Origin of the sequence: Alteromonas macleodii, assembly GCF_903772925.1 — a bacterium.
Classification (GTDB): Bacteria; Pseudomonadota; Gammaproteobacteria; order Enterobacterales; family Alteromonadaceae; genus Alteromonas; species Alteromonas macleodii_A.
Genome location: NZ_LR812090.1, coordinates 3,079,168 through 3,122,593, shown reverse-complemented (window position 1 = coordinate 3,122,593; position 43,426 = coordinate 3,079,168). Strand labels below are relative to the sequence as shown.

Genomic DNA, 43,426 nt, shown 5'->3' with positions numbered 1-43,426 from the left:
CTAAGCTTATATAAAGCTTGGATATATACATTTCTATCGGTGAGTGGCGCAGCTTGGTAGCGCACTTGTTTTGGGTACAAGGGGTCGCAGGTTCAAATCCTGTCTCACCGACCATTTATGCTTATTTGACCTAGCAATAACCCGCAGCTCAGCGAATAAATCAAAGAGTGTTGAAGGTTAAGGTCAAATCAGACTATCGAGCAACAAAGTAAGATCCTGACAGTTCGATAGATGTTTATGTGTTTATCAGTTCGCACGTAAACAAATACAGGATTACTGTGGTGGGCGTAGCTCAGTTGGTAGAGCCCCGGATTGTGATTCCGGTTGTCGTGGGTTCAAGTCCCATCGTCCACCCCACTTCTTGCGGAAGTGGTGGAATTGGTAGACACGCTGGATTTAGGTTCCAGTGCTTCACGGCGTGAGAGTTCAAGTCTCTCCTTCCGCACCATATTTCTAAGCTTATATAAAGCTTGGATATATACATTTCTATCGGTGAGTGGCGCAGCTTGGTAGCGCACTTGTTTTGGGTACAAGGGGTCGCAGGTTCAAATCCTGTCTCACCGACCATTATCTCTTATTCTCTGTTCTTCTATCTTTCCTAAATAGCGTCTTAAACCGCTAGTCAATGTCGTTTTTCAATCTATTTTTCTTACTAGTTTCGCAATTTGTTTAAAATGCGTTCAATTGGTTGTTACAAACTTGTGTTTCCCTCTCGACTCTTGTGGTGTGCGGCTGTATACTACCGCGTCTTTTTTTAACCAGTACGTTTGTTTCAGGTTGGCTTTGTGGCACGATTTTGTGTCCTAACTTTGATTTTATAAACGTCGAATAACGACCTTCTACCCCGGAGTGATATGCAATCAATGCATGACGGGAGAGGGGATTGAGAACAAAACGCCTGTAGAGGCGTATAGTTGAGGTAACATAATGCAAGTTTCAGTCGAGACGACCCAGGGTTTAGAACGCCGTCTTACTATCACCGTTCCATCTGACACGGTTGATTCAGCAGTTAAGTCACGCCTACAGCAGTTGGCAAAAACACAACGCATCAACGGCTTCCGTCCAGGTAAAGTTCCTGTAAGCGTAATCAAAAAGCGTTTCGGCCAGGCAGTTCGCCAAGAAGTTGCTGGCGATGTTATGCAGCAAAACTTCTACCAAGCAGTCATTCAAGAAAAGATTCAGCCTGCTGGTATGCCAAAGTTTGAACTGACTAAAGACGAAGACGGTCAGGACCTAGAATTTGTAGCATCTTTCGAAGTTTACCCAGAAGTAGAAGTGAAAGGTGTTAGCGATATCGAAATCGAAAAGCCAGTAGTAGAAATTACTGACAAAGATCTTGATAACATGATGGAAACGCTTCAAAAGCAGCACGCATCTTGGAAAGAAGTTAAGCGTAAAGCTAAGAAAGACGACAAAGTCATCATCGACTTCGTTGGTTCTATCGACGGTGAAGAGTTCGAAGGCGGAAAAGCAGAAGATTTCGCTCTAGAACTTGGTAAAGACCGCATGATCCCAGGTTTCGAGAAGCCACTAGTTGGCGCGAAAGCGGGTGAAGAAGTAACTATCGAAGTTACTTTCCCAGAAGATTACCATGCTGAAAACCTAAAAGGTAAAGACGCAGTTTTCCAAGCAACAGTTAAGAAAGTAGAAGGTCTAGACCTTCCAAAAGTTGACGAAGAGTTTGCTAAGCTATTCGGTGTTGAAGAAGGCGGCGTGGACGCACTTAAAGCTGAAGTTCGCAAGAACATGCAGCGTGAGCTAGACCAAACGCTTAAAGCACAAGTTAAAGAAGACGTAATTTCTAAGCTTGTTGAAGCTAACGAGATTAATATTCCTCAAGCGCTTATCGATCAAGAAGTAAACGCGCTACGCGAGCAAGCGAAGCAACGTTTCAGCCAACAAGGCGGTGGTCAGAATCTTCCAGACCTACCTGCAGAGCTGTTTACTGACAACGCTAAGCGTCGCGTATCTATTGGTCTACTTCTAGGTGAAGTAATCAAAGAAAACGAACTAAAAGCAGACGAAGCTAAAGTTAACGAGATGATCGAAACTGCAGCTTCTGCGTATGAAGATCCACAAGAGGTTGTTGACTACTACAACAACAATCAAGAGCTTATGCAGCAAATGCAAAACGTTGCGCTAGAAGAACAAGCGATTGAGTGGGTTCTTGAGCAAGCAAAAGTTACTGAAGTAACTAAAGCTTTTGACGAGGTTATGAACAAACAGGCGTAAATTTTTACTGTCTGATTGACAATACTTGTCAGCAACTGCTTAAATGCTCGGAGCCTTCCGAGCATTTTTGTTTTTAACGCTAGATAATCAAGGTAGCTATGACTAATACCCCGTTTGACCCAATGAATGCACTTGTTCCTATGGTTGTTGAGCAAACCTCAAAAGGTGAGCGCTCATACGACATTTACTCTCGTCTTTTAAAAGAAAACGTAATTTTCTTGGTAGGGCAAGTTGAAGATCACATGGCCAACCTAATCGTTGCTCAAATGTTGTTCTTAGAAGCTGAAAATCCAGAAAAAGATATTTTCCTATATATTAACTCTCCCGGTGGTTCTGTTACTGCTGGTATGGCGATTTACGACACAATGAAGTTTATTAAGCCTGACGTGAGCACTGTATGTATGGGCCAAGCTGCAAGCATGGGCGCATTTCTACTCTCTGCAGGAGCTAAAGGTAAGCGTTATTGTCTACCTAATTCGCGCGTAATGATTCACCAACCGCTTGGTGGTTTCCAAGGTCAGGCATCTGATTTTGAAATACATGCGAAAGAAATCCTGTCTATTAAAGAGAAGTTGAATCGCCTAATGGCAGACCATACCGGTCAAGACTATGAAAAAGTCGCGCGCGACACAGACCGTGATAACTTTTTAAGCGCAACCGAGGCAAAAGATTACGGCCTGGTTGACCAAGTTTTAGCAAATCGATCTGACGTAGCCGGAACTAAGTAGTATAGTTATAGATGACCCGAGCCAGTGCATAGCACGAATTTGGTTTTCGGCTCGGGTAAGGCAGAGGCAAAAGTAATGAGTGATAAGCAAAGCGGTGACGGTGATAACAAGCTACTGTACTGTTCGTTTTGTGGCAAAAGCCAACACGAAGTAAGAAAGTTAATAGCAGGCCCGTCGGTATTTATTTGCGACGAGTGTGTTGAGTTATGTAACGATATCATTCGCGAAGAAATTAAGGAAATCGCGCCTAAGCAAAAGCAGGACGCTTTACCTAAACCAACTGAAATTCATGCTCATCTTGACGATTATGTTATCGGCCAAGAACATGCGAAGAAGGTGCTATCAGTAGCGGTTTATAACCACTACAAGCGTTTGCGCAATGGCGATGTTCACGAAGGCGTAGAACTAGGCAAAAGTAACATTCTGTTAATTGGCCCTACAGGTAGTGGTAAAACACTATTAGCAGAAACACTTGCACGTTTACTTGACGTGCCATTCACAATGGCTGACGCAACCACGCTAACGGAAGCTGGCTACGTGGGTGAAGATGTTGAGAATATTATTCAAAAACTACTTCAGAAGTGTGATTACGACGTTGAGAAAGCGCAGCGCGGTATTGTTTACATTGACGAAATCGACAAAATTTCTCGTAAATCTGACAATCCATCAATTACCCGTGACGTATCGGGTGAAGGTGTTCAACAAGCTCTTCTTAAGTTGATTGAAGGTACGGTTGCGTCGGTTCCTCCTCAAGGTGGACGTAAGCATCCTCAGCAAGAGTTCTTGCAAGTTGATACTTCTAAAATACTGTTTATCTGTGGTGGTGCATTTGCTGGCCTTGATAAGGTTATCGAGCAGCGCGCACAGAAAGACACAGGTATTGGATTTGGTGCAACGGTTAAGTCGAAAGACAACAGTAAGCAAATCAGCGAGCTGTTTAAACAGGTTGAACCTGAAGACTTGGTGAAATACGGGTTAATTCCAGAATTCATCGGTCGTCTTCCGGTAGTTACCAGCCTTGAAGAGTTAAACGAAGAGGCACTAATTCAAATTCTACGTGAGCCTAAGAATGCGATCACCAAACAATACGGTGCATTGTTCTCAATGGAAGATGTAGAGCTTGAATTCCGTGATGATGCGTTAAATGCTATTGCGAGAAAAGCAATGGAGCGCAAAACCGGTGCTCGTGGCCTTCGCTCAATTGTAGAAGCCGTTCTACTTGATACCATGTACGACCTTCCTTCTATGGAAGACGTTAGCAAAGTTGTTATCGACGAAACGGTTATTCGTGGTGAGTCGAAGCCTATTTTGATTTACGACAGTAATGAGAAAAAGGCGGCGTCTGAATAGACGTTAGCTAATCATGAAAAAGGTCCTGCGGGACCTTTTTTTGTATGTATCGGTAGATAATGGTTCGTAAGCAATCTTGTGATAACTGACAATAACTAATTCGCTGATACGGTTAATATTTAAGCGGGTAAGAGTGGTAAAGCTATCCTTTCTACTAGAATTTTTAGTTTTGTATTGCCATTCGGTGCAAAATCGATAATGGTTATATTAAGGTCGACAGGCCCCAGAGCAGGGAAGGTAAGGTTAAGGAATTAACACACTTTAATAAGTTTCGATTGAACTTTGCTCTTGCATCCCCATATAAAAATGACATTTCAAACTAATTGAGAACAAGTATGACAGTTGAGCGTGAAAATCGCATTGAAATTCCTGTGCTTGCCTTGCGGGACGTGGTTGTTTACCCGCATATGGTCATACCCCTATTTGTTGGGCGTGAGAAATCAATCCGTTGCCTAGAAGCGGCAATGGATAATGACAAACAAATTTTTCTAGTAGCACAAAAAGACGCGGGCGTTGATGAGCCTGAAGCAGACGATATTTACACTGTAGGTACCATTGCTACTATTCTGCAGCTTTTAAAGCTTCCTGACGGTACTGTAAAAGTACTTGTAGAAGGTAGCGTACGTGGTGAAATTGAAAGCTATAAACAGTCAGACCCTTTCTTTGTCGCTAACGTTGATAAGTTAGAAGATGAAGGCATTGATGAGAGTGAGCAAGAAGTCTTAATTCGCTCTGCAGTGTCGCAGTTTGAAGGCTATGTGAAACTGAATAAAAAAATCCCACCAGAAGTGCTGACTTCACTTAATGGGATTGAAGATGCGGCGCGCCTAGCAGATACCATGGCTGCGCACATGCCTCTTAAGCTTACTGAGAAGCAAAAAGTGCTAGAAATGCAGGGTGTTAATGAGCGCCTTGAATATTTGATGGCACTGATGGAAGGCGAAATTGATTTGCTGCAGGTGGAAAAGAAAATTCGCACCCGCGTTAAAAAGCAAATGGAAAAAAGCCAGCGCGAATATTATTTGAATGAGCAAATGAAAGCCATTCAAAAAGAATTGGGTGAGCTAGACGATGCGCCTGATGAGTTCGAGGCTCTTTCTAAGAAAATAGCTGACGCGAAAATGCCTAAAGAGGCTGAAGATAAAGCGAAAGCTGAACTTCAAAAGCTTAAAATGATGTCACCGATGTCAGCAGAAGCTACTGTGCTTCGAAGCTACATTGAATGGCTTACAAATGTTCCGTGGAATAAGCGTTCGCCAGTGAAGAAAGATCTTTCTCGGGCTGAAGGCGTGCTTAACGAAGACCACTACGGTCTTGAAAAAGTAAAAGAACGTATTCTTGAGTATTTGGCGGTTCAACAGCGCGTTAAGAAGCTTAAAGGCCCGATTCTCTGTCTTGTTGGGCCTCCTGGTGTGGGTAAAACTTCGCTTGGCCAATCTATCGCAAAAGCGACGGGACGTAAGTATGTACGTATGGCCTTAGGCGGCGTGCGAGACGAGGCCGAAATACGTGGTCACCGTCGTACTTACATTGGCTCATTGCCAGGTAAGCTCGTACAAAAAATGGCGAAAGTAGGGGTTAAAAACCCGCTGTTCCTACTTGATGAAATCGACAAGATGTCATCAGATATGCGAGGTGACCCTGCGTCAGCCTTGCTAGAGGTACTAGACCCTGAGCAGAACAACAGCTTCAGCGACCATTATTTAGAAGTGGATTACGATCTATCTGACGTGATGTTCGTCGCAACCTCTAACAGCATGAATATTCCTGGTCCGTTGCTTGACCGTATGGAAGTTATTCGCCTATCTGGTTACACCGAAGATGAAAAGCTTAATATTGCGAAGAACCACTTAATCGGTAAGCAAATGGAGCGCAATGGTCTTAAAGCGAAAGAGCTTGAGATTACAGATTCTGCTGTCATTGGCATGATTCGTTACTACACGCGCGAAGCGGGTGTTAGAAGCTTAGAGCGTGAAGTGTCTAAGGTATGCCGTAAAGCGGTTAAAGATATTTTACTTACGAAGAGCAAAGACAAGGTCATTGTTACTCAAGATAATCTTAAAGATTATCTTGGCGTTCAGCGCTTTGACTACGGTAAAGCCGACAAAGACAATCAAATCGGTCAAGTTACCGGTTTAGCTTGGACCCAAGTTGGTGGCGACTTACTAACTATCGAAACCACATCGGTTCCAGGTAAAGGCAAAATGACGTCCACAGGCTCTTTGGGCGATGTTATGCAGGAGTCAATCAAAGCAGCGATGACAGTGGTGAGAAGCCGCGCTGAAAAGCTTCGCATTAATGATGACTTTTATGAGAAGCGTGATATTCATGTGCACGTTCCTGAAGGTGCAACACCGAAGGATGGCCCAAGTGCCGGTATTGCAATGTGTACAGCTTTAGTATCTTCACTAACAGGTAACCCTGTGAAATGTGATGTTGCCATGACGGGTGAAATTACGCTTCGCGGTGAAGTACTTGCTATTGGTGGTCTAAAAGAAAAGTTACTTGCAGCACACCGTGGTGGTATCAAAACGGTGGTTATTCCAAAGGATAACGAGCGTGATTTGGAAGAAATTCCAGACAATGTGAAAAAAGATTTATCAATTCACCCAGTTAAATGGATTGATGATGTTCTCGATATTGCGCTTCAGGAACCTGTTGAAAGTTTCGAAGTGGTTAAAAAGTAACTTACACGTTTGGCTGCATACCTTTATTTTTAAAGGCGTGCAGCCTTGTTTTTGCTATAAAAATGCAATAATTGACTAAATTATGTGCATTAGACGAAAGAAAAGCTTATTTTTTTGAAAATAGGGCTTTCATGTCGCAAAAGTTGTGTTACCTTTAAGTGGTATTCGCTTGAAGCCTTGCCACAAAAGGGATTGCAGCGATTCATTTAAAAAGTTAATTATTTGTGACTGAAGCTTGATGTTAACGATCAAGCTTGCTATAACGTTCAAGCAAAATCGTTTTGGACAAACAGTATAATAACAATCGAAGGGGATCTAATTGTGAACAAGTCTCAACTTATCGACCAAATCGCTGCTGGTGCAGACATTTCTAAAGCAGCTGCTGGCCGCGCTCTTGACGCATTCACTGACTCAGTAACTGCGGCGCTAAAAGACGGCGACCAAGTTGCACTAGTAGGCTTTGGTACTTTCTCAGTTCGCGAACGTTCAGCTCGCAGTGGTCGTAACCCACAAACTGGTGAGACTATTCAGATTTCAGCAGCGAAAGTTCCATCTTTCAAAGCTGGTAAAGCACTGAAAGACGCTTGTAACTAAGCAAAAAAATTATAGAAAAAGGCGATGGCTAGTCCATCGCCTTTTTTATTTCTAAAGCAAAGAATTCAATATTGGGGTCAGAGTAACGACTCTGACCCCAATATTTTAAGAGTAAGAATTTCCCCTTTAGGCATGCCGATTTTCATACATGTCAGTGAAGCGCTTTAACTTGGCGAAAGTCATTACAAATAGTGTGTTTTGACGTTTATATTCGGCTGCATTGGGTTATAATCATCGCTTATTTTACCTTGAGCTCGCCATTAGGTGATAGATAAGGGTAATTGTAGTAAGCAACGGAGTTGAAGAACAATCATGCTAGAAAGAATCAGAGAAGGTTCTCAAGGCCCTTGGGCGATGGCGATTATTGCGCTTATCGTTTTAAGTTTCGTATTCGCAGGTGTTGGTAGTTACCTAACATCATCAGGTACTACAGCAGTAGCAACTGTTAACGGCGAAGAAATTTCGGCACAAGAACTAGAACGTGCATACCAAAACCAGCGTGCACAAATGGAGTCACAGTACGGCGAAAGCATCGCGCAGCTTTTCTCTAGCGAACAATATCTCGCAGATTTTAGAAAAAATGTACTGGACAGACTTATTGCTGAAAAGCTGATTCAGCAACAAGCTACCGATATGGGCTTGCGTGTAAGCGATGAACAGATTCGTGAAACGATAGTGCAAATGCCAGAATTTCAATTTGGTGGTCAGTTTGATAACGAGCGTTTCCAAGCTATTCTCCGCCAAAATGGTTTTCAAGTTGCAGACTTCCGCGATTACCTAAGAACGCAGATGACTCAGAATCAGTTGGCGGCAGCGTTAACGAATTCTTCATTTTCTCTAGATGGCGAAGTGCAACGAGCTAATGCCCTTCAACGCCAAACTCGTGATGCAAAATACGTATTAGTGAGCTCTGACGAGTTTGCTAGTTCTATCGAAGTAACAGACGCTGATGTAGAAGCCTTCTACAACAATAATATTGCCTCTTTCGATACTGAAGAGCAGGTGAAACTGGCTTATGTAAAACTAAGCGTTGAAGACCTGAAAGGTCGCGTTTCTGTAGATGAAGAAGCAGTACGTACTTATTACGACAATAACCTGGGAAGCTACGGCACTGAAGAAGAACGCCGAGTTTCACATATTCTTATCGAAACAGGTGATGATCAAGATGCTGCGAAAGCAAAAGCAGAGTCATTAAAAACTCAGCTTGATAATGGTGCTGACTTTACAGTGCTTGCTGAAGAAAACTCTGATGACACCTTCTCGGCTGAGAACGGCGGTGACCTAGATTTCATTACACCTGAAATGATGGACCCAGCGTTCGATGAAGCTGCCTTTGCTTTAGAAAATGTGGGTGATGTATCTAACGTTGTTGAGACCGAGTTTGGCTTTCACATTATTAAGTTAACAGACATTAAAGAAGCGCAAGTAAAATCATTTGATGAAGTGGCTAGTGAAATTCGCGACACCCTTCTTTACGATGCGGCAATGGAAAAGTACTTTGAGCTTCAAAATACCCTAGCTGAGATTGCGTTTGAGGTGCCAGATACACTTGAAGACGCAGCTAATGCTGTAGATCTACCTATACAAGAGTCTGTGCTTTTCAGCCGAAATACGGCGCCTGCAGAACTAAGCTTCCCTGGTTTGCTGGATGTTGCTTTCTCATCAGAGCTAGTTGAAGAAGGTCTTAACAGCGACATTGTAGAACTTGATGACGAAACAGTTGTTGTTGCACGTGTTATTGAGCATCAACCACAACGTACTCAGTCACTAGATGAAGTTCGCGAAGGAATTGAAGCGTCGGTAAAAGCGGAAAAAGCGAAAGAAGCAGCAGAAGCTTGGGCCTTCGACATTGCACAGAAAGTACGTGCAGAGGAAAGTGTTGAAAGCGAACTAGCAGAAAAATCTGTAGCTTGGGAAACGGCAGCAGCAGTGCCAAGATCAGGCGGTACACTAGCACGCGCATTGGTTGATACGCTTTTCTCACTGGGTCTTGAAGGTGAAGATAAGGTTGACGTAGCAACAACAGTTAACGGCGATGTTGCAGTTGTTATGCTAGAAGGCGTGAATGCTGCACCTGAACTTGAAACCGAGCTAGGTGAAAACCTGAAACAACGCCTTGCGCAAGTACAAGGTCAACGGGTTTATCAGCAGTACATCGATGCGCTTCGCGCAAATGCTGACGTGACTATTTCTGAGTCATTGTAAGTAGAATTGAGCCACTCTATAGATGGGTGGCAACAATAAAATAAATGATAAAAAGCCAGCTTAAATAAGAGCTGGCTTTTTTGATCGGCTTTATTATTTCGCTTGATGGCCGTTTAACTGGAACAGCAGCGTAATTAACACCTCGGTAATATTACTTACTAATCCCTTGGGCTATATTAGATTGGCACATAGGTAGCAATTCTATAAGTAAAAAAGAGCTAATTTGTTAAAAACAACATGAGTGTATAAAACGCCGCAATGACGCCAGATAGCACGAATATGTAAAGGAAACCTTGCTTGCCTTGTTCAAGGGTATACTTATTTGCCTGCAAATAACCAAACCAAAGTAATGACAAGATTAGGGGTATTAAAACAATTATTTTTAACACGATGACGCCTTCTTTTAAGTTGTACTCTATTTATAACAATGTGAGTAGCTATAAACAAACATTAGGTAGGCCAGTGGAAGCTTTCATACACCTGCAGTAGTCTCTTTTTCTTCCATCCTCGCAATACGGGCTTTGGCTTTACTGTCATGGCTTTGTCGCAAATCTGTTATTAGTGTGTCACTTTAAATTTGTGTAATAGACTCATGTTTCTAAATTGGGTTACGTGAATGTCAATTCAGCCTTTACCTTCTTTAGCGACAGCGCGCAGTATTCACTTCGCCGAAGTATTAATGGCAAGAGAGTCTATCACTCCAATGGATGCGGGTTGTCAAAGCTATCTAATCTACAAGCTTGAAAAACTTGGTTTCACATGTGAGAAACATAAGATAAAAGGCGTTAAAAACCTCATTGCCCGATGGGGGCAGGGGCCTATTCATCTTGCGTTTAGTGGCCACACTGATGTAGTGCCTCCAGGTCCTATCGATAAATGGAAATCACCGCCATTTAGCCCGGTTATAAGTGAGAATAAACTTTACGGGCGCGGCGCTGCCGATATGAAAACGGGCATTGCAGCTATGCTAGCAGCAACAGAGCGAACCATTGCCTCTTTAGATCCTAGCAATATGTCTTTCTGGTGGTTAATTACCAGTGACGAAGAAGGTGAAGCTGAATGGGGTTCAAAGTGGATAGCTGAATATTTGTCGTCTAAAAATGTCCAGCTTGATATGTGTTTAGTAGGCGAGCCTTCTGCATCTACAAGAACCGGTGATACGATAAAAATAGGCCGTAGAGGCTCACTTTCTGGCACTATTCACATTACTGGCAAACAAGGCCATGTGGCTTACCCAAAGACCGCGGTTAATGCTATTCATAAAGCAAGTAGTGTGGTTAATGCACTAACTCACTATCCATTTGATACGGGAAGCGATGACTTTCCTGGCACTACACTTCAAATAACACACATGGATACAGGAAGCTTCACTGATAACATAGTGCCTAGCTCAGTACGGATAGAGTTCAATGTTAGGTATTCGTGGCAGTTCAATCAAAACAGCCTGTCTTTACTACTACGCGATATTATCAAGAATATCGATGTACAGGCCCAAATTAGCTTTTCAAGGCCTTGCGAAGCGTATTTAAGCAGCCCCAATAATGATGCAGAAAAGTGCCTCATTACCTGTGTTGAGAAAGCTATTAAGGGGGCTACCGGTCGTTATCCGGTAATAAGTACATCTGGCGGAACATCAGATGGGCGCTTTTTCGCGAGTGAGCGTACTCAGGTTGTTGAAGTAGGCGTGCCTAACACCACCATTCATCAGGTAAACGAACACATTCACTTATCGGATTTACTTACACTTGAAGATATCTATACGGATATTCTTAAAAATATTGGCGGTAGGTAATTGATACAGATATTCGTAGTAAATGAAAGAAGGGGGCGTATGTAATACGCTCCCTTATACAGTTTTAAGTTCAAGCCGTGGCTTTAAGTTGAATATCGGTCAAATAGCGTTTGCGTTTCTTCTCGGTAAGGCTTTGCATATCAACCACTACCAAGCCATCAATACAGTCGTTAAAATCTGGGTCGACATTGAATCCAAGGAACGCCACACCACCATCTTTAGCCACTTCGGAATATTGCTTATACAACGTAGGCACGTTAACGCCCATGTTAGCTAGTAGATGCTTTAACTGCGTAAATTCGGCCTTATAATCGCTACCTGTGAACTGATGCAAGGAATCTTGCGCCATTTGATAAGGGCGTTTACAGGTCGCTTCCCCGAACTTCGCAGGAAAATACGTAGTGTAGAATTGTACCAGTAGATCTTTAGCGGGCTCAGGATAGGTATTGCTTAGGGATACCGCACCAAAAAGATACCGGTATTTAGGGTAACGACCTAAAAATGCCCCGATACCAAACCACAAATAATCTAAACTGCGTTTGCCCCAGTAGCGAGGCTGTACAAAGCTTCGTCCTAACTCTAAGCCTTGCTTAAATAGTCTTTCGTTGTTTTTACTGTAATTAAATAAAGTTGCTGAGTAGAGTCCGGTAGGATGGTCGGGTGCGGTCAAAAGTTCTGCATCACCAAAACGATAAGCGCCCACGATTTCTAAATCGCTGTCATCCCAAAGTACAAGATGATAATAATAAGAGTCGTATTGGTCGATGTCTCTGCGCTTATTAGTGCCTTCGCCCACTGCGCGAAATGCCACCTCTCGTAAGCGTCCTATCTCACGCATAATGGGCGAGCAGCTTTTGTGCTGATACAAGTAAATAGATTTTCCATCACCTGTTTCTCCGAGATGCTCACATTCTCGCATAGCTCGAGCCAGTTCTTTTCTGTCTTCTGGAGGAGCTATAGAAGCCTGTGTTTCGAATACGCCTTTTTTATTGTTCCCTATTCGATATAAATGGCGCTTGAACAGCTTTACCTGCTCTTTCAACGGAATAGACGTTTGCTGGTATGCTTCAAAAGGGATGAGTTCACCTATGCGCATGGGCAAGTGCTTTTTGCGTTGTTTAAACATCTCTTTTACCAGCAGGGCAGTGGCGAGTGGCTTGTATACCATGGACACGCCATAAAAAAGTGGGCTATTTTTAGCATCAATATAAACTGGTAATATTGGCGCTTTCGCCTGCTTCGCAATACGTAAAAAACCTGTGTGCCACCTGGTGTCACGAACGCCTTGCGGGCGCAAACGAGAGACTTCGCCTGCGGGAAAAATAAGTATGGCACCATCACTATTTAGATGTGATTGAATAGCGGTCAAATGCTGCTTTGGTGTACCGCCTTGCATGTTGTTAACCGGTAGCAGCATTTCGTGAAGTGGCTCGATTGCCATAAGCATTTCGTTAGCGACCACTTTCAAATCGTGACGCACTTCACTTACTAGCTTAATTAAGGCAAGAGCGTCAAGCGAGCCAATTGGATGGTTGGCAATGATCACCACTTTGCCTTCACTAGGAATTCGCTCTTTTTCTACATCGCGGGTGGAATAGCTGATATTAAAGTATTCCAATACTTGTTCGACAAAATCAATATCTTCATAGTGAGGGTAGGTTTCACCAAACTCTGTAATTTCACGTTCATGGAGTAGGTGTCTTAATACGAAAGACAGCGATTTAAACAGAATAGGGTTGTTCGCTACTTGAGGATAATGCTTGTTCAGTACGTCGTTTACAGTAAACATAGAACCTGTTTCTCTTTCGGTTTTGGCGAACAATAGCAAGACAATATGACGCTTTTTACACACTTTGATGGCAGTTATTTGACAGTGTTAAAAAGATGTTATGAGTGCTGGCTCGACAACTTAGTTACGCGTAGATAGATGTGGTAAAAGCATTAGCGGGGGCTATAAGTGCCCCCCTTTAAAAGATGCGTTAACTATGCTGCTTTTGAACGAGACGTTTTGGCTGCAATAGATGTTACTGTGGCTGACTCCAATGAATAGAGGTAATGGATAAGGGATAAATTACCATCCATGTCTTCAGACAATGCACTGCAATTCTCAACCCAGTCGCCATCATTAATGTAGTGAATGCTGTTTTCAAAACTACTTTCAGGGTGATGAATATGTCCGCAAACTACGCCATCCAATCCCATTTCTTCTGCGCGCTTACAGCATGCCTCTCGATAGCGAGCAATAGCTTCATTCGCACCTTTAATGTGCTTTTTGATATAACCTGCCAATGACCAGTATTCACGTTTTCGCCACGCCCTCAAGCGGTTAAACTCGCGATTTAAAAAGAGCAATAGGTCGTAACCTTTATCGCCAATCCACGCATGGAATTTGCCCATGGTTACATCGCCATCGAACTGATCGCCATGTAAAACCAGGTAACGCTTCCCTTGTGCTGTGGTATGCACCAACTCTCGCTCTATTTCTATATCACCGAAAGCCATGCCAGAGTATGACTGAATTGGCTCATCGTGGTTGCCAGGCAAGTAAACCACTCGCGTTCCTTCCTGGCTCATTTGCATAAACTTATGCATAACTTGATTATGGGCTTTTGGCCATCGAAATTGTTTGGTCATTTGCCACATATCAACAATGTCGCCCACCAAATATAAGGTGTCTACTGTGATGCTATCTAGAAAGGAAAGTAAGTATTCAGCTTTGCAATCACGGTTTCCCAAGTGAATATCTGAAAGCCAAAGTGTTCGATAGTGTGTCTTTTTCATAGCGGTTTCCCAAAGCGATGCCTTGGACCGTCACTATAGGTCTGCAAATTGACACTACCGTGACGCTTGCTTGACCATTGTGTTACAAACTTGGTCTAAAGTATAAGAAAGGGGCGGCAATTATCGTTATAAATTACATGCAATTAAAATTCGAATCGGATACTCTGATGTTTCAAGGATGAAGTTTCGTAACGTACAAGGTAGTTCCGTCTCAGTATTCAGACCGTTATTAATATCCTCTCGTTCTCTCTTCGTCCTTAGTTTCTGTTTTGATGTAACGTAAAAACTAAGAGGCCACTCATGAAAATAAATAAAAAGCTCGCCCCGATCCCACTTTTTGTATCCCTCGCTCTGACAGGGTGTATTGAAGTTGACGACGATAGTAACGACGGAGTTGTTGACGCGCTTAATCAACAAAATGCTGTACTTACTGAACAAAATAACCTTCTTGCAGAGCAAATCGAAAATAATCAAACTTCGGTTACGTTGGCAGGCGCTGTGGTTGATACTCGCACTGATATACCTTTAGTGGGCTTGAACGTCGCTGTTTACCAAGGAAATACAGTGATTGCTGAAGGTGTAACCTCAGAGAATGGCAGTTTTAACCTAGAAGGCTTACCAGCAAGTGCAGACCTAACCGTTGTAGTTTCGTCCACTGATGAAAGTTACTTAAAACGCGCATTTTTTATTACCACTGGTCCTGTAAGCACAGGGGAAGGATATGACGACATTGGTATCATAGGAGTATCTACACCTGTTGAGGTAGAGTTCAGCGTTACGGAAACGGAAAGCGGCGAAGCAGTCGGTGGACTTAGCTTTATTGGTTTTTCTTTTTCGGGGGCATCTACCAGCAGCGTATTTGATTTTGCCCATGAAAGCGAATTCAATGAAGAATCACAAACTTACCAAATTACTTTGCCACGTGATTTAAACGTTACACTACGTGCGAATATTGACATAGATAACGACGGAGAAGCTGACTTCGATTTCACTAACAACGACAATGTAAACTTATCTGGCGATACACTGTTTATTTACGATGCAAGTGAGTTTTCAGAAGAGGAAATCAGCCTTGGTCAATACGATGAAGTTACAGCAGAAGAGAAAACTGTTGTAATAAGCCTGATTGACAGTATGGGCGAGCCTATCGCAGGCGCTGAGTTCATGATGGATACGTCAGAGGAAACGTACACGTCTGAATATGATGAAGAAAATGGTTCTTATGAGTTAGTGGTTCCATTTGATGGTGGTATTTCGTTTGAAATGTCCTATTTCCAAGTAGGTGATATCACCTATTCGACAGGCAGTATTAACCTGAGTCGTTCAACACGTTCTGCCACAGGTGAAACTTCAATTAACGTTAGTACAAGTGGGTTTGAGTCAAATAGCTATTACACAGTAGCTGACTCTGAGATTATTAACTTAGTCCTAGTTCCTACTGAAGTTGAGCCCCAAGCAACCGTTGAAGTTATTACTACGAATGTTAACCCGTCTAATTTTGCCTATTCAGTGTATTACAGCGAAGCTGTTGACATAGATCTGGACGAGGTTAGCCTGACTTTCGACGAAGTTTCAATTGTTCGCGGCAATGAGTCTGCTGATGATAGCGTTCCTAATGGTTACACTTATATTTTAAGTGAAGAGGCAAGTGTAGAGCTTAGCCAGAGCGTGGACCTTGGTGGTGTTAAGCACACGTTTTCTCCAGCAACAGAATTGCAAGCTAACACTAACTACCGTTTTGCAATTGGTGAAGTTTCTCCAACCTCTGGTGGTGTTTCAGCAAATATTTATGGTGATGATTATTCATTTACCACCCCCGCTGATGAAACGGCAGAGTTCGATATCAACACTCTAAAATTAGATAACAGCAATTACTATTCTAATGGCTCAGTTATCGTTAGTGAAAATACAGCCGGGGTTGCAAACTCGGCAAATAATTTTGGTAATTCAGTGAGTATTCTACTACCAACTTCAGTTGAATCACTTAATTACCTTATTATTAATTTTGAAAGTTACACTGAAAATGGAAATGAATACGCTTTTGTGAATAGATATGAGCTAGTTCGAGATGAAAACATTTCTATGCAGCGTTTGCTTGCAATAAACGTGGCTCAAAATGAAAGTATCTCTAATCAGGCTTATACTTCGTATATAAGTGGTACAACAGTAGCTGATGGCGAATACATCTACAGAGATAGAATCAGCCTATATCTAGAGGACAACACTGCGGAAAATCCTGTCAGTGCGACTTTTAGTTATGAGTATCAAACAAAAGCTGGCGAAAATGCATCGGGTAAGTTAACACTTCCAATTCTTTAATTCTCATAACGTGAAGAGAGTATAAGCCGATACCTCAGTGTATCGGCTTTTTTATAGCCCCAATTTATTTACTACTTCTAAAAGCTTCTCCCGCATCCAAATATTTACTAAATCTTCATCCGCATTTTTGTGCCAGTACATGTGCACGGGAAGAGGAGGTACTTCAAACGGAAGTGGCAAAGTCTCGATATTACGTTTGTTGTTAAATTGCTGTGCAAAGCGTGCTGGCATAGTCAACAAAAGGTCACACTGACTCACTACATTAACAGCGGCAAAGTAGTGCTCACATTGTAGGGATATTTTTCGATGCAAATTGTGTTGAGCAAGGGCGAGATCAACAGTGTCTAGTTTAGAATCTTTTAAAGACACAAGTGCATGCTGTGCAACTGAGTAGTTTTCAATACTGGGGTTGTCTAGGTAGCTATTTGTTGGCGCGCATACTACCACAAAGGTTTCTTCGCAGATAAATTGTGAACGTATCTCACTGCTGGTGGGAACAAGAGCATCAATTACGATATCAATTTCTTTGTTAGAAAGAGCTGGCGCAAGTTCGGGCCAAGTTACCTGTCTACTAATTACCGTGATATTGGGGGTGTTTTGAACAAGTTCAGGAATTAGCGTTGGAAAAAATATAGATTCTAAAATATCACGCATTCCAAGGTTAACTGTGCGTGGTTTATCACCTATGTCAAAGTCCACTTTGCCTTTTAACGTATTTTCAAGGGTTTCAATTGATGTAACGACCGACGTAATGATGCCTTGGCAGAACGGGGTAGGAATAACTTGCCGCCCATGGCGCGTAAACAATGGGTCATCAAATTTTTCTCGTAGCCTACTGAGCGCATGACTTACCGCAGGCTGAGTAATATGCAGCGCATTGGCGGCTCTAGTAATGCTGCCGTGCTCATAGACCGCACGTAGCACTACGAATAAATTAAAATCTATTTTTCCATGCATAATATTTATGGGTTCGCATAATAAGCCATCATTTTTATTTATTGATAAACAGGGTACACTGGCTTAAATGTTAATAAAAGGTTTCTTTTGTAAGGGGCGTGTGCATGCAGGCATCTGTACTTACCGAGGTGTTGTTACCTCTCGCTTTGGCATTTGTTATGTTTGGCATGGGGTTAACCCTAACCCCTGCTGACTTTGCCCGATTGCTGAAAGCGCCTAGGGCGGTAATAACAGGCTTTATAGGCCAAATTGTGTTATTACCTTTGTTAGCCTTAGGTTTATGTATTGCGTTTGGGGTGCCCGACTATATTGCCGTGGGAATAATGATTTTGGCTGCATGCCCTGGCGGTACTACCAGTAATTTAATCAGCCATATTGCAAAAGCCAATCTAGCCCTTTCGGTTAGCTTAACCGCAATTTCAACCATCGCCTGCGTGTTCACAACGCCATTTATTATACAATTTGCTCTTAACTACTTTGTAAAAGAAAACGCGCCTGAGTTTTCTATTATACAAACGGTGACAGGGCTAGTAGGTATATCAATATTCCCAGTGATAATTGGTATGGCTATTCGACATTTTAAAAGTGGCTTCGCTATGAAAACAGAAAACTTTTTTCGACAATTTTCGATGTACTTTATGTTGCTTATGATTATCGGAGTGCTTGTCTCAGAAAGAGATAACCTAGCTACATCTTTCGAAAGTGCCTTTCTAGTTTGTTTAGCGTTAAACCTTTTATCAGTATTGTTAGGGTTGGTACTTGCCAAGATCTCTGCATTGGCATTTAAAGACTCTCTTACCCTTGCTATTGAAATAGGCGTGCAAAACGCGGCACTCGCCATGCTCATATGTATTACCTTTTTACAAGCGCCTGACTATGCCATTGCCCCTGGTGTTTACGGTATAGCAATGTACATCGGTCCTGCTTTATTAGCGCTGTGGGCAAAACGAAATGCAAAGATAGCTGTGAAAACAACGCCAAAAGTACTCGTGAAATAATAATAATTAGGAAACACATAATGCGTATATTGATTACCGGTGGAGCTACCGGCTTAGGTCAGGCCATTGCCCTAAAATGGGCGGAAAAATGGGTAAGCAAAGATATAAGTATTTGCATTGCAGACATTAACCAAGAGAGGGGAGGTGAAACGGTAGATATGCTTTCTGCACAAGGTGCAAATGCGTTTTATGTACACTGCGATATAACCTCCGATAGTGACGTTAAAGCCCTAGCGCAAACTATCGAAACTCGTTGGGGCGGCGTGGACTATGTGTTTAATAACGCTGGGGTCGCTACGGGCGGTAGTCTTTTAGACGAGACTATCGAGCAGTGGCAATGGGTATTCGATATTAACGTGTTAGGCATGGTGAGAGTGAGTCGTGCGCTATTACCGTTAATGCGCAAGCAATGCAGTGGTTACTTTATTAACGTTGCCTCGCAAGCAGGGCTTACGCCTATTCCTTATATGGGAAGCTATAACTCAGTTAAAGCCGCTGTAGTATCGTTTTCTGAAACAATGAAGTTGGAACTGGCACCAGACAATATAAACGTTAGTGTGGTATGCCCCAGTTTCTTCAAAACAAATTTAGATGAGTCGATGAGAAGCAGCAACCCAGCGTCGCATAAGATGATCAACAAGTTTTTCGCTAAGGCAGATATGACTAAAGAAGAGGTAGCAGAGTCAATATTTCAACAAGTCAGTCAAGGGAAATTCCTTATCCTCACTCATAAGTTAGGCAAACGGGCGTTCTTATTGAAAAAGTTGTTACCCACTCAGCGCTATATAAGCAATATGCTCAATCAAACTAAAACGATGAAACGAGCAATGGAAAAGCACAATTAAAGAATAAAGTTAAAGAGTAAAGAAAGACAAAATTTGTTTCGAATAAATGCTTACCAATAACCGGCTTTAAATAAGCGTTTAGCACAAGAGTAAAAGAAGAACGATATATGCAACAACAGGTAGTAGATAAAGCGGATAGCGTGCGAGCAGGCGAAGAGTTAGACGTCAGCGCTGTGCACGAATGGCTTAAGGAAAATAGTAGTGCCTCAAATCCATCATTGAAGGCCAAGATACAAAGCAGCGATAGTTTGCCTAAAGTAACCCAGTATTCCGGTGGCGCTTCCAATTGGACGTATTGCTTGGACTATCAAAACAGTGAGCAAGACGACAGCCAACAAACCTCGTTAATTTTACGCAGAGCACCCGCAGGTACAAAAGCTAAAGGGGCCCACGATATGGGGCGAGAGTTCCGATTACAGCACGCCTTAAAGCCTGTTTATCGTTATGTACCAGAGATGCTTGGGCTTTGCGAAGATGAAAGCATAATTGGCACTGAGTTCTACGTGATGGAGAAGTTTACCGGTGTGATACCCCGCAAGAACTTACCTAAAGGCTTAAACACCACCGAACAGCAAACCAAACAGCTCTGCACTAATGTACTTGATAGCTTAATAGAGCTACACAAAGTGGACTATAAGAAAGCGGGGCTTGAGCACTTAGGGAAAGGTGCTGGCTATATAGAACGTCAAATAAGCGGGTGGAGCGAGCGCTATAGTAAAGCGAAAACCTGGAATGTCCCCTCGGGTAAAAAAATCATGCGTTGGCTAGAGAATAACATGCCTGACCAAGAACGCATTTGTATTACGCATAATGACTTCAGGTTCGATAATGTGGTGTTAAAGCCGGACAACTACACCCAAATTATCGGCGTTCTTGATTGGGAGTTAGCTACGTTGGGTGACCCACTTATGGACTTAGGTAATACCTTGGCGTATTGGGTGCAAGCTGATGATGATTTTTTAGCACAATCTACACGTCGTCAGCCAACTCACTTGCCGGGAATGCTAACACGTAAGCAAGTTGTGGCGTATTACTGTAAGGAAATGGAGATAGATGTTAAAGATTTTGCTTTTTATGAGGTTTACGGGCTTTTCCGTTTAGCTGGTATTGCACAGCAAATTTACTATCGCTATCACCACAAGCAAACCAATAATCCAGCGTTCAAAAACTTTTGGATCTTCATTCATTACTTAATGTGGCGTTGTAATAAGGCCATTAAAGCATCAGGAAAACGATAATGACAACAAGACGCAATATTCTGATAACGGGCGCGAGTTCTGGTTTAGGCAAAGGAATGGCGATTGAGTTTGCCAAACAGGGGTGTAACTTAGCGCTATGTGCAAGGCGCTTTGAGAACTTAGAAAAACTGAAAGACGAATTACTTTCAATTAATCCAAATATTGACGTGTATATTCGCTCGCTTGATGTAAATGATCACGATGCGGTTTTTGAAGTGTTCGACGCATTCAAAGCTGACATGGGAACCCTAGATAGAGTTATTGTGAATGCAGGAATGGGAAAGGGCGCGTCAATTGGCACAGGGTATTTCCATGCCAATAAGCAAACGGCGGTAACTAACTTTGTGTCGGCGCTAGCGCAATGTGAAGCGGCAATGGCTATTTTCAAAGCACAAAACAGTGGGCATTTAGTGACAATTTCATCTATAAGTGCTGTACGCGGGTTTAGACGAGCTATGACTGTTTACGCCGCTACGAAGGCAGGCCTAACGTCTATGACAGAAGGTATTCGAATGGATGTAATGAATACGCCGATTAAAGTCACCTGCATTCATCCTGGTTTTATTCGCAGTGAGATAAATGAAAAAGTTGAGAAGGTGCCGTTTATTGTTGATACCGATGTGGGCTGTCGCGCTATGGTCAACGCAATCAATAAAGAAAAAGCGAATGCGTTTGTGCCAAGCTGGCCTTGGGCAATTCTTCACTGGATCATGCGTATTGCACCGGCAAGCTCAATAAGAAAAATGAGCTGATAAGCGGATAGCTGGGATGTGAACACACCGCAAAGACTGTAACAGAGCTCGCCTAGTGGTGGGCTTTATGCCTTTAAGTCTAAATTTAAAATCAGTAACCCATGCTAATTAGCGTCGATTACAGATACAAAAAAAGCGCCGAAGGGCGCTTTTTTAACTACTAATCGTAAAGATTAACCTAGTGCTTTAATCTGTGCAGCTAGACGGCTCTTATGACGAGCAGCTTTGTTCTTGTGAATCAAGCCTTTAGTAGCCATTCTGTCAAGTACTGGAGTAGCAGCAGTAAGTGCAGCTTGTGCCGCTTCTTTGTCACCGCTTGCAATTGCAGCGATAACTTTCTTGATGCTTGTACGAGTCATTGAACGACGGCTAGCGTTGTGCTGACGACGCTTTTCGGCTTGGATTGCACGCTTCTTAGCAGACTTAATGTTAGCCAAGGTGTAACTCCCAAAATAAATTCATGTCAAAAACGAGGGTGCGGATTGTGCCTACCAAACGCCCAAATGTCAAACGATTTAAAACTTAAATCGTTCCGCATTAAAACGCGCAAGCTATTGAACACAAAGTATGCTCAACACGTTGCACATTCTTTGCGACATTTCTCTGCGACATTTTTTGAAAGAAATTCGTAATGATATTCTTTCAGGACATTTAAGCGATAGACATGCAAAAACAACAGCACCCCATATCGGGCGCGGATTATAGCAAGAAAGTTCATAAAGGTGCACAACTATTTTGAATAAATCGTTTCGTAGACCATAGGCTTTCGCTATTATGGCTCGCTCGCAACCTGTTGTTGTCGCTTTACGCGTAGCAGACGTCTTTAATAACGCTTAAAAACTGTTTGCTGTTCAGTCTATTTTTACCTCTATTGGAAGTGTGACGTGTCACGGAAGTTAATAAAATCTGGTCTTATCGTCAGTGTTATGACCCTGGTCTCGCGAGTATTAGGCCTGGTGCGTGATGTTGTTGTTGCCAAGCTTATGGGCGATGGGGCAGCTGCTGACGTATTTTTCTTTGCTAACAAAATTCCTAATTTTCTACGTCGTCTATTCGCTGAAGGCGCATTTGCGCAAGCGTTTATTCCGGTGTTAACCGAAGTTCATGAAAACGACGATAAAAAGCAGCTAAGAGAATTTGTTGCGAAAGTTAGCGGTACGTTAGGCGCTATCGTGTTTGTGGTATCTATTATTGGCGTTGTTGCATCACCTGTTTTGGCTGCCCTCTTTGGTACCGGTTGGTTTATGGCATGGCTTGAAGGCGATGAAGCTGGCGACAAGTTTGTGCTTGCATCAACCATGCTAAAAATAACTTTTCCGTACTTAGCATTTATCTCCTTAACAGGGTTGGCTGGCGCAATACTCAATACCCTCAACAAATTTGCCGTTGCAGCCTTCACTCCTGTTTTACTAAACGTATGTATTATTACGTGTGCGATATATTTAGCACCTGAATTGGAACAACCTGCATACGCTCTCGCTTGGGGGGTGTTTATTGGCGGCATCGTGCAATTTTCGTTTCAACTGCCCTTTTTGTTCAGAGCTGGGCTTTTAGTTAAGCCGAAGTGGGGCTGGCACGACGAAAATGTGGTTAAAGTGCGTACCCTTATGATCCCCGCATTATTCGGTGTGTCAGTAGGACAGATTAACCTGCTTTTTGATACCTTTATCGCCAGCTTTTTAGTTACCGGTTCAATAAGCTGGTTGTACTATTCAGACAGACTACTTGAGTTTCCTTTAGGGCTGTTTGGTATCGCCATTGCCACAGTTATTTTACCTACGCTGTCTAGAAATCATGTAAGCAATAACCCCAAAGCGTTTGCTGCGAATATCGACTGGGCGTTTCGCATGGTGTGTTTGTTAGGCATTCCGGCAGCAGTAGGGCTCGGCGTAATGGCAAGGCCTATTTTAACCGTTATATTCCAACGCGGCGCGTTTACTGCAGAAACGGCCATTATGGCTTCGTACTCGCTTACTGCGTACTCATTTGGCTTGCTCAGCTTTATGCTGGTTAAGATTCTTGCGCCAGGTTTTTACTCCCGACAAGACACTAAAACGCCGGTGAAATTTGGTATCTGGTGTATGGTCGCTAACATGGTGTTTAACGTAGTCCTTGCTATACCTTTTGGATATGTAGGGTTAGCTATTGCAACTAGCATGTCAGCTACGCTAAACGCTGCTTTGCTCTATATAACGCTTCACCGTCAAGGAGTGTTTGCACTTAGCCGTACATCGGTTCTGTTTATAGCGCGCGTGGTACTCTCAAGTGCTGCCATGGGCGGGCTTATTTACTATCGAGACCAAGGCTTAGCCTTCTTTGATTTATCGCTTTCTGCCCAAATGTTAGAGGTAGGGATAACCATTTCGCTATCGGTGATATTATTTATGACCACCATGGTGGTGCTGGGCATGCGTCCGAGGCACTTTAGAAGCGGTGGCGAGTAATTTTTAATTACGGTAACCCGACAGCGCGGGAATAGTGCGCGCGCTTGGTATTGTGCTCGTGGTCGGCTATAATCGCGAGCTTTGAATTTCTAGCAGTTAAAAGGTAGTGGCTAACAGTGGAATTTATCCGCGGGCTAAACAATGTAAAACCGCACCACAAAGGGTGTGTGCTCACTATCGGCAAGTTCGACGGCGTACACCGTGGTCATCAGGCTGTGCTGGCGAATGTGCTTGAAAAAGCGAAATCGCTATCACTTCCAGCCACCGTGATGGTGTTTGAACCGCAACCTGAAGAAGTTTTTATGCCTGATAAGGCCCCAGCGCGTATCAGCCCTCTTCGTGAAAAGTACGAATTGCTGCGCCAACAAGGTGTGGACAGACTGCTTGCTGTACGCTTTAACGCTGAGTTTGCAAAACAAAGTGCCGACACTTTTGTCCACGACCTACTGGTAGACAAATTAGGTGTTAAATTCCTAGTTGTTGGTGATGACTTCCGTTTTGGCAATGGTCGTAAAGGTGACTTCGAGATGCTTGAAGCGGCGGGTCGTCAGTACGGCTTCGATGTAGTAAGTACCCATAGTTTTACTATGCACGCTCATCGAATAAGCTCAACTGCGGTTCGAGAAGCGCTAGCTGACAGTGATTTCGGACTATCTACCGAAATGTTAGGCCGCCCCTTCGCTATTCACGGCAGGGTTGTGCACGGTGAGAAAAAAGGCCGTACCATTGGCTTTCCGACCGCTAACGTAATGCTTAAACGCCAGAAAACACCCATTCACGGCGTGTTTGCGGTGCGTGTTGATGTAGATGGCAAGCACTTTAACGGTGTTGCTAACATTGGTACTCGTCCCACTGTAAACGGGGTACGAAACCAACTTGAAGTTCACATTTTTGACTTGTCATCCGACCTATACGGTAAGCCCATTACGGTGTTTCCCATGGCGAAAATAAGAGATGAAATTAAATTTGATTCTTTCGAGGCGTTGAAAGATCAAATTCAAGCGGATGCAGCGCAAGCGCGTCTGTTATTAGCATAGTTAAACGTGATAAAGTCACAAGACGTTTGTGCGCGTATTAGTTTCATTGTGCTCGACTTTTTAAACGTTGATCCTTGTTTGTGGAACGTGCAAGTGCACTATGGTGCTAGAACATATTTCGTCGGCCTCGCGTTAGTGGGGGCGACACCCAGTTTTACGTTGAATTTTTCAAATTCAGCGTTTTAATTTGAACATCGCAAAATGAATATCGCCTTCACAATGTTTTCGTGCATTGGGTGAACATTAAGGTAACCGGATAATACAATTTTATGAGTGATTACAAAGCCACACTGAACCTTCCAGAAACTGCGTTTCCGATGCGCGGTAACCTTGCTCAGCGCGAGCCAAAAATGCTTAAAGACTGGCAGGAAAAAGGGGTATACAGCAAAATTCGTGAAGCGAAAAAAGGTAAAAAACCGTTTATTCTTCACGATGGCCCTCCATATGCAAATGGCGATATTCACATTGGTCACGCGGTTAATAAAATTCTTAAAGACATTATTGTAAAGTCTAAAAACCTTTCCGACTTCGACTCTCCGTATGTTCCTGGTTGGGATTGTCACGGTCTGCCAATCGAGTTGATGGTAGAAAAGAAAGTTGGTAAGCCGGGTAAGAAAGTTACAGCAGCTGAGTTTCGTCAAAAATGTCGCGAATATGCGCAAAAGCAAATTGACGGGCAAATGGCCGACTTTAAACGCTTAGGTGTGTTTGGTGAGTGGGATAACCCATACAAAACCATGGACTTCAAATCTGAAGCCGACATCATTCGTGCATTAAGTAAAATTGTAGACTCTGGTCACTTAGAAAAGGGCTTCAAACCTGTTCACTGGTGTACAGATTGTGGTTCAGCACTTGCTGAAGCAGAGGTTGAATACAAAGACAAAGTTTCTCCGGCTATCGACGTTAAGTTCCCAGTAGCTGATGTGGCTGCTATCGCAGAAGCGTTTGGCGTGTCTGAAAGAGACTTAACCACACACAAAGCTGGCGTCGTTATTTGGACCACTACACCGTGGACGCTACCTGCCAACCGTGCAATTAGCTTACACCCTGAACTTACCTACGCAATTGTTGAGGTTCAGCCGTCAAACGAATGGTTAGTGGTAGCGCAGGACCTGCTTGAAAGCTGTATGAATCGTTACGGCGTAGAAGATTTCCGTGAAGTGGCAACCTGTACTGGCGAAGCACTAGATAAGCTTAAAGTGAATCATCCATTCTTAGACCTTGAAGTACCGCTAATTTTAGGCGAACACGTTACTACAGAGTCTGGTACTGGCTGTGTTCACACTGCACCTGCTCATGGTGTTGACGACTTCAACGTTGGCAAACAATACGATATCGAAGTGTACAATCCGGTAGGTAATAATGGTGTGTACCTTGAAAACACGCCTCTATTTGCAGGTAAGTTTGTATTTAAAGCTAACGATGAAATTATTGAAACGGTAAAAGAGAAGGGCAACCTTGTCTTGAACGTGAAATACGAGCATAGCTACCCACACTGCTGGCGCCACAAAACGCCAATTATTTTCCGCGCTACGCCTCAGTGGTTTGTTAGCATGGATAAGAAAGGCCTTCGCGCTGAATCACTTGAACAAATTAAGCAAACCAAGTGGATCCCAGATTGGGGCCAAAACCGCATTGAAAAAATGGTTGAAGGTCGTCCAGACTGGTGTATCTCTCGTCAACGTACGTGGGGCGTGCCTATTCCTTTGTACGTGCATAAACTTACCGGTGAGATTCACCCTGAGTCTGCGGCATTGATGGAAAAAGTGGCGCAAGAAGTTGAAGCGAAAGGCATACAAGCGTGGTGGGATCTAGATGATGCAGCACTGCTTGGTAGCGAGTTAGACAACTACGAGAAAGTAACTGATACCCTAGATGTATGGTTTGACTCAGGCGTAACTCACTACTTTGTGGTAGACCGTCGCGATGATATCCCGGCCTCTGCCGATTTATATCTTGAAGGTTCTGACCAGCACCGCGGTTGGTTTATGTCTTCGCTTATGTCATCAACTGCCATGCACGGTCACGCGCCTTATAAAGAAGTGCTAACACACGGCTTTACGGTAGATGCCCACGGCAGAAAAATGTCGAAGTCGGTAGGTAATGTTGTGGCGCCTCAGGAAGTGACTAACAAATTAGGCGCAGACATCCTTCGTCTATGGGTAGCGTCTACTGACTATCGCGGCGAGATTGCGGTATCGGATGAAATCTTAAAACGCGCTGCAGACGGCTATCGCCGCGTACGTAATACGGCACGCTTCCTTCTTGCTAACCTTAACGGTTTTGACGTTAAAGATGCAGTTGCAGAAGATGATATGGTTGCTCTTGACCGCTGGATTGTTGCTCGTGCCAAGGCGCTTCAAGAAGAGCTTATCGAAGCGTATGAAAAGTATGACCTACTAGTAGTGTCACAGAAGCTTACGCACTTTTGTTCAATTGAACTGGGGTCATTCTATTTAGACGTCATTAAAGACCGTCAATATACAGCCGAAGCAGATGGCTTGGCCCGTCGCTCATGCCAAACGGCCATGTACCACATCATTGAAGCATTGGTTCGTTGGATGGCGCCTATCACCAGCTTTACTGCTCAAGAAATTTGGGAAACGCTACCAGGTGAGCGTAGTGAGTTTGTATTTACTGAAACTTGGTACGAAGGGTTTAATAACTTCACGCAAAGCGATACGTTTAATGATGCCCTATGGCATCAAGTGCTAAGCGTAAAAGACGCGGCAAACCAAGCGATGGAACAGGCGCGTAAAGATGGCGAACTGGGTGGTTCATTAGAAGCGAGCATTTCGCTTTATGCTACCGAGTCGTTGTACAACGTACTCGCAAAACTTGAAGACGAGCTACGCTTCGTACTTATTACATCGGGCGTTACGCTAACCAAAGTCGACAATGCTCCGTCTGATGCGAAAGCTACAGACGTTGAAGGTCTATGGCTAAGCGTTGATAAAGCAAGTGGCGAAAAATGCGTGCGCTGTTGGCATCACCGTGAAGATGTTGGTTCACATGAAGGTCACGAAGAGCTATGTGGTCGCTGTGTGACAAACATCGATGGAGACGGAGAAGAGCGTCACTATGCTTAAGCTTTTTCGCGAAACGGGGTTGCGTTTCTTATGGATAAGCGCAGTTGCGTTTATCCTCGACCAATGGAGTAAGTATACGGTTATCGACAGCATGTCGCTGTATCAGTCTATACAGGTACTGCCGTTTTTTAACTTTACTTACGTGCACAACTACGGAGCCGCATTTAGCTTTTTAGAAAATGCGGGTGGTTGGCAGCGCTGGTTCTTCACTGCCATTGCTGTTGTAGTAAGTGTAGTGATTTTGTGGTGGCTGAAACAGTCACCTCGTTCGCAAAAAATGCTGCCGGTTGCATTTGCCTTTATCTTAGGTGGTGCACTAGGAAACGTTTACGACCGTTTAGTTCATGGTTATGTCATCGACTTCTTAGATTTTTACGTAAACAATTATCACTGGCCCGCCTTCAATATTGCCGACAGCGCCATATTTATAGGTGCGGCTTTACTTATCATCGACATGTTTAAAAATGGCGATAAAAGAAGTGAAGAAAAAAGCGCAAACGTGCAAGCAAGCGGCGCGAAAAGTAGCGAAACCATTAAGTAGTATTCGGAAAGGTTATGACAGATTCTTTAGTAATAGGCGCAGATAGCGAAGTTATTCTTCACTTCGATTTGAAACTTGAAGACGGCTCTGCTGCAGACAGTACTCGTGTAAATAACAAACCTGCCAAAATGGTGATGGGTGACGGCAGCCTAACACCGAATTTTGAAGCGTGTTTACTTGGGCTCGCAAAGGGTGACAAAAAGTCTTTCACATTAGGCCCTGAAGATGCGTTTGGTCAGTCTGACCCGAACAATATTCACTACATGGATAGAAGCCGCTTCGGTGCTGACTTACAAGTAGAAGAAGGCATGATTCTAGCCTTTGCACAGCCAGATGGTTCTGAAATTCCGGGGATTATTCGAAGTGCTGCCGGCGATTCAGTAACGGTAGACTTCAATCATCCGTTAGCAGGTCAAACGGTTATTTTCGATGTAGAAATCATTGATGTTAAGCCTGGCGCCTCAGCACAAGGTGGACACTAGTTATGCAGATTCATTTAGCTAACCCTCGCGGCTTCTGTGCGGGCGTAGACAGAGCTATCACAATAGTTGAGCGAGCGCTTGAAATGTTTGAGCCGCCAATTTATGTGCGCCACGAAGTGGTACACAATAAATTTGTGGTAGATGGGCTACGTGAGCGTGGAGCGTTATTTGTGGATGAACTTCACGAAGTACCAGACGACAGCATAGTAATATTTTCTGCCCATGGCGTATCGCAAGCGGTAAGAAAAGAAGCAGAAAGTCGTGGTCTCAAGGTCTTTGACGCCACGTGCCCCTTGGTTACTAAAGTACATATGGAAGTTACTCGTGCTAGCAAAACAGGTACTGAGTGCATCTTGATTGGTCATGCTGGTCACCCTGAAGTAGAGGGCACCATGGGTCAGTATAGCAATGAAGAAGGCGGTATCTATTTAGTAGAGTCTGAAGCTGATGTTGCGACGCTTGAAGTTAAAGACCCTGCAAATCTTTATTATTGCAGCCAAACTACGTTATCTGTTGATGACACCGCCGATGTAATTGATGCCCTTCGCGCTAAGTTTCCTAAAATCAACGGCCCTAGAAAAGACGATATTTGCTATGCAACACAGAATCGCCAAGACGCAGTGCGCGACTTATCGCAAGACTGTCAGGTTCTATTGGTGGTTGGGGCACAGAATAGCTCAAACTCGAACCGTCTTCGCGAACTGGCTGAAAAAATTGGCGCTAAAGCCTATTTGATTGCCGACGCTAATTGCATCCAAGAAGAATGGCTAGAAGGCGTAGAGCATATTGGCGTTACCGCAGGTGCTTCTGCCCCTGAAGTCTTGGTGCAAGGTGTAGTAAATAAGCTTAAAGCATGGGGCGCAGTTTCGGCTTCTGAGCGTTCCGGGCGCGAAGAGAACGTAGAATTTGCTGTTCCTAAAGAATTGAGAGTTAAGCAAGTCGTTTAAACTCGCTACATTTTCAAAATAAAAAAACACCGCACTTTGTTGCGGTGTTTTTTTATGCTTTTGTCTACTGGAAATTCAATGACTTGCGGATAGATAATGATACCTTAAATTAAAATGAGGTTTAGCGACTAAAAGAATTTAGCTACTTGTACAAGGTACCCAGTCAGTTTTATTTTTGGTGGAAGTGAAGCTTCAATACTACAGTAGCGTGCACGCTGGGCGTGTAAAGTCTGAGACTTTAATTACGATACTGTGAAGTATTCGTGCGGCAGGGCCGAGGAAGTCAGCGTAACATTAATAGCCAGTTTGTGACCTTTTAGGTAGCTAAAAATTATACGTTTTGATAACCAATAATACCCAGCGTAATGCGCTTTTGTCTTACTATACTAAATTGGTGATAACACCCGTTCTTACGTTTCGAATTTGGCAAAAGTGATGAGAGTTAAAAAGGTGGCGAGAAACCAAGTGAAAGGAAGCACAATCTGCACCCAACGCGGTGTAGGTCTAATAGAGATTTTGATTACTCTATTTATATTGGCGGTAGGATTACTGGGCGTTGCTGCACTCCAGTTTACCGGTTCGTTTGCCAATAAAGATGCCATAAGCCGGACCCAAGCGGAAATGGTTGCCGCACAAGTAGCAGAGCGATTACGTGCCGCTGCACGTCCTGCAACGGTGGGCGATGGCATGGTGGCAAACAACGACTATTTCACAGACACAACCTATAATTTTTCAGGTTTAAGTTGCTCAAATACCTCTCAGCCCTATTATGGCTGCTGCCTAACAAGACCCGCCAACATTCCTAACTGTGAAGGGCAAGCCTGTAGTGAAGTGCAAATGGCCAAGTATGATGGCTGGGCGCTTTCATGCTCTGCAGTGCAGACAAATCCACAAACTACAGTTTCAGTAACCTGTGATGACAATAACGCCGCTGACACTTACAGTTGTAGCCCGGGTTCACGTGTGGAAATTTTGCTAATGTGGCCCGTGTCATCCTCCGGCAACCAGCAATATAATTTGAATTCGCGATGTAACGAAGCCGAAGGTGACAGCAATGGGTGTGTGTTTAAGGACGTCACGCTATGAATAGCTATCGTCAACGAACACAATACGGCTTTTCACTCGTTGAGTTAATGATTACTTTGACTCTAGGTCTGATTATTTCAGGTGCGGTTATTCAGGTTTTAGTCAGTTCAAGCGTTACCAATAAAGTTAATCAAGCGGTGGCTCAAGTTCAAGAATCTGGGCGCTTCATTATGGCCCGTTTGTCGGCGGAGTTTTACGAAGTTGGCCGTTATGACCAAATTGTCGCAGATGTCGATACATCTGTTGATATTGTCGCTGAAGCTGCTTATGTCGAAAATCATCCAGTTGCCTTGCCCGGTGACTTTTCCACTAATAACACGTTAGGTAGCGTACAGACCACCAGCGGTGGTAGCGATAAACTCGTAGTAAGCCTTTTGAATCACGAAGATTGTACAGGTAACGCACATGGCTATGCTGGTCGCGAATTCCACGTTGTTAATCATTATTTTGTGAGCGGCAGTGCACTAAAATGTACCGGTTATGATGGGCGCGTTTTACTTGGTATTAAGTCGCAAACGGTTGACCCTATTACAGTCACTTTGCTAGATAACGTGGAAAGTTTTCAAGTGCAGTTTGGCGTGTCAGACGTGATCACAAGTTCTAATGGTCAGGCCGTCACTTACGTAACTGCCGATGCTATCGATAACCTAAGAGCCCTCAATCAACAAGTGGTGTCATTGCGATGGGCCATTATGCTTAAAAGCTACCAAAATGAAGTGCGACAAACCCAAGCACAAAAATATGCGCTCTTAAATGAGGCGTCTAAAACAATGACGACCGACCATTATTATCAAGTCTTTTCTAAGACCTTGGCCCTAAGAAATATGAAAAATTTTGTCAGGAGTTCGAAATGAAACAGCAAGGCTTAGTCATGGTATTTGCGCTACTTGTTTTGCTGTCTATCACGGTTTTAGGCGTAAGCGCTGTAACCAGCAGTTTGTCTCAATCAAAGATGGCCGTGTCTATGCAGCAAAGTGGATTAGCGTTCGACGCGGCTGAAGCTGCAATCGCGGGTGTTTTTTTCGAATCCGAAGATGAGGCCTTGCTCACTGACCCAGCAAAAACGGATCCACTTTCAGAAGCAAGGCAAGGCACTATTTTCAATCCTGAAGCAGACTCTATGAGCTGTTTCGACGAAAATCAATGGACTGATAGATACATGACTGAAGGCGGCTTAACTATCGGTGATAGGCATATTACAGACGGTACATATCAAAATGAGGCGTCTTCAAAAAGCTGGTCGCGCACGGCATTTATTCGTGAACAAGCTTGCCGAGGTTCTAGCAATGTAATCGGTGGAAGTAATGTTAACTGCCACGTATTTATTATTAGAGGCTGCGGAAAAGTTGCGGGTAAGTCCACAGTGGTAGCTAACAGCTTAGCTGCATCCGTTTTTGGCCCGGCTTCACAATAGGTATTATGATGAAAAAAATAACAAATTACCTTGCTTCAATTACGCTGTTTAGCTGTATTGGCTTTTCTGCCTTTGGCGATGACCTTGATATTTATTTAGGGAATGCCAGCAGTGCGGTTACCTATAACCCAAATGTACTCTTTATAATGGACTCATCGGGAAGTATGGGGTCTTATGATAACACCAGTCAGACCAGAATGCTCCGGGTGCAAAATGCGCTGAAAGACGCGTTGCGCTCTGCCACAAATATTAATGCTGGTCTGATGCGATTTTCTGACTATGGCGGGCCAATCCTATATCCTATACGTAATATTGATGAGGCTGTGCGTCCTGAAATTATTGTTTCAACAAACGACGATGATCATGATGCCCATGAAATAAACGGTAATGTGACTACAGACAGCAACGACCTGATATTAAGTAGTGGCACCCAAACGGTAACTTCTGGCCTGCGCTTTACCGATTTAAACATACCGCAAGGGGCTACCATTGTTAGTGCTAATATTCGCCTTACTTCTGAAAGGTTTAATATTGCAGGTACTTCTCTTGTCATTTCAGCAGAAGCATCTGCATCTAGCACCGAGTTTTCTTCAAGCAGAAATAATCTTAGCGAACGGACCAAAACAAGCGCCAATGTCGAATGGTTGACTGACAATAGTTTTCCCGCCTCAGGTGAAGTCATTACCACGCCAGACATTAGCGCTGTAATACAAGAAGTTGTGGACTTGTCTGCTTGGTGTGGCGGAAAAGACTTAAATATCCTGATTGAAGGTTCAAGTTCGGACAGCGCTAGTGGTCGAGAGGCAAGAGCGAGTGATTTAGGACAAAGCGGTGCGCCACAATTAGTTGTATCTTACGATGACTCTACCGCGACGGGGTGTGTACAAGGTGAGGGCATTTATCAAGTTGGTAACTCTAAAGATAACTCTGAAGAAGCGACCAATGGTTATCCTAACACAGGAAGTGAGCTCACGTTTCACCCATCATACAACGACTACATTGGGGTAAGGTTCAGAAACGTAAATATTCCGCAAGGCGCTGAAATAACAGAGGCGTACCTCGAGTTTACGGCCTACAGTACTGTAACTTATGGCAACCCTAGTATGCGTATACGCGGTGTCGCTGACGATGATGCGGCAGACTTTCATCCAAACCAACGCTATCGCTTGCGAAATCTGCCAAAAACCTCAGGCATTACGTGGTCAATGCCTGACTTTTACAACAACAACAATTATCGCACGCCAAATATAAGCAGTATCGTCAAACAAATCGTCGACCGCTCTGGTTGGCGGTCAGGTAATGATATGGCGTTTGTGATGGACGATTTTGTGTCTTATCGAGGAGCGCACACTTATAACTCACCGTCTAAAGCGCCCAAATTGATTGTGAAGTTTAATGGTGCCGCCACGCCAGGCGCAACAGCATCAGTGCGCGAACACTTAGTAAGTAAGATTGATGAGCTAAGTGCCAATGGCTTTACTCCTATCGTAGATACCTTGTTAGAAGCCACAAATTACTATGGCGGTCGAAGTGTAGATTATGGCCGCAAACGTGGTGAGAACGGAGTTAACAATTCTGTTAGAAAAAGTACCAGAGTAAGTCATCGTAGCTCTTATATAGGTGCAGACTCTATTTTACCGTTTGGATGTTCAGAAGATAATCTATCTGACAGCGATTGCGTTACAGAGCAAATTCCCACTCCCGCGACCTATATTTCGCCGGTATCTGACTTACAGTGTCAAACCAATAATCACATCGTTTTGTTATCTGACGGTGAAGCAAATAACAACCATAGTGTGTCTAAAATTCAAACGCTGCTAGGTAAAAACTGTACGGGTAGTGGCGGCGAAAAGTGCGGCCTTGACTTGGTTAAAAACATCAGCGATACGTCTACATCGGTTATTGGGCCAAGAGTTATAACGCACACGATAGGTTTCGCGGCGAATAATACTGCTAATAATTTCCTCAACCAACTTGCGCTGCAAAGCGGTGGTGGCTTCTATCAAGCGGACAACAGCACTGATTTGCTTGAAGCTTTCAATACTATTTTACGCTCTGTAAAAGACGTGAATGCCACGTTTGTTTCCCCCGGTGTAGCGGTTAACCAGTTAAACCGTCTTACCCACAGAGATGAACTTTATTTTGCGCTGTTTAAGCCTAGCGAAGGCGCAATTTGGCCTGGCAACTTAAAGCGCTACAGATTGAGTGGAGACGAAATTCTCGATAAGAACAGTCACAGTGCTGTGGATAGCGAAACCGGGTTCTTTGCTGAGAATTCTCATAGCTATTGGTCAACACTCGCTGACGGCAGTGAGGTGAGCGAAGGTGGAGCCGCAAGTCGTATGGGTACAAACCGCAACATCTATGTTTTTGACGGAACGGGGTCTATTGTCGATGAGGACAATGAACTTCATGAAGATAACTCTGATATTACGAATGAAGATCTTGCTATCCAAAATGAGACCGACGCGGATGAGCTAAGAGAGGCTATCTTAAAATGGGCACGAGGTGTTGATGTAAAAGACAGCAATGGAAATGGCAGTACGAGTGACTACAGAACCCAAATGGGCGACCCCATTCATTCACAGCCTATCATTGTGAATTATGGTACTAACGATTCGGCCATTTTTGTCGCGACTAACCAAGGAATGCTTCATTCATTTGATACAGAAACCGGCGAAGAAAACTTTGCCATCATGCCAAAAGAGCTGCTACAAAATTTACATCACTTCTACAAAGATACTCCGTCGCTAAACCATGAGTATGGACTAGATGGCGATATGGTTCTGCGTACAGTGGATAACAAAATGTATCTTTATGTTGGCATGCGTAGAGGTGGCCGCAACTATTACGTCTTTGACGTTACTGCGAAAAACTCGCCTAAGCTTAAGTATCAACTTACTGGCGGAGAAGGTGATTTAACTAAGTTAGGTCAAACGTGGTCGAGACCAACTATCACAAAAGTAAATATGGGCGGTGAAGTTAAAAACGTGATGATTGTTGGAGGCGGTTACGATGACGCTCAAGATGATCGTGCGATACGAGCCAACGACGCAGTTGGTAATGCCGTCTACATGTTTGATGCTGATACGGGAAGCCTACTTTGGCACGCCAGTAATGAAGATTCTGATCTTGATTTAACCCATATGACTTATAGTATCCCGGGGCGCATTTCTGTCATCGATAGGGATAATGATGGTGAAGCTGACCACATGTATGTTGCTGATACAGGGGGCCAACTATTTCGTCTGGATATTTATAATGGAGAGTCTGGTTCTGACTTTATAAAAGGTGCACGTATTGCCGATTTCGGTGGCGATACTGAAGAAACCAATCGCCGTTTTTACTATGGGCCGGATGTCACAGAAATCGCATTAGGTGATGAATTGTATTATGCCGTTGCGTTGGGGAGTGGCTGGCGTGCATCTCCACTAGATACCGTAGTGGAAGATAACTTCTACATGCTTAAAGATAGCGGAGTATTCAAACGCGATGAAAACGGCAAGTACACGTACATGACTACAGTGACCGAAAATAAAATGTACAACGCTACCAGTCACGCGCTAAATAGCAGTGATGAAAGCGAGCGAGCTCTTGCGGCAGCAGAGTTCGCCAATAAAGATGGCTGGTATTTAAACCTAACAACAAATGGCGAGAAAGTGCTGTCGTCTCCGCTTATCATCGACTACAAAGTATTCTTTACCACCTATGTTCCGGCTGCAAGCAGCACCAGCGCCTGTGCACCGCCTACCGGAAACAGTCGTGCATATCTTGTTAGCATGTTTAATGGCAATGCTGTTACAGATGTGAATAACGACGGTGATGTGAATGGTGATGATCGCGTTGCTGAGTTGAAGCAAACCGGTATTGCACCTGAAACCAAAATACTTATTGAAGATATTGTTAGCCCGGTTGTATGTTTAGGTACTGAGTGTGTGTCTGCGGTAATAGAGGTCGATGAGGACGGCAATGACGAAGCTTGTAACAGTCCTTTTGAGTGCTTAGCTGAAAACATTTACGGGCGATTTGAACGTATACAACGCGGTAGCTGGCATTCAGAAACTGAAAGGGAATAATCATGGAAGCAAAAAAACACGCTCAGGGCTTTTCACTTATTGAACTCATGATAGTGGTGGCTATCGTCGGCATAATCGCGGCTATTGCTTATCCGTCTTATCAGGGAGTTATTGCTGATGGGTATCGCGGTACCGGTCAGGCTGACTTGTTAGGTCTAGCGTCAGCGATGGAGCGTCATCATAGTGGTTCTTTTAGCTACAAAGGTGCAGGCGCAAGCGGAGGCGATACCGGAGCGCCTTCTATTTTTGCAACACACTCACCTTCATCAGAGCCAACGGCTAATCGTCGTTATAATCTGACTATCCAATCTGCAGGAGTGACTGATTACGAATTGAGAGCGACCCCTGTATCGGGAACTGGTCAAGCCGCAGATGGTACCCTTTACTACTTCAGCGATGGAAGAAAAGGGTGGGACAAAAATAATAATGGCTCTCTTGAAACCGATGAATATTGCTGGTCTTGTTAAGGATTAACTGATTCACCTCATTATTGCACCTTAGCAAACTATAATACGCTAAGGTGTGATTGTCGGAATACCAAACACGGCTATATCCTCCCAACGTTGATCTACGCTATCTTGTGTGAGTGCCAATCTTGTAGTATTTAAATGTTTTGTTTGTTCGTCTTGTGACTTTAACGTTGCCTGCCAAAGCACTCGTGTTTTAATATCGCTTGAAAGTAGGTAAGCACTAGAGGTCATAAAAATTAAAAGCGCTATGAGTACCTCTATTAACACTCCACCTCTATTCGCACCACTATAGTTTGAGCAAAGACGATTATCATCAGGTGTGATTCTACGCATTATCGCCAATACGCTTTTGAATTCTTTTTGTTGGGGCTTTTTAATTGATGTCATACCAGGTTCCAGGAACGGGAATTATTTTCGCTATATGAGTGCTAGCCTGTAGGTTGCTAAGTACTTGCGCTGAAGGCGTCAAAAGACCATAAATTTGCTGTTGTAACTGTGTATTAGACACGAATGCACCCTTAATTGAACTGGAATGTGTCAGGTGAAGTTCATGAGTAGCTGTGGTCGTTGAGAGCATGATGATCAGCCCAAAGAAGTGAGTATTCGCACTTATAGTAAGATCTCCATCTACCACTATTAACAAGGCAGGCGCTGAACTTGATGTATGAGTTAGATCACTATGGCTTAAAACGCAGTCACCATTTATCCAATAGACTGTGGCACTCTCCAAGTTGTAGCAATGAGAAGCTGTCGCGCTGTTGGGAAAAAATGCTGGACTTAGCTCGGCTTCACTTCGATTGAACAACCAATGAGTGAGCTGGTTATCCCATGAAAATAGCTGTGATGCGGTGGGCAATCTAAGAAGAGCAGGGTAACGAAGAAAATTAACTTTATATTGAATGTTTTCTGCATTGTGAGAAACGTTCACTTCGTACTGAGTGAGAGACTGCTGAGCAACACCCGTTAGGCTTTCTTGATTAACTGTGGTTGATAGAAAGGGCTGATTTGTCGTGGTTAGCACCGTTGAAATACTTTCCGTTCTAAGCGCTGTCGCCACTTCTTTGAGATGTTGTTTTAATTGTATTCGAGAGCTTACCGTCTCTTGCCTGATTTTCTGTATGGCATAGTACTGCTGAACGCTTTGCGAGGTAACTATGGTCGTAAACGTCACGACACTTAGAAGAATAGCGACAATCGAGAGGAGTGCCATACCTTCATGCTTCGCTTTTGAAAAGTAAGGCTTACACGTAAATGTTTGTGTGTATGAGGTAATAGACTTTTGTTTTACTCTCTCTTTATTTCTCATTGGTCGCCTCCACCACAAATGTTTTGCTGACAACAAGGCTGGGGTCTATCACACTTTGCAGACTTAATTTAATTTCATAAGCGGCACCCCAGCTGCTGTTGTGCAGTACCATTGCGGCAAATTGAGTCACTTCGACAGTATTTGGGTCGGTTAAATCAAACCATCCCCCTTGCGTACAGGTTTTTCCTCCAACCCTGTATTCGATTGCCTTATCGTGTAGTCGATATCCAAACATTTCGTCTTGCGCTGTAGAAATAACGCCACTGCGATTTTTATCGTAGGAAAACGTGATGCAGCTATTTGCTGTTTCACCAGTTTGTTGACCAAGGCTCACGTTAGCCACTGTTTGAGGGGTACTCGCAAGGGTTATAAAAGGCGTAAGCGTGCTGCTATTTTCAATAAACCCAGCTCTGCTCAAATGTCGTGAAATAGTATCTTGGAGTGCTCGGGCGTCTTCTTCTATTGCGGTAGCATGTTGTAGTGAAGATAAACTAACGTAAGACTGCACATTGTAAGTCGTTATCGCTGCTATCAGTATGCTTGATAAAGTGCAGGCTACCATAAGCTCTGTAATACTATAGCCGCCAGTTTTATTTGTACTTAAATCATTCAATGTTTTTGGAAAAGCTAGCACAGCGTAATACCTGTAATGCGTTGTTCACTACACAACTTCACACGACCCAGCGGGCTGACCGTGACTTTGGCAGCAAAATGGTCACTGGAAAGCTCAAATGTGGTGGCACTGCCGAAATTAACTGTACCCTGTTGATTGAAAGCTACGGTTTTGTCTTTTGCGTTTAACGTGGTTAGCTTTGAATTCCATTTTGCTGGAAGCTCCCAAAACGCGGCGTCATTTAACGCACAGTTTTGGTGTGTTGAACAGGTGCAGTTTTCATCGTTACTGATTATTACGCAGTTTGCATTTTCGAATTTTGCGATGAGGTAATAGGGCTTTTTTTGGGTAAGTGCATAAATACGTGCTTGCTTAGCTGAGTTGGCTAATTGCGACGCGAAATGTTTAAAATCGTTTCGCTCTAGCCACGTTTGAAATGACGGAACCGCGCTTACCGACAATATACTTGTAATACTTATCACGATAAGTAATTCAATGAGCGACATACCTATTGCGCGCATATACCCATTATCTTCTCTTTTTTTATTTCTTCGTTCAGGAAAAGCCATGCGTAAGTCCAGTAATAGTGCCCGTGCTAAATTGATAGGCTTAATGTACTGAAAAACACAATGAGAGAAAGCTGTACCATGGAAGGGAATAGCGTTGGTTTAAACAATCGAATTTCTAACACAGGATTTACGCTAGTTGAGGTATTGGCTGTGCTCGCTATCGTTAGTGTATTAAGTTTAGCAACTACAACTGCGATAATATCAAGTTGGCAATTAAGCCAAGTAAATCAAGTTAAAGCGTACTTGTTATCAATACAGTCAATGCAGTCGAGAAGTTGGTTAGAGTCAGGTGTCTACCTACCGTTGACTGCTCTGCCTCAAGCCAATATCGATAAAGTCAGCATTGCACAGACGATGAGTCAAAGTGGTGGATATGAAGTGGCAGCTACGCTATTTTTTAAAAAGCAAAATGACAGTTGTAGGGTTTTAAAAATTAGTGAAACCTCGTTGGCCCCGAAAGAATGCTGGTAATAGCGTTTTCAACCCAGCTTACTAACTGCGTATACTAACTTCGGGTGGGAAGTGGGGGGGAAGCAACTACGGCTATGAACTACAAGATAGCGCATCACCATCTAAATCTTCTTTTTCACCATCGTCGTCACTGTCTACAGCTATCGAAATTCGACCGTATAGCGACAGTAATAGGGCAGAGGCATAGTCTGCATCGTTATCTTTGGGGCACAGCGTAATTGTTGCAGCCGTATCGATTGCGCCTTGCTCGTCAAAGGTTAAGCTTCCTGTTACACCGTAGATAGCGTTTGCGGAGTTAAGCGGATCGCTTGCAACAATAAGTGCCTCGTTATTGTCACGACTACCATTACCGTTTTTGTCCACAAATACCATTTTCGCCTTTTTCCAGCTGCTTGTGCAGGCGGTGTAATTTTCTGTTGGACACAAAACAACACTTGCTTGTTCGTCTACCGCGGTAAACCTGGCCCGCTGCACCACGGCACTTAAATTATTTATATCTGAGGTAATTCTATTTTTGATAAGAACACTTTGTATACTGGGCGCAACAGTAGTAAGAATAATCGCCAGTACAGCAACGGCGACCAACATCTCCAGCAGTGTAAGACCTTTTTGTTTAACAAAGGCTTTTGGATATTTTTTTAATCTTGTTCTTATCATTGTGAGACTGTTATTTTCCAAACTTTTTAAATCATTAACTAATAAATTGCGCCATACAAACCGCAGGTAAAGCTATTGCTGTTAGGGAGTCAGAGCCTTCAGAGCTTGCCTTGAGCAAGAAACTAATTCACCTTCAATTTACTTTTTTATTCTATCTTCGATGTAATGATACTACGCGATAAATATGCATTACTCGCCTATTTTTTAGGGTAAACTAAAATACACTAGCAAAGGTATGTTTTACCGTGATATCGCATAGTTGACCATACGCCTTACGGTTAACTGTTTCGCACAACCCATGCCTACGCTCAAAAATAATAAAATATACATCCGATGCGTTTTCTTTTGCACTGTAAGTGCAAGGTAAATCAAATAGATGCGAGGATATCACTAACATCTGAAGTGATATTGTCGTAGAATCGAGTTCCAGGACGCCTCAAAAATACGTGGATATTACAATGCAAAAACAAGCAGTTATTGATGAAATGAAAGTGCTGCCTGAAATTGACGTCGAATATGAAGTTGCACGTCGAGTATCTTTTATCAAAAAGCAGTTGCTTACCTCAGGTTTGAATTCGCTGGTATTAGGTATTAGTGGGGGAATTGATTCATGTACTTTGGGTCGATTAGCACAGTTAGCGGTGAACGAGCTAAATGACGAACATCATGAAAATTATCAGTTCATTGCGGTTCGCTTACCTTATGACACTCAAGCTGACGAAGAAGATGCACAAAAATCTATCGATTTTATTCAGCCCTCACATTCGCTAGCGGTGAACGTTAAACCAGGTGCAGACGCAATTCACGCCTCTACTTCACAAGCGCTTGCTAATGCCAAACTTCTTCCTGAAAGTGAAGCGAAGCAGGACTTCGTTAAAGGCAACGTCAAAGCGCGTACTCGTATGGTTATTCAGTATGAAATTGCGGGAATGGTTGATGGGCTTGTTCTCGGTACAGACCATTCGGCTGAAAATATTACAGGGTTTTATACTAAGTACGGTGACGGAGCGTGTGATCTAGCGCCTTTATTTGGTCTAAGTAAGCGCCAAGTGCGTGCAGTGGCAGCCCATTTAGGTGCACCGCACAATGTAATCACTAAAGCCCCAACCGCTGATTTAGAAAGCCTTTCGCCACAAAAAGCTGACGAGCAAGCGCTGGGCATGTCCTACGACCAAATCGATGACTTTTTGGAAGGCAAGCCTGTTTCTGCAGAAGTGGAAGAGAAATTGCTCTATATTTATGAGCGTACACAACACAAACGTGTACCAATTCCAACAATTTACGATGAGTTGTAGTCATGAAAAAAATTGAAGCTATCATTAAACCGTTCAAAATGGACGACGTTAGGGAAGCGCTAGCTGAAGTCGGTATCGCAGGGATGACAGTATCAGAAGTGAAGGGGTTTGGCCGCCAGAAAGGTCATACCGAGCTTTATCGCGGTGCTGAATACCAAGTTGACTTCCTACCTAAAATCAAAATTGAGCTTGTGTTAGATGATGACCGCGTTGAACAAGCGGTAGAAGCCATTCAGTCATCTGCTAAAACGGGCAAAATAGGTGACGGCAAAATTTTCGTTTACAGCGTTGAAAGTGCTGTGCGTATTCGTACCGGTGAACAAAACGAAGACGCAATATAATTTAACCGTATTCTTCGAAAATAAAAAGGGAGCCTTTGGCTCCCTTTTTGATACGTTCAACACAACTTAGTGCTTATCTTCCGAGCATTCGCCTGTTTTCGGGTCACAACAGCTGCTTGCTTCCTGATGCACATGACCGTGCTCAAGCTCTTCTTGCGTCGCTTCACGCACGTCTACAACCGTTACATCGAACGTCAACGGAATACCTGCTAGCGGGTGGTTACCGTCAACAACAACTTCTTCGTCAGTTGTTTCGATAATGATTACAGACTGCTCACCCTGCGGAGTAGTGGCGCGGAAAGACATACCAACTTCAACATCCATACCGTCGAACATTGAACGAGGTACGGTTTGAACAAGTTCGTCAGAACGTTCACCGTAAGCCTTCTCAGGGTTTACAGAAACGTTGAAGCTATCATCTTTCGATTTACCGATAAGAGCATCTTCTAGTCCTTCAATTAAGAAGCGACGGCCTAGAAGTACAACTAGCGGCGATTTACCTTCTGAAGAGTCTAGCGTTGTGCCGTCTTCGGTAGATACGGTGTAGTGTAGCGTTACAACGCTGTCAGAAGTAATTGTCATAACAAATCCTATCTTGGCCCTATGATTAAAAAAAGGGCAATAAATTTAATGCAGCAGTAAACTGCTTATCGACGTTTTTTCACAATATTGCTTGCTTGTTGCTCAATACTGTACGGCAAGCTATTAGGGTAACAGGTAATGGCGTTGTTATCAGCCAGTCTGTGTAAATCTTCGGGGGTAGTGTCGTTATTTAACACAGCAATAAACCAGGTTTCGTTATCGAGCGACGCAACATTGAGTACTTTGCCCGCTATACGCCAATTTTCACCTAATTGCTTTTCAAGGCTATCGCCAGGTTTGATATCTACTTTTTCTTCAAGCTTGAAGCTATAAGCGGCACGTTTGTTTTTGCCCAAAAAGCGTGTTCGTGCAACCACTTCTTGCCCCATATAACAGCCCTTATCAAAGTCGATACCGTTAAGCGCATGTACATTAATCATTTGTGGTACATATTCCGCTACAGCTTCACCTCGTACTAAGGCGTGAACGCTTTCAATCTGAATGGCGTCAAACACAACGTGGGAATAA

Annotated in this window: 37 protein-coding genes and 4 tRNA genes (1 of these 41 cut by a window edge); 30 read left to right on the top strand and 11 right to left on the bottom strand. The window is 43.5% G+C overall.

Annotation, left to right across the window (positions count from 1 at the left end; translation table 11 throughout):
• The first annotated feature begins 37 nt into the window (after positions 1-37).
• The 11 genes from PCAR9_RS13495 (at position 38) to dapE (ending at position 11,588) form a co-directional block, all read left to right on the top strand.
• Positions 38-114 (top strand) — tRNA-Pro (locus tag PCAR9_RS13495).
• 167 nt (positions 115-281) lie between these two features.
• Positions 282-357, top strand: a tRNA-His gene (locus tag PCAR9_RS13490).
• A 6-nt stretch (positions 358-363) separates the two neighbouring features.
• Positions 364-448: transfer RNA gene (locus tag PCAR9_RS13485), tRNA-Leu, on the top strand.
• A gap of 42 nt (positions 449-490) precedes the next feature.
• Positions 491-567 (top strand) — tRNA-Pro (locus tag PCAR9_RS13480).
• Positions 568-927: 360 nt separating this feature from the next.
• A complete protein-coding gene (gene tig, locus PCAR9_RS13475; protein WP_179984036.1) occupies positions 928-2,232 on the top strand; it encodes a trigger factor in 1,305 nt (434 codons plus the stop codon).
• Positions 2,233-2,330: 98 nt separating this feature from the next.
• A complete protein-coding gene (gene clpP, locus PCAR9_RS13470; RefSeq protein ID WP_179984035.1) occupies positions 2,331-2,960 on the top strand; it encodes an ATP-dependent Clp endopeptidase proteolytic subunit ClpP in 630 nt (209 codons plus the stop codon).
• Between the two features lie 75 nt (positions 2,961-3,035).
• Positions 3,036-4,310, top strand: a complete 1,275-nt coding sequence (gene clpX, locus PCAR9_RS13465) for an ATP-dependent protease ATP-binding subunit ClpX (protein WP_179984034.1) — start codon at positions 3,036-3,038, stop codon at positions 4,308-4,310.
• A 335-nt stretch (positions 4,311-4,645) separates the two neighbouring features.
• Positions 4,646-6,997: an endopeptidase La gene (gene lon / locus PCAR9_RS13460; protein ID WP_179984033.1), complete on the top strand. Its 2,352-nt coding sequence runs from the start codon at positions 4,646-4,648 to the stop codon at positions 6,995-6,997.
• A 321-nt stretch (positions 6,998-7,318) separates the two neighbouring features.
• Positions 7,319-7,591 (top strand): nucleoid-associated protein HU-beta, encoded by a 273-nt coding sequence (gene hupB, locus PCAR9_RS13455; RefSeq protein ID WP_012518978.1) that lies wholly within the window; start codon positions 7,319-7,321, stop codon positions 7,589-7,591.
• A gap of 312 nt (positions 7,592-7,903) precedes the next feature.
• Positions 7,904-9,796, top strand: coding sequence for a SurA N-terminal domain-containing protein (locus PCAR9_RS13450; protein WP_179984032.1), 1,893 nt, complete (start codon positions 7,904-7,906; stop codon positions 9,794-9,796).
• Positions 9,797-10,412: 616 nt separating this feature from the next.
• Positions 10,413-11,588 (top strand): succinyl-diaminopimelate desuccinylase, encoded by a 1,176-nt coding sequence (dapE, locus tag PCAR9_RS13445; protein WP_179984031.1) that lies wholly within the window; start codon positions 10,413-10,415, stop codon positions 11,586-11,588.
• Positions 11,589-11,658: 70 nt separating this feature from the next.
• Here the strand turns inward: dapE and olsF are convergent, their stop codons facing one another.
• Positions 11,659-13,377: a bifunctional ornithine lipid synthase OlsF gene (gene olsF / locus PCAR9_RS13440; protein WP_179984030.1), complete on the bottom strand. Its 1,719-nt coding sequence runs from the start codon at positions 13,375-13,377 to the stop codon at positions 11,659-11,661.
• Between the two features lie 194 nt (positions 13,378-13,571).
• On the bottom strand, positions 13,572-14,369 hold the full coding sequence (locus tag PCAR9_RS13435; RefSeq protein WP_179984029.1) for a UDP-2,3-diacylglucosamine diphosphatase: 798 nt from the start codon (positions 14,367-14,369) through the stop codon (positions 13,572-13,574).
• Positions 14,370-14,669: 300 nt separating this feature from the next.
• On the opposite strand from PCAR9_RS13435, the gene PCAR9_RS13430 reads away from it, so the two are divergent.
• A complete protein-coding gene (locus PCAR9_RS13430; RefSeq protein WP_179984028.1) occupies positions 14,670-16,688 on the top strand; it encodes an Ig-like domain-containing protein in 2,019 nt (672 codons plus the stop codon).
• A gap of 51 nt (positions 16,689-16,739) precedes the next feature.
• Here PCAR9_RS13430 and PCAR9_RS13425 read toward each other — a convergent pair whose 3' ends face one another.
• On the bottom strand, positions 16,740-17,645 hold the full coding sequence (locus PCAR9_RS13425; RefSeq protein ID WP_179984027.1) for a LysR family transcriptional regulator: 906 nt from the start codon (positions 17,643-17,645) through the stop codon (positions 16,740-16,742).
• 104 nt (positions 17,646-17,749) lie between these two features.
• Here PCAR9_RS13425 and PCAR9_RS13420 point away from each other — a divergent pair, with 104 nt between their 5' ends.
• The 4 genes from PCAR9_RS13420 (at position 17,750) to PCAR9_RS13405 (ending at position 21,478) form a co-directional block, all read left to right on the top strand.
• Positions 17,750-18,643, top strand: coding sequence for a bile acid:sodium symporter family protein (locus tag PCAR9_RS13420; RefSeq protein WP_179984026.1), 894 nt, complete (start codon positions 17,750-17,752; stop codon positions 18,641-18,643).
• Positions 18,644-18,663: 20 nt separating this feature from the next.
• Complete coding sequence (locus PCAR9_RS13415; protein WP_179984025.1) at positions 18,664-19,488, top strand: SDR family oxidoreductase; 825 nt, start codon at positions 18,664-18,666, stop codon at positions 19,486-19,488.
• Between the two features lie 107 nt (positions 19,489-19,595).
• Complete coding sequence (locus PCAR9_RS13410; protein WP_179984024.1) at positions 19,596-20,726, top strand: phosphotransferase family protein; 1,131 nt, start codon at positions 19,596-19,598, stop codon at positions 20,724-20,726.
• The gene (locus PCAR9_RS13405; RefSeq protein ID WP_179984023.1) at positions 20,726-21,478 is read left to right on the top strand and encodes an SDR family oxidoreductase; all 753 of its coding nucleotides are present in this window, start codon (positions 20,726-20,728) and stop codon (positions 21,476-21,478) included. The genes PCAR9_RS13410 and PCAR9_RS13405 overlap by 1 nt, the downstream gene beginning before the upstream one ends.
• A 173-nt stretch (positions 21,479-21,651) precedes the next feature.
• Here PCAR9_RS13405 and rpsT read toward each other — a convergent pair whose 3' ends face one another.
• Complete coding sequence (gene rpsT, locus PCAR9_RS13400) at positions 21,652-21,915, bottom strand: 30S ribosomal protein S20 (protein WP_014950134.1); 264 nt, start codon at positions 21,913-21,915, stop codon at positions 21,652-21,654.
• Between the two features lie 447 nt (positions 21,916-22,362).
• Between rpsT and murJ the strand changes: the two genes are divergently transcribed.
• From murJ to PCAR9_RS13345, 11 genes are all read left to right on the top strand, one after another.
• Positions 22,363-23,922 carry a murein biosynthesis integral membrane protein MurJ gene (gene murJ, locus PCAR9_RS13395; RefSeq protein WP_179984022.1) on the top strand — a complete coding sequence of 520 codons (1,560 nt, stop codon included), beginning with the start codon at positions 22,363-22,365 and terminating at the stop codon, positions 23,920-23,922.
• A gap of 116 nt (positions 23,923-24,038) precedes the next feature.
• Positions 24,039-24,959 carry a bifunctional riboflavin kinase/FAD synthetase gene (ribF, locus tag PCAR9_RS13390; RefSeq protein WP_179984021.1) on the top strand — a complete coding sequence of 307 codons (921 nt, stop codon included), beginning with the start codon at positions 24,039-24,041 and terminating at the stop codon, positions 24,957-24,959.
• 269 nt (positions 24,960-25,228) lie between these two features.
• Entirely contained in the window at positions 25,229-28,048 is a 2,820-nt protein-coding gene (gene ileS / locus PCAR9_RS13385; protein ID WP_179984020.1) for an isoleucine--tRNA ligase, read from the top strand.
• Positions 28,041-28,589, top strand: coding sequence for a signal peptidase II (gene lspA, locus PCAR9_RS13380; protein ID WP_179984019.1), 549 nt, complete (start codon positions 28,041-28,043; stop codon positions 28,587-28,589). The genes ileS and lspA overlap by 8 nt, the downstream gene beginning before the upstream one ends.
• A 14-nt stretch (positions 28,590-28,603) precedes the next feature.
• Positions 28,604-29,071 carry an FKBP-type peptidyl-prolyl cis-trans isomerase gene (gene fkpB / locus PCAR9_RS13375; RefSeq protein WP_179984018.1) on the top strand — a complete coding sequence of 156 codons (468 nt, stop codon included), beginning with the start codon at positions 28,604-28,606 and terminating at the stop codon, positions 29,069-29,071.
• 2 nt (positions 29,072-29,073) lie between these two features.
• Entirely contained in the window at positions 29,074-30,018 is a 945-nt protein-coding gene (gene ispH, locus PCAR9_RS13370; RefSeq protein ID WP_179984017.1) for a 4-hydroxy-3-methylbut-2-enyl diphosphate reductase, read from the top strand.
• A 435-nt stretch (positions 30,019-30,453) separates the two neighbouring features.
• On the top strand, positions 30,454-31,104 hold the full coding sequence (pilV, locus tag PCAR9_RS13365) for a type IV pilus modification protein PilV (RefSeq protein ID WP_179984016.1): 651 nt from the start codon (positions 30,454-30,456) through the stop codon (positions 31,102-31,104).
• The gene (locus PCAR9_RS13360) at positions 31,101-31,958 is read left to right on the top strand and encodes a PilW family protein (protein ID WP_179984015.1); all 858 of its coding nucleotides are present in this window, start codon (positions 31,101-31,103) and stop codon (positions 31,956-31,958) included. The genes pilV and PCAR9_RS13360 overlap by 4 nt, the downstream gene beginning before the upstream one ends.
• Complete coding sequence (locus PCAR9_RS13355) at positions 31,955-32,518, top strand: PilX N-terminal domain-containing pilus assembly protein (RefSeq protein ID WP_179984014.1); 564 nt, start codon at positions 31,955-31,957, stop codon at positions 32,516-32,518. The genes PCAR9_RS13360 and PCAR9_RS13355 overlap by 4 nt, the downstream gene beginning before the upstream one ends.
• Before the next feature lie 8 nt (positions 32,519-32,526).
• Positions 32,527-36,594 (top strand): PilC/PilY family type IV pilus protein, encoded by a 4,068-nt coding sequence (locus PCAR9_RS13350; protein ID WP_179985242.1) that lies wholly within the window; start codon positions 32,527-32,529, stop codon positions 36,592-36,594.
• A gap of 2 nt (positions 36,595-36,596) precedes the next feature.
• On the top strand, positions 36,597-37,061 hold the full coding sequence (locus PCAR9_RS13345) for a type IV pilin protein (protein WP_179984013.1): 465 nt from the start codon (positions 36,597-36,599) through the stop codon (positions 37,059-37,061).
• 48 nt (positions 37,062-37,109) lie between these two features.
• Here PCAR9_RS13345 and PCAR9_RS13340 read toward each other — a convergent pair whose 3' ends face one another.
• From PCAR9_RS13340 to PCAR9_RS13325, 4 genes are read right to left on the bottom strand one after another with little or no spacing between them, the layout of a single operon-like run.
• A complete protein-coding gene (locus PCAR9_RS13340; protein WP_232091205.1) occupies positions 37,110-37,451 on the bottom strand; it encodes a type II secretion system protein in 342 nt (113 codons plus the stop codon).
• Positions 37,438-38,370: a hypothetical protein gene (locus PCAR9_RS13335; RefSeq protein ID WP_232091204.1), complete on the bottom strand. Its 933-nt coding sequence runs from the start codon at positions 38,368-38,370 to the stop codon at positions 37,438-37,440. The genes PCAR9_RS13340 and PCAR9_RS13335 overlap by 14 nt, the downstream gene beginning before the upstream one ends.
• On the bottom strand, positions 38,360-39,004 hold the full coding sequence (locus PCAR9_RS13330) for a potassium:proton antiporter (protein WP_232091203.1): 645 nt from the start codon (positions 39,002-39,004) through the stop codon (positions 38,360-38,362). Before PCAR9_RS13330 ends, PCAR9_RS13335 begins: the two co-directional genes overlap by 11 nt.
• Positions 38,998-39,552 carry a GspH/FimT family pseudopilin gene (locus tag PCAR9_RS13325; RefSeq protein ID WP_179984012.1) on the bottom strand — a complete coding sequence of 185 codons (555 nt, stop codon included), beginning with the start codon at positions 39,550-39,552 and terminating at the stop codon, positions 38,998-39,000. Before PCAR9_RS13325 ends, PCAR9_RS13330 begins: the two co-directional genes overlap by 7 nt.
• Positions 39,553-39,630: 78 nt before the next feature.
• Here PCAR9_RS13325 and PCAR9_RS13320 point away from each other — a divergent pair, with 78 nt between their 5' ends.
• Positions 39,631-40,023: a type IV pilin protein gene (locus PCAR9_RS13320; protein ID WP_179984011.1), complete on the top strand. Its 393-nt coding sequence runs from the start codon at positions 39,631-39,633 to the stop codon at positions 40,021-40,023.
• Positions 40,024-40,095: 72 nt separating this feature from the next.
• Here the strand turns inward: PCAR9_RS13320 and PCAR9_RS13315 are convergent, their stop codons facing one another.
• Positions 40,096-40,680, bottom strand: coding sequence for a GspH/FimT family pseudopilin (locus PCAR9_RS13315; protein WP_179984010.1), 585 nt, complete (start codon positions 40,678-40,680; stop codon positions 40,096-40,098).
• Positions 40,681-41,138: 458 nt separating this feature from the next.
• Between PCAR9_RS13315 and nadE the strand changes: the two genes are divergently transcribed.
• Positions 41,139-41,975 (top strand): NAD(+) synthase, encoded by an 837-nt coding sequence (nadE, locus tag PCAR9_RS13310; RefSeq protein WP_179984009.1) that lies wholly within the window; start codon positions 41,139-41,141, stop codon positions 41,973-41,975.
• 2 nt (positions 41,976-41,977) lie between these two features.
• Positions 41,978-42,316 (top strand): P-II family nitrogen regulator, encoded by a 339-nt coding sequence (locus PCAR9_RS13305; RefSeq protein ID WP_012517511.1) that lies wholly within the window; start codon positions 41,978-41,980, stop codon positions 42,314-42,316.
• Positions 42,317-42,382: 66 nt separating this feature from the next.
• On the opposite strand, the gene PCAR9_RS13300 is transcribed toward PCAR9_RS13305, so the two are convergent.
• Positions 42,383-42,898, bottom strand: coding sequence for an FKBP-type peptidyl-prolyl cis-trans isomerase (locus PCAR9_RS13300; protein ID WP_179984008.1), 516 nt, complete (start codon positions 42,896-42,898; stop codon positions 42,383-42,385).
• Between the two features lie 65 nt (positions 42,899-42,963).
• Positions 42,964-43,426, bottom strand: the end of a protein-coding gene (ygfZ, locus tag PCAR9_RS13295; RefSeq protein ID WP_179984007.1) for a CAF17-like 4Fe-4S cluster assembly/insertion protein YgfZ. Its footprint extends 584 nt past the window's final position; 463 of the gene's 1,047 nt are visible here — the last part of the coding sequence; its start codon lies beyond the right edge, outside the window; the stop codon is at positions 42,964-42,966.

What these genes read in the sequence shown, in the direction of transcription:
- tig (WP_179984036.1), top strand. Translation starts at nt 928, where the DNA reads ATGCAAGTTTCAGTCGAGACGACCCAGGGTTTAGAACGCCGTCTTACT.
- clpP (WP_179984035.1), top strand. Translation starts at nt 2,331, where the DNA reads ATGACTAATACCCCGTTTGACCCAATGAATGCACTTGTTCCTATGGTT.
- clpX (WP_179984034.1), top strand. Translation starts at nt 3,036, where the DNA reads ATGAGTGATAAGCAAAGCGGTGACGGTGATAACAAGCTACTGTACTGT.
- lon (WP_179984033.1), top strand. Translation starts at nt 4,646, where the DNA reads ATGACAGTTGAGCGTGAAAATCGCATTGAAATTCCTGTGCTTGCCTTG.
- PCAR9_RS13450 (WP_179984032.1), top strand. Translation starts at nt 7,904, where the DNA reads ATGCTAGAAAGAATCAGAGAAGGTTCTCAAGGCCCTTGGGCGATGGCG.
- dapE (WP_179984031.1), top strand. Translation starts at nt 10,413, where the DNA reads ATGTCAATTCAGCCTTTACCTTCTTTAGCGACAGCGCGCAGTATTCAC.
- olsF (WP_179984030.1), bottom strand. Translation starts at nt 13,377, where the DNA reads ATGTTTACTGTAAACGACGTACTGAACAAGCATTATCCTCAAGTAGCG.
- PCAR9_RS13435 (WP_179984029.1), bottom strand. Translation starts at nt 14,369, where the DNA reads ATGAAAAAGACACACTATCGAACACTTTGGCTTTCAGATATTCACTTG.
- PCAR9_RS13430 (WP_179984028.1), top strand. Translation starts at nt 14,670, where the DNA reads ATGAAAATAAATAAAAAGCTCGCCCCGATCCCACTTTTTGTATCCCTC.
- PCAR9_RS13425 (WP_179984027.1), bottom strand. Translation starts at nt 17,645, where the DNA reads ATGCATGGAAAAATAGATTTTAATTTATTCGTAGTGCTACGTGCGGTC.
- PCAR9_RS13420 (WP_179984026.1), top strand. Translation starts at nt 17,750, where the DNA reads ATGCAGGCATCTGTACTTACCGAGGTGTTGTTACCTCTCGCTTTGGCA.
- PCAR9_RS13415 (WP_179984025.1), top strand. Translation starts at nt 18,664, where the DNA reads ATGCGTATATTGATTACCGGTGGAGCTACCGGCTTAGGTCAGGCCATT.
- PCAR9_RS13410 (WP_179984024.1), top strand. Translation starts at nt 19,596, where the DNA reads ATGCAACAACAGGTAGTAGATAAAGCGGATAGCGTGCGAGCAGGCGAA.
- PCAR9_RS13405 (WP_179984023.1), top strand. Translation starts at nt 20,726, where the DNA reads ATGACAACAAGACGCAATATTCTGATAACGGGCGCGAGTTCTGGTTTA.
- ileS (WP_179984020.1), top strand. Translation starts at nt 25,229, where the DNA reads ATGAGTGATTACAAAGCCACACTGAACCTTCCAGAAACTGCGTTTCCG.
- lspA (WP_179984019.1), top strand. Translation starts at nt 28,041, where the DNA reads ATGCTTAAGCTTTTTCGCGAAACGGGGTTGCGTTTCTTATGGATAAGC.
- fkpB (WP_179984018.1), top strand. Translation starts at nt 28,604, where the DNA reads ATGACAGATTCTTTAGTAATAGGCGCAGATAGCGAAGTTATTCTTCAC.
- ispH (WP_179984017.1), top strand. Translation starts at nt 29,074, where the DNA reads ATGCAGATTCATTTAGCTAACCCTCGCGGCTTCTGTGCGGGCGTAGAC.
- pilV (WP_179984016.1), top strand. Translation starts at nt 30,454, where the DNA reads ATGAGAGTTAAAAAGGTGGCGAGAAACCAAGTGAAAGGAAGCACAATC.
- PCAR9_RS13360 (WP_179984015.1), top strand. Translation starts at nt 31,101, where the DNA reads ATGAATAGCTATCGTCAACGAACACAATACGGCTTTTCACTCGTTGAG.
- PCAR9_RS13355 (WP_179984014.1), top strand. Translation starts at nt 31,955, where the DNA reads ATGAAACAGCAAGGCTTAGTCATGGTATTTGCGCTACTTGTTTTGCTG.
- PCAR9_RS13350 (WP_179985242.1), top strand. Translation starts at nt 32,527, where the DNA reads ATGAAAAAAATAACAAATTACCTTGCTTCAATTACGCTGTTTAGCTGT.
- PCAR9_RS13345 (WP_179984013.1), top strand. Translation starts at nt 36,597, where the DNA reads ATGGAAGCAAAAAAACACGCTCAGGGCTTTTCACTTATTGAACTCATG.
- PCAR9_RS13340 (WP_232091205.1), bottom strand. Translation starts at nt 37,451, where the DNA reads ATGACATCAATTAAAAAGCCCCAACAAAAAGAATTCAAAAGCGTATTG.
- PCAR9_RS13335 (WP_232091204.1), bottom strand. Translation starts at nt 38,370, where the DNA reads ATGAGAAATAAAGAGAGAGTAAAACAAAAGTCTATTACCTCATACACA.
- PCAR9_RS13325 (WP_179984012.1), bottom strand. Translation starts at nt 39,552, where the DNA reads ATGGCTTTTCCTGAACGAAGAAATAAAAAAAGAGAAGATAATGGGTAT.
- PCAR9_RS13320 (WP_179984011.1), top strand. Translation starts at nt 39,631, where the DNA reads ATGGAAGGGAATAGCGTTGGTTTAAACAATCGAATTTCTAACACAGGA.
- PCAR9_RS13315 (WP_179984010.1), bottom strand. Translation starts at nt 40,680, where the DNA reads ATGATAAGAACAAGATTAAAAAAATATCCAAAAGCCTTTGTTAAACAA.
- nadE (WP_179984009.1), top strand. Translation starts at nt 41,139, where the DNA reads ATGCAAAAACAAGCAGTTATTGATGAAATGAAAGTGCTGCCTGAAATT.
- PCAR9_RS13305 (WP_012517511.1), top strand. Translation starts at nt 41,978, where the DNA reads ATGAAAAAAATTGAAGCTATCATTAAACCGTTCAAAATGGACGACGTT.
- PCAR9_RS13300 (WP_179984008.1), bottom strand. Translation starts at nt 42,898, where the DNA reads ATGACAATTACTTCTGACAGCGTTGTAACGCTACACTACACCGTATCT.